This is a genomic window from Rhodoferax sp. GW821-FHT02C08 (genome assembly GCF_059421805.1).
Genome location: NZ_JBWKVR010000025.1, coordinates 1 through 56,258, shown reverse-complemented (window position 1 = coordinate 56,258; position 56,258 = coordinate 1). Strand labels below are relative to the sequence as shown.

Sequence of the window (56,258 nt, the reverse complement as noted above, 5' to 3'; positions counted from 1 at the left end):
AGTTCTACCAGCGCATACCAGGGGTGTTCCAAGTTCTTCAGGGGTATCTGTTGCTCCGGTACGTGCTGTGCAATCAAGCCGAGCGCTGTATCAGACAGCAGCTCAAATGCCGTCAGACCAACCCCAAAGCCAGCTTTGGCTTGGCCCAGAAAGGCAATGGCATCCCGAATACAGGCAAAGGCCACCAGAGCGGTTTGCTGCGCGGCAGGCAGGGGGTAGAGCTTGAGCGTTGCAGCGGTGATGATTCCCAGCGTGCCTTCGCTGCCAATGTAGATGTCTCGCAGTGCATAGCCGGTGTTGTCCTTGCGCAGACCGCGCAAGCCGTTCCAGATGGCGCCTTCGGCGGTGATGACTTCCAGGCCCAGGGTAAGCTCGCGCGCATTTCCATAGCGCAACACCTGTGTTCCACCCGCGTTGGTGCCCAGATTGCCACCGATGGTGCAGCTTCCTTCGGAGCCCAGACTCAGCGGGAACAGCCGTTGTGCGCTATGGGCCGCAGCCTGCACATTTGCCAGTACGCAGCCGGCCTCGACGGTGATGGTGTCGTTCTCCGTATCGACGTTGCGTATCTTGTTAAGTCGCCCCAACGACAGCAGTATGGACTGGCCAAGGTTGTCGGGTGTTGCTGCGCCCATCAAGCCTGTGTTACCGCCCTGCGGCACGATGGGCGTGCGGTGGGCATGGCAGAGGCGGACGACTTCGGCCGCCTGCGCTGTATGTGCCGGACGTACCACGGCCAGTGCACGCCCCGTCAAACGGCGGTGGTGGTCTGTCAGAAAAGGTTCTGCATCAGCATCCAGCAACACATGCGCATCGCCAACGATGTCGCGCAACAGTGTGAGCAGAGTGGCCATATGCAGATCCCGTGGCTGTTGCGGATGCTTATTTCAGATCCGCTTCGAAGGGCGCGCGGTCAAAGCGGCCCTGCTGGGCCTTCTGGTTGGCCGCACGGATGTATTCGTCCGGTACACCGTTTTTGCGGGCTAAGGCCAGCAGCAGGCCTGAGCGGTGCCAGTCCTGAATGGTCTTGTCCACCAGGGCTTGGGTATCCGCTTCGCCACGGCGCGTCCAGATCACGGTGGGTGAGGGAATCAGTTGTTCGGTGGTCGCTAAAGCATAGTCTTTCCATTCCGCCGCACTTTCACCGTTCAAGGTGTAGTGCATTGCTGGGTAGATGTGGACCGAGGCTGTGCAGGTACCGCCTTTCAGGGCCAGCAATGATTCGGGAATGCCGCGCAGTCCTTTGACAATCGCACCATAAGTCTCTTGCAGGGGTTTGGTGAAATTGCTGCCTTGCGACACACAAGCTACCTTGCCGCGCAAGTCTTCCCACTTGTGGATGCCGCTGTTCTTGGCGACTATGGCTCCACCGCCCACCAGGTTGTAGGGGGTTGGTGCGAAGCTGAGAATCTCGTTGCGCTCCTTGGTCCACTGGATATTGGCTATCAGCAGATCTACCTTGCCAGCCTGCAAGAACTGCACGCGCGTTGATGCAACGACGGAAACGACTTCAAGTTCTACACCCAGGCGTTTGGCAATATCGCGTGCCAGGTCTACCTGGAAGCCGGCTATCTGGCCTGTTGCGGTGTCCAGCACGCCAAACGGAGGGCCAACGCCATCAACGCCGACGGACAGCTTGCCGCGCTGTTTGATCTTGTCCAGCGTAGCATCGGCATGGGCCACGCCCAGTCCACCGAGCATCAGGCTGGCACTCAGTAGTGCGCGCAGAGAATATAGGGATGTCATACAGAAATTTCTGACCCACAGAAATCGTGGAGAAATTGTGGGTATCAGGAATACAAAAGAAAAGATCAGGGGGTGGCTTTGAATTTGGCTTGCAATTCGGCGAGCAGCGGTTGCGCCGGCCGGATGCCCAGATTGCGCTCGGTGCTAATCAGCCAGCCGGTGCGGTGCCAGTCCTGGATGACTTTGTCTACCGCAACAATCGTGTCGGCCTCACCCTTGCGGGTCCAGACTACCGATGGTGCAGGACGCAACTCTTCAGTGATCGGGGCGACATAGCCGGCCCATTCAGTGCTGTCCTTGAGCAGTGGGTAGATCAGCGTCGCGTCATGCACAGCCGCTACACAGTTGCCGCCACGCAGTGCAAGCAGAGATTCGGAGGACGTCTTGAAGCCGCGCACCTGTACGCCGTAGTTGTCTTGCAGTGGCTTGACAAAGCTGCTGCCTTGCGAGGCGCAGACTGTCTTTCCGCGCAAATCTTCCCACTTGGTAATGCCCGAAGTCTTGAGGGTGGCCGCCGTTCCGCCAACGCGGTAGAAGGGGGTGGGCGCGTAACCAAGAATCTCACCGCGCTCTTCGTTGTATTCCATCGATGCGATCAGCAGGTCAACCTTGCCGGACTGCAGCAGCTGCACCCGTGTCGATGGCTGTACCTGCACCAGTTCAACATCGTAGCCAAGCTTCTTCGCCAGATTGCGGGCCAGTTCGGGGTTCCAGCCCACGGGTTGCTGCGTGGCCGGGTCGATGGAACCAAACGGACCACCGCTGATATTGACGCCAATCACGACCTTTCCGCGTTGCTTGATTTTGTCCAGAGTGGCGTCGGCATGGGCAGTGCCCGCCACCAACCCCAGCAGAGATGCGCAGCCCACCCACAGACGCAGATGGCTTGCAAAAGAAATGTTTTTTCCGATATATGGCATAGCCGACAGATTCGCAAATGAATAAGCGGCTATCTTCTAATAACCAACTGTTCTAGCCAACGAAGCTATTCAGATATGGATATGCGCGGTTTGGGAACCTGGCAAGCGAAAAATGCCAAGCTCGTCGGGTGCGCATTGGGCGATCAAGCCGGTTTCCCAGGCCAGATATCGGCGCGCAGCATCCAGGTTGCCTTCATGCCGGTCATGCACGAAAAACAGATAGTCGATCGCATCAGTTTCCGTCGGCATATTGGGTGTTGCCTCTATGGGCAGGCCGGCGGTGACCCAGCTGTCTATGAATGTCCAGTGCACATCGTGCAAGCCTGCTTTGTGTAGATCCTTGGCCGCAAGCTGAGCGATTGCGGCACTGGATGCCACCAGCAAAATGGCCCGACTGTCGCCATGTGTCTTCGCGTCTGCGACCACCTTGGGCCGCACGGACCATCGGGCCCCCACAGGGTGCCGCTGGCGATATGCCATAGAGCTTTGCAGATCCAGCAGCACAGGTCTATGGCGCGCGAGGAATAACTCCAAGGCGTCAGCGGAAATTCCCGGCAACGGAGGTGGTTCATAGGTGGTGGAGGGCGGTACACGCAATGGCGCATGGATGCCTTTTTCCACAACGGCGGTGTCGAAGCCAAGCCTGCGCAGCCATGCCGCGACCACAGGTGCGCGTACGCCCTCATCGTCCAGCAGCAGCACGCGGCTACCGCGTACGCCAATGGTCTGGTCAGTGGCCTGCAGCAGCTGTCCGCCGGGTGCATGGCGGGCGCCAGGCAGGCTGCCTGCGGAAAACTCCTCGGCGCTGCGAATGTCCAGCACATAGGTGGTTCGCTGCGGAGTGTCCAGCCATTCCTGGGCTTGCTGGGCCGTGAGTGTGAGGACGCCTGCCTCGACGGCAACCCGCGAAGCAGCGGCTTGGTCTTCGGCATGGGCTTCGGCTGTGTTGGTATCTCGGCGCGTGCTGCCGCGCTCCAACTGCAGGTCAGCCAGTGCCCAGCCCTGGGTGCCATTCTCCAGCGCTACCACCGGATTGGGAATACCCAGGCTGCGCAGAATTTGGGCACCAATGATGCTACGGGTACGGCCTGCGCAATGGACCACGATGGGGGTCTGCGCATCCTTGACCAAGCCTCGCCAACGTAGTGCAAGCTCCCCGTTGGGTACCGATACTGCACCCGGCAATGTCATCTTGCGATGCTCTTCAAAAGTACGTCCATCCAATAGCAGCAAGGGCTCACCGGAGAGTTGGCGCGCGCTGAGTTCATGGGCCGAAATATGCGGCGTCGCATAAGCGAGCTCTACCAGTTCGCCAAAAGTTTTGGAGGGTAGATTCACGCCTTGGAACAGGGTGTAGCCGGCCTTTGCCCATGCGGGGGCGCCACCTGCGAGCACATGTACCTGGGTATAGCCTAAGGCGTGCAGTTCATCGGCAGCGCGTTGTGCAACGCCATCGTCTGCATCTATAAGAACGGTGCGGGTGTCTCTGCGCGGCACCAATTGCACCACTTCCAGCTCTAGGCGGCTGTAGGCCAGTGGTACAGCAAAAAACGGGTGCCCTTCACCGAACTGCCCTGCCTCACGCACATCGAGCAATGCGATTTCTTGGTTGTCATTCAACCACCGTTTCAAGGTGGCTGCAGAAATGTGGAGATGCGATTCAAAAGACATGGGGAGAGCTTGGTGCTGACAAAATAAAGCAGTAACCATAGCGCCGATAGGGCACTCTCTTATGGAAGCTTCTTGAATATGGATAGATGATTTTTGTGGGCAACCAAGGGCCTGTCAGGTTGGTGACGGAAGTTGTCCACGGCAAACCACTTGCCTACGTATTCGAGGACAGCCAGAGCGATCTGCGTCAGGCTGTTGGGCTGGCGAAAAAGTTTGTCAACGACCCACGCATCCGTATAGAGATCGGAGTTTTTTCGAGTCCTGCGCTCATGACCCTGTGGCCCATTTACCAGCGTGCTGGGCTGGTGCAGTTTGGCTTCGCTAATTTCCGTCCCGACTTCACGAAGAGAGGAGATTACATTTGGAACCCCTCTGTCAGTCCAACCAACGCGCAGCCGCTGCTGGCCGACCTAGCAGTGAAGACGCTGGGTTTTAAACGTGTAGCGGTGCTGTTTCTGAACACCGGTTGGGGTCGTACAAGCCGTGATGTATTTGTCAAGCCAGCCGAAGCGCGCGGAGCGCAGGTGGTCAGGGCCCTTACGCTCTGGTGTTGCGCACGCAGGCAGATGGCAACCTGGATGTAAGGCGCACGCACGGTGCGCTGATCGAACTGGAGCCTGGCAACCCAGCTTCTACGGCCCGTACTTCCTAAGCGGGCTATATAAGTCGATCAGAACGCGTGTGCCTGCTGCAATGCCTGGCGTACCGAGGCTACGGCTGAACCTACGGCTGCGCTGTCACGATCACGCGGGTGTGGCGCTGTCACGGGTACTGTTTCTGCAATGCGGCCGGGTGCCGCCTCGAACACTAGCACGCGGTCGCCCAGGTGCACTGCCTCGTCGATGTCGTGGGTCACCATCAGCACCGCGATGCGGTGCGCGCGAGCGACATGCAGCAGCAATTCTTGCAGTTTGAGGCGGGTGAAGGCGTCCACTGCGGAAAACGGCTCGTCCAACAGTAGTACCCGTGGCTGTACCAGCAGGCCTCTGGCGATTGCCACGCGCTGCGCTTGCCCACCTGACAGTTCCTTGGGAAGCCGTTCGCCAAAGCCGGCCAGGCCGACTTCCTGGAGCAGTACTGTCGCTCGTGCGATGTCTTCTGCACCGCGGCCATCGAACGCCACGTTGGCGGCAACTGTCAACCATGGAAAGAGCCGGGGTTCCTGGAAGACAAAGCGTATGTCGCGCGTCGGCGCGGTGATGGCTTGGCCATTCAGTAGAACCTGCCCCTGGTAGTCGCGGTCGAGCCCGGCAACGATGCGAAGGAGCGTGCTCTTGCCGCAGCCACTTGTTCCGACCAGCGTGACGCACTCACCCTCGGCAAGCTGCAAGCGAACATCGTGCAGCACTTCGCTGGCCACGAAGTGCTTGCGTCGAATATGGACGTCGAGCAACGTTGAAAGTGCAGTCATCGCGTGACTACCGTGTCGCGCCAAGCGAGCCAGCGGCTCTCCATGGCCTGCATGCCACTGTCAGTGAGCTTGCCCATGACTGCCAGCAGGACAATGGCTGCCAGCACAATGTCCACGCGACCGGTTTCGCGCCCATCGGTCAGCAGATAGCCCAGGCCCCGTGTTGCTGCAATCAGCTCCGCGGCCACCATGAACATCCATGCCAGGGACAACCCATTGCGCAGACCTGTCCAGATCGCTGGCAGCGCCGCAGGCAACAACACGCGACGCGCCAGAGCGATAGAGCCGAGGCCGGCCATTTCTGCGACTTCGATCAGCTTGCGGTCGACATCCCGCAGTCCTGAAGCGACTCCCATGTAAACGGGAAAGAAGGCGCCTATGGCGATGAGTGCCAGCTTGGCAGCTTCGTCGATGCCAAGCCATAGCAATAGCAGCGGAACCCATGCCAGTGAGGGTATAGCTCGCAACGCCTGGAAGGTCGGGTCCAGCAGTGCTTCAGCGCGCTGACTCAGGCCCACCCAGACCCCTAGGGATATCGCCAATGCGGCACCCAAGATGAAACCGATGAGTACCCGTGCCGTACTGATCAACACATGGTTAGCAAGGTCTCGGCCCGCCAGTTCGACCAATGTGCGAGTGATCTCGCTCGGCGGCGGTAGCAAATGGGCTTCCACCCAACCTTGGCGCACGGCGAGCTCCAGGCCGAGCAGTAGGGTGATGGGAATCACCGCACCCAACCAGCGGGACGGTAGGCGGCGCACGGAGTGCGAGCGCGCGGGCGGAACCTGCCGTACTACGGGTACCAGCGGGGCCATCGATTCCGGCGGCGGCAAGGCGCTCATATCCGTGTCACGCCGCTGCGCCAGTGCTCAAGGCACGGGCGAACTTCGTGTCGACCAGGTCGGTTATGACCTGGTTGAGGTTGGTGCAAGGTTTGACCAGCTGTTCTTCGAGAAGAATCGGCGAGGCGGCTTGCAGGGCCTTGACGTGTTCAGACGAGGGAGTTGGATTGCTCAGGTCGGTGCGCAGTTTCAGCTGCAGAAGCGCAACCTCGAGGCTGACCTTGGCTTCTTCCGACAGGATACGCGCGGCCTCGGTCGTATTGGTCAGCGTCCATTTGCGTGCTTTTTCGTAGGCACTGATCACGCGCTGCACTTCGGCCGGATGGTTTGCCAGAAAATCTTCGCGTACATTCAGAAAGCCATAGGTATTGAAGGCTACGTTGCGGTAGATGAGCCGTGAGCCGGCGTCGAGCTCGCTTGCGGCCATCAGCGGGTCGAGCCCGGCCCAGGCGTCTACTCGGCCCTGTTCAAGAGCTGTGCGCCCATCAGCATGTTGCAGGCTGACATGCTCGATGTCGCTGCGGCGCAACTTCACAGTTTGCAGTGCGCGTAGCAGAAATAGGTAGGGATCAGTTCCCTTTGTTGCCGCAATCTTCTTGCCTTTCAGGTCAGCCAAGGTGCGGATGTTGGAGTCTCTCCGGACTACCAGTGCCGTCCATTCAGGTCGGGAAAAAATATAAGGGGTTCGGATGGGGTTGCCGTTCGCACGGGCGAGCACTGCTGCCAGCCCAGCGCTGGAGCCAATATCGATGCTGTTGGCATTTAGATACTCCAGGGCTCGGTTGCTGCCAGCACTCAGAACCCACTTGACGTCGATACCATCTTTCTTGAATTCCTGTTCTAGCCAGCCGAAGCGCCGCAATACCAGGCTGGTAGGGGAGTAGTAGGCATAGTCGAGCCGAACTTCCTTGAGTGTGTCAGCTGCGCGCGCTATAACAGGCAGCGCAAAGGTCGTAGCGCCTGCAACGGCGCCGTGGAGGACTGAACGGCGTTTCATCAAAATTTCCTACGTGCAAGATTGCAAAGGTGCGATGCTAGCGACGTAGCTGTGCGGCGACAAATTAGAAAAACGTGTTTGTTTATGCGGATGGCGGTAATGAAAAGTAGCCAGCCATGGATGGAGCAGTGACTATGCTGTGGTGTCTATGAGTCTGGCGCAGCGGCCCATTCCATTCTTATGGGGCTTGTGGGTTATGGCGTTCGATGTCGTGCATCGACGTTTTGGCCGGGAATGGCTGCCAGCAGCTCGCGGGTGTAGGCATGTTGCGGGGCTGCAAAAACTGCGTCAGCAGGCCCCACCTCTACCAACTGCCCACGCTACATGACCCCGACCTGGTCGCACATATGCCGCACTACAGCCAGGTTGTGGCTGATCAGCAAGTAGGTCAGCCCGAATTCTTCTTGCAGGTCGCGCATCAGGTTCAGCACCTGGGCCTGCACCGACACGTCTAGCGAAGACGTGGGTTCGTCGCAGACGATGAATGCGGGCCGGCTGGCCAGGGCCCGGGCGATGGCGATACGCTGGCGTTGCCCGCCTGAAAACTGGTACGGGTAGCGCCTGCCGTCGTCCGGCGACATACGTACGCGGCGCAGCGCGTCGGCCACGCGTTCCTCGGTTTCCGCGCGGCTGTGGGTCAGGCCCAGAACCTCCAGGGGTTCTGCAATCAGGCTGTCCACGCGCCAGCGCGGGTTGAGGCTGGCATACGGGTCCTGGAAGATCATTTGAAAGCGCTCGCGCAACTGCACTGCACCTCGAGCGTCGGCCCATCGGTCTATGCCGTCGATCAACACGCGTCCTGCGGTCGGCGGCGTCAGGCCGGCAATGATGCGCGCCATGGTGGATTTGCCCGAGCCCGATTCGCCGACCAGCCCGAAGCTGCTGCCGCCGGGTATATCGAAGCTGACGTCCTGCCCCGCGTGCAGCACCTTTTTCGGCTGCCCTGCCAGGGCGCACAGCAGCCAGCCGGCTGACCGAAAGTCCAGGGTGGTGCAGAGTGTGTGAGCGAGGACGCGCGGGGAGCCTAAAGAGGCAAACACAACCGCGTGCAACGCGTGCTCACAGGATGACGGGATTATGGGTACGGCATCGGGTGCCGACCAAATGCTCGACAACCATGGCAGGTTTCAGGAACGCCCAGCGATGAACGCTGGCAAGGCCACAGGGAGTTGTACTACGAGGAAACCACAGTGCCGTCACCTCGTGGGGCGATGGCGATTCCGGTTCAAGGACCGGGGGGCAGGTAACGTCAGTGATGCCTTGAGGTTCGCGAAGGAGCAGGCCGGGATGGCCCTCGGGAATCTGTAGTGGACGCCGATCCGCGAAGATGCGGTGGTGCGCTCCAAGGCAGTTTATCTGGCCCTGGGCGTGCTGCCCGACGGCAGCCGAGACATCTTGGGCATCTGGATAGAGAACACCGAAGGTGCCAAGTTCTGGATGAAAGTCTTCAACGAGCTCAAGACGCGCGGGGTGCACGACATCCTGATTGCCGTCACCGATGGCCTCAAGGGCATGCCCGAGGCGTTGGGGGTGGTGTTTCCTGCTACGACACTGCAAGCCTGCATCGTGCACCTGATCCGTAACAGCCTGGACTTCGCCAGTTGGAAGGACCGCAAGGCACTTGCTGCGGCGATCAAACCGATCTACACGGCAGTGAGTTCCGAGGCGGCCGGGAGCGAACTGCACGCGTTTGAGGCTGAACTCCGGGGCCAGAAGTTCCCGACCGTCGTGGGGGCCTGGCGCAGGGCCTGGGACAAGGTCATCCCGTTCTTCGCCTTTCCGCCCGAGGTGCGGCGATTGATCTACACGACCAACGCCATTGAGAGTGTGAATGCGAGGTTGCGCAAGATCATCAAGACGCGTGGACACTTCCCTAGCCACGATGCGGCCACCAAGTTGATCTGGCTAGCGCTGCGCAACATCACCGAGGACTGGGGACGGGCGGCCAACAACTGGAAATCAGCAATGAACCAATTCGCGATCCTCCACGAGGACCGGTTCACAAAATTGGGCACCTAAAATCCCCAACCAGTTTCACGAATCGGCAAAGGTTCAACGAGCCTTACACACGGAAATTCGGACACGCCCGGCTAGCTAAGCCATCTATTCCGAGCTAGCCAGTAAAAGCGCTCACTAAGCTCGACTGAACCGATGTCCAAGTTTCAATCGTCTATTAAGCTTAACTTGTCCCGCCAGAACCCTTCAGGGACAGGTTCTGCCATGCCTGCCTCGGTGTTCTCTGCCATATGAGCAGCATTGCTGCTGCCTGGAATAACGCAAGTAACTGCCGCATGGCTTAGGACGAACTTGAGCAGAATCTGCGACCAACTGGTGCAGCCGATTTCGCCGGCCCAGCCCGGCAGAGCCTTTTTCCGGAGACGCAGCAGCAGGTCACCACCACCGAACGGCATATTGACTAAAACAGCTACACCGCGCTCGGAAGCCAGCGGCAACAGACGCTGGGCGGCGCCCCGGTCATCAATCGAATAATTGATCTGTAAAAAATCAAGCTTCTCAGTGCGCAGAATAGCCTCGACCTCGTCGTAGGCTGATGACGTGTAATGGGTAATCCCCAGATATCGCACACGACCAGCGTCTTTCCAAGCGCGCAGAGTCGGCAAATGGGTGCGGTAATCGACAAGGTTGTGCACCTGCATCAAATCGACGGATGCCACCCGCAGCCTTCGCATCGACTCCTCCATTTGGCGTATACCCGCTTCACGTCCGTTCGTCCAGACCTTGGTGGCAATGAACGCGCCATATGGTGGTTTGTGCGCTTGAAGGAGTTTGCCGATCGCAGCCTCGGATTTACCATACATGGGGGAACTGTCGACAACTTTGCCGCCATCTGTAAATAGTGCATCCAGCACCCCTGGCAGCTTGCCAAACCCCGGGCTGCCTGGGGCATGGTCAAAACCCAGCCATGTACCGCAACCGATGACCGGAATGGCTTCGCCGGTCGAGGCAATGAAGCGGGTCTTCATTGTGGTGCTTGCCATGCTGGCGTATTAGTTTGTTGCCCGTAAAAACCAGACCATGCAAGCACCAGTCCGGCAAGAACAATCAGCCCCGCAGCCAACGCACAAACTGCCTGCCAGCTGCCGATGGACCAAGCCCAACCGCCCGCAAGAGCACCCGATGCACCGCCTGTAAAGGTAGTAACCATGTAGATACTATTCAGGCGGCCATGGATAGTGTCACCCAGTCCAAAAATGCGGGTCTGGTTAGCAACTTGACCGCTCTGGACCCCAAAGTCCAGCAGGTTGACTGCCAGTACCAGCGCAGTCACCGATGTCCCCCCCCTGAAAGAAGCAAAGGCCACAGACAGGGCCATCGCCAGCAAGGACACTGTGTTCACGCGGCTCGGCCCCCAGCGGTCGGAGAGGCGTCCTGCTATCGGCGCGAGCAATGCGCCAGGTGCACCCCAAAGCCCAAATAGACCCGCCGCTGCCGGCCCCATGCCGAAGGCAGTACTGGCGAGGTGGAATGCGAGCGTGGCCCAGATCGCCGAGAACGCCGCAAAAAGGCAGAAACTCAGCGCCATCGACAGACGCAGTGGGTTGTGCCTAAGCAGAGGCAAAAGGGAATGCTGCAACTCGGCATAACTGCTAATAGCCGTTTTGGCCGGACGGCTCGGGAGAAAGCTTGGCAAAACGAAGGACAAAGCCAATACTATGGCAGCCTGGAGCAGGTACGGGGCACGCCAGGTTCCGGCAACTTCTGCTACAGCGCCGGAAACAGTACGTGACAACAGAATTCCGAGGACCAGTCCTGTTGTTAGCGCACTCACGATGCGCCCCCTGTGCAGGGGCGTCCCCAAAGTCGTCGCCAGCGGAATCAGCACTTGCGCCACGATCGAAGTCGACGCAATCAGCAGGCTGGCCAGCAACAAAACATAGATGCCCGGAGCAAACGCACCGCTTGTTAGGCCGCATGCGGAAAGCAACAGCAACCGGCGTACTAGCTTCTTCGGATCGGCTATATCGGCGAGCGGCACTACCAGCAGGATACCCAGCGTATAGCCAACTTGTGTGATGACCGCCACCAGAGCCGCCATCTGTGCTGGGACACCGAAAGCTGTAGCCATTTCTGCCAGCAACGGTTGGCACAGGTAAATATTGGCCACCATGACACCGCAGGCCAGGGCCATCATGGCTATCGTGCCACGGCGTGCGCCGTTCAAAGGGATAGACGTGAACATAACGATGCCTTTCAAACTGGTGTCGTGGTGTCCATTGCATCGAACGTCTCGCGCGCTACTTGCAATGCGCTCAACGATGCTGGTAAGCCTGCAGCCATGCCCACCTGCATCTGCACTTCAGTGGTTTCAGCGCGGGTTGCACCATGGCGCAATGCGGCGGAAATGTGCATGCGAACTGCGCCGGAGCCTGTCCCGTCCAATGCGGCGCTGGACACATTGATACAGAGCTCGCGGTTTTTTAGATCCAGGACACGACGGTTGTAGACATGTTCAAACTCCGTTTTAACAATGCGGTGGCCAAAGCCGGGGGCCGTGGCGTCCACCGAATCGATAAAAGCCTGAGGCGGTGAGTCGAATGCGGCTTCGAAGGTTATGCAGCTTTGTTCAAAGAACGTGTCTGACGTCGGTTTTGATGTAGTCGCAATAGTCATAAGAAATCTATATTTGCACATTTAAGTGCAATAGTAGACCAGTGAGTGCAATTTTGTCAAACGCTGACTTCGAATGTTTATAGCTGGTGCGATAGCCGCCGACCGCAATGCGCTTTAGTACGGAGATAAAGCGCATGAGCCGATCTGTACAGGGCGGAGCAAGAGTAGACTTGGCAGTGCAAAAACGCCGAATAATTGACCAGGCTCCCTTAATCATGCAATCTATTTCTTCGTTTCCTTCTTTGTTCGACTCAGTTTTGACCCTTCCAGCAGTGGTTGCTAAACGGGACCTGATACTGGCTGCAGCCAGCCGGGTGTTCATCGAGCAAGGCTTCGAAGGGACCACCATGGCTTTGGTAGCAAAGGCGGCCGGCGTGGCACGCCGCACGCTGTACAACCAGTTCCCTGACGGTAAGGAATCCTTGTTTAGCGCCGTTGCCGAGCGCATGTGGCGCGCGTTTCCGGTCATGGATATTGCCACTGACGAGGATGCACTGTCTGATCCTGAGGCCGGATTGCGACGTATCGGATATGGTGTGGCAGCCTTCTGGGCACCGCCTCTTGCGGTTGCATTTCTTCGCATGGTGATTGCCGAAGGTCCCCGCTTTCCCGATCTGACACGTCGATTTTTTGAAGTAGGCAAAACACCTGCTGTCAGCGCGGTGCGGAACTACATCGCTGAACTCGGTCGACGCGGAACATTGAACGTGATAAATCCGGCTCTCGCATCTGCCCAGTTTCTCGGAATGATCGATGAATCGGTCTTGTGGGTTCGGGTGATGGGAAGCGAAAAAAAGCTGACGAAGGCGCAAATCAACGACGTTGTAGAGCAGGCGGTGACCATTTTCCTCGGGCATTACGGTCAAGCAGAGGGCAAGCTTCGAACGAGCAGTCAAAGTACTAATAGCCCTAAGGCCAAATAATCAACATCAATTGCTGGTAATTCTTGTTTCGGTTTTGAGGGGCTTGCGCCAACGTCTTTTGAGGAGCCTTCATGACTTTCCAGTTGCGTAACATGAAATGTTTCCCCTAAGCGGTAGGATGCAAAGAGTGATTAACGCGGCAATAATGAGTGCCATTCGAAGCTGGTCGCTGCGACTGCAGTTCGCAGGAATACATTGTGGACTCATGCCTTCGCAGATGTCGCAAGGATGGATCGATATCGTTGCCGATTATTTCAACGATCCCAAGATCTCGGCTGTGCATGCTCAGCACCAGTTAGCAGATGTTTTGTCGCAAAAATGATCAGAGCGGTATGGGGGCACTGTAGTTACCATCAATTCAAAATAGCGGCATTCAATTACGCTGATCGCTCAAGCTATCAGCGCACCCGCAAACGAGTAGATCGTTCCGAGCTGCGTCCTTGCAAAGTGTGCGGATTCCTGTTCTAAAGGAGGTACCGCTCCCGGCTCATTCCTTGAGAAATGCCTGGCAATTCACGCAGCATGACCTATGTTGATGCCACCCAAGTGATTGAAGCACATTCAGTCGATGGGTCATGTCGGGGCGAATGCTATGTCAGGAAATCGCAATTCGAAGCGAATCAATCCTGGTATTGGGCATAACACCTCGGCCGTGCCGCCGTGCAGGATCATGATGGCCTTGACAATTGCGAGGCCCAGTCCATTGGACTCGGTGTCGTGCCTGCGCGCTGTGTCGCCACGGTAGAAGCGGTCGAAGAAGCGCCCAAGGTGTTCGGGGGATACGAGTCCGCCATCGTTTTCGACGGCGATCGTCGCACCAGTGGGGCCTTGGGTCCCTCTCAGCCGCACTGTCGTGCCTTTCGTGGCATGTCGCACAGCATTGAGCACCAAATTGTTTATGGCTCGCTGGCACAGTGCAGGTTCGGCATGCACGACCCCTTCGGCCACGATCTCGAAGCGCAGCCCATTTTCATCGGCGGGCCCTTCAAAGTAGTCGGCGATTTTCTGCAAGGTGTCGCTTAGCGAAATCTCATTACGCTCGATGCTTAACGCAGCATGGTCGGCCTGCGCGAGGAACAGAATATTCTCAGCGATTGAGCGCAACCGGTTCAACTCTTCGAGATTCGATTCGAGCGTCTCGCGGTATTCATCGGCCGGGCGCAGCAAACGAAGCGCCACCTGGGTCTGGCCGATCAATGCGCCGATGGGCGTTCGAATTTCATGCGCGAGGTCTGCCGAAAACTGCGACAGGCGCTCATAACCGAATGCAATGCGGTCAAGCATCGCATTGACGGCCTCCACCATCTGCCGCACTTCGTGCGGCAGCCTCCGCGCGTCAAGGCGTGCTGCAAGATTGATCGGACCGATCTGCTCCGTCTTTGTTGCGAGTTCGCGCAAGGGCCGCAGACCGTGGCGCATCACGGTGTAGGCGAGCAGCGTTGCAGCGAGCATTGCAACTGCGCTCGCTAGGAAGATACGGTCGCGCAACGCGGTGATCATCTCCATTTCATTGAGAAACGGGTGCCCCGCGACAATCTCAATTGGCTCGCCATCTTCACCAGAGCGGGCAATGGCTGCCACCCAGTGCATCGGTATGCCGGCATGCGTCTGCGTCAATACGTCGTCCAACGTCAGCGGACGGTTGATCGCCGCCGTCGCAAGCTCTGGCACTGGCACCCGCTCAGGGTTGACCTGAATAAACGGGACTGCGCTAGGCCGGCGGAGTAGCAACACATCGCGCTCTGCGCCAAGCATTGTCTCGGATAACACTGGCCGATCGCGCAGACCGGTTACCGTGTAGCTGTCACCGACCAACCGGCGGAAGTGCTCTACACGGCCGATCAGTAGCAGGTCCTGATACCGGTTCATTGACATCCGTGCCGTCTGATAGAAGTACATTCCCAGCGAGGCGGTAACCAGGCAGGCGACGAGGGCGAGCAACAGGGTCGCCCGCGTGGCAAGCGAGTTTGTCGAGTTACGGGTCACGATCTTCATGTGCCATCGCCAAAGCTGTAGCCGATGCTACGCACGGTATGAATCAGCTTCTTGTCGAAGGGCTGGTCGATCTTTGCGCGCAGCCGCTTGACTGCTACATCGACGACGTTGGTATCGCTGTCGAAATTCATGTCCCATACTTCCGAGGCGATCTGCGTACGAGATAGCGCTTCGCCCTCCCGCCTGATTAAGAGATGCAGCAGTAGGAACTCTTTGTTGGTCAACATAATTTCGACGCCTCCACGTGTGACCTTACGTCGCAAGACGTCGAGCCTCAGGTCAGCACATTCGAACACCTCAGCCTCACGCACCACGCCGCGGCGCAGCAACGTGCGGATGCGCAAGACCAGTTCGGTGAACGAGAAGGGTTTGACAAGATAGTCATCGGCACCGAGCTCAAGGCCGTGAATTCGGTCATGCAACTGGTCGCGGGCACTGAGAAAGAGGACCGGCAGGTCGCGTCGCTCACGCAGTGCCCCCATAATCTGCCAGCCATCAATGCCCGGCAACATCACGTCGAGCACCACCAGCTCGTAGGTATTCTCTAACGCTATATGCAGCCCATCGGTTCCGGTGCGTGCGAGGTCTACGGCATAGCCGCACTCTGTCAAGCCCTTCTTCAGGTAGTCACCCGTCTTCGGGTCGTCTTCAATCACCAGGATGGTCATGCGTCGAAATTTTCTCCGAAAACCTCGGCTGTATTAATGACATTTTTGTAATCAATACGTCACTCATAGGAGCTTGAGCTTGCATAGACTTGCGCTGTCTTCCACTATTGAAAGCTTCAGATGCGTAAACTAGACGGGCTCCTCAACACCTTGATGATACCGGCGCTACTTGCCAGCGCCTTGGTAATCAGCGCTACGGCTACCATGGCACAAGAGGTACCGCCCATCGGGGTGCGCGGCGCGATCACTGCAGTCGATGGCGACGCAATGAAAATCCACACCATCCGCGGCGAAGATGTGACTGTAAGCCTGACAAAAAGCACCCAAATCCGTGGTGTAACGCTCGCCAATATCAGCGAAGTCGTGCCCGGCAGCTACATCGGTTCCGCAGCAACCCCCCAGCCGGACGGCTCCCTCAAGGCGCTGGAGATTCACGTCTTTCCGCCTGACATGCGTGGCACCGGTGAAGGTCATCGCGCATGGGATCTCGGCAAAAACGGCACCATGACTAATGGCACCATTGGCGATCTCGTTGTAAGCAATGGCCGAACTATCATCGTCAAGTACAAGAGTGGCGAGAAGAAGATCGTGATACCGGAGGACGTGCCTATCGTTAAACTCGAATTCGGCGACCGTTCACTACTTGTGCCGGGCACAAAGGTCGTGCTGCTCGCAAAGAAGGACGCGGGTGCGAATTTGAGCGCACTCTTTATCTCCGCAGGTAAAAACGGCGTTACGCCGCCAATGTAATGCATATACACCCGTTTGCGGTTCGTATTGCGCACTGGACCAACGCCCTTGCTTTGGCGTGTATGGCGATGAGCGGCTGGGGCATTTACAACGCCTCGCCAATCTTCCGGTTCAGCATCCCAGCCTGGGCAACGCTGGGAGGGTGGCTCGGCGGCTCGGTTGCCTGGCACTTCACGGCGATGTGGTTACTTGTTGTCAACGGCCTGTTCTACGTGGTTTACGGTTGCGTCAGTGGGCACTTCAAGCGACATTTTCTGTCGCTGCGGGGGCGCGAAATCGCCCGTGATGCGCTACTCGCATTGCGTGGGCGTTTACCTCATCAGCCTGGCATCTACAACGCGGTTCAACGGTTGCTCTATGTGGTTGTCCTGTTACTGGGTGTACTTGTCGTCGCCTCGGGCCTCGCGATCTGGAAGCCGGTGCAGTTCGCTGCGCTCGCCGAGCTATTCGGGGGGTTCGACACGGCGCGCTCGATACACTTCATTGCGATGGCGGGCATCGTTGGCTTCGTCGTCATTCACCTCGCATTGGTCGCTATCGTGCCACGAACCTTACTGCCCATGGTGACCGGGCGTTCACATCGCGCAGCAATCAGCTCATGAGTTCAAACCGAAAACTTCCGCGCCCGGTGCTCGCTGATCACGCCAGGCAGTTCGTAGACTTGGAGCGTCGGCTGATGCTGCGTTCATCCCTCTCTATCGGCGCACTAACGATGCTTTCGGGTTGCAATCTGCAGGACGGTGATCGGGTCGATCGCGTCCTGTGGGCGATGTCGCGTTGGAATGATCGCACGCAGGGGTGGCTCTTCAACCCAAAACGCCTTGCACCAACCTATGCGGCCAGCCAGATTACGAAGCCGTATCCGTTCAACGCGTTCTATCCGGAGTTCGATGCGCCTGAAATTGAGCTCTCGACTTATCGGCTTGAAGTCTCCGGCCTAGTCTCTGACAAACGATCTTGGACGGTCGAACGCCTGCGCCAATTGCCACAAGCGGCGCAAATCACTCGCCACATCTGTATCGAAGGCTGGAGTGCAATTGGCGAATGGCGGGGCGTACCGTTCCGCACATTTTTGGAGCGCATAGGAGCAGACACAACGGCGCGTTACGTTGGCTTTAAGTGCGCCGACCGCTACTACTCGAGCTTAGACATGGCAACCGCGTTGCACCCACAAACGCTGTTGGCACTCGATTTCGGCGATGCGCCGTTGCCTACCCAATATGGCTTTCCCTTGAAGCTGCGCGTGCCGACCAAGCTCGGCTTCAAGAATCCAAAGCACATTGCAGCCATCTTCGTAAGCAACACCAACCCTGGTGGCTATTGGGAGGATCAGGGCTACAACTGGTACAGCGGCCTGTGACACTAATTAAGACAATGGCGATGCGCGCTGACTTTGAATGTTCCTCCTAATGACTCGCGCTAAAGCGAAGGAGCAACGAAAGCTTTGTCTATCCATGCGAGTGGCGCGAGGTCTTCGAGGGGGAGGGCATACGGTCCAATGGTTTCGGCGTTCGAAATCAGATGGAACGGGCGTCGCTGATGCATTGGCAAGACATGTCCGTCGAACTTCGTTGATCGGCATGTTGTTCGACGTTGACCGTATAGCTGCAATCTACTCCGATTGATCGAATGGCGACAAATGTTGATCGAAAATCAACGAAATTGCTTTTCGTTGGTTGAGATAATTGCCCACTATTATGGACAGCATAAACGTTGGCATGACCACTCCCCTTTTTCTTGCAAGGTCATCACTCTCAGTTGTGTGGCCAGCCGTTGTCCCAGTCTCGACCCGATTGAGGACAACTGCAATTGTCCGCATAAATAACCTTCGCGCTATGCGCCCGCCTATGATGGCCATTGCGCCTACGCAGTATCCGAAGGCCGTAAGAGCGGAGGCATTCCGGAGTTATGGCAGGTCGTCGGAGGGCATTTGTATCTGCTTTGCTCTAAGTCGGCATTTGATAAGTGGACATCGGAGTTCGACACACGGTTGGTGCGGGCAAATGAGAACTGGTTGAAGCTGGAAACATTACCAGCTGCCCGTCCTAACCCAGCGCCATCGCCGACACATGCGTCGGCACCTGCCACGCCCTAGCGGAAAAATCTGACGCTTGGCCCTACAGTGATACAGGCGATGCTATGGCAGTAGGCAAAGGTTGGGGCTATGGCTGAATATCATCCTGGATCTCGGCGGATCATCTAAGGGGATGCACCCGCCAAACAAGCTAATGCTGCCCGCGTTATTGTCCTTTTTTATGACGCACCGAAAATCACATCGAGCACTTGCAGCTCGTCATCTGACAGGGATGTAAACAGCATGGTCATGGGGGCGATGTTGGCAAGTAGCGGTTTGCCCTCTGTTCGATTCAGACCGGGCATTCGTAACTCAAGCGCCTCTGAAGTGCTCAAGCACCATTTGTCTTGCCCAACCAAACCGATAAATCCATCAGCGCATCCTTCAGTGCGTTGAAACGCGGCCTGCCAAGGTGCTCCATCCACTCCATTTCAACGACTTCAACACAGTTACGCATGAGTTTCAGCATGGATGCGCCGCGCTCGGTCATATGCACAACGGCGGACGCAGCGGTTGGCCCGGCGTGACGCTTTATGTAGTCACGTCTTTCCAGCTCGACTAGAACGTAATTCATGGCTTGGCGGGACATGTTGCACCGCCTGGCCAGCTCTATGGGACGTTGTCCATGCGGCCCTGGATACATGAATACAGATAGCTCAGTTGCAGACACATCAAAACCTTGCTCGTTGACCGTTTTCAGCATACGCAGCACCACATGTTCGCGAGGAATCCGCAGCAATGCGCCTATGAGTGGTTTCCCAATATGGGGAGTTTGGGAGGCAGGAGCTTTTTTGATGGAGTTGGCCATTTGGTAAAAATTCTGTACACTCAATCTGTAAAATAATTTTACATAGGAGTGTGTCATGGAAACGAACGCAACGCCAGGCGACCGCAATGTGGTCAATGTGGGGCAACTTGAAATCCGCTACTTACAAGGGGCAACCAATGCCAGTCGCATGGGGTGTTTTGAGCTGACGGTTCCACCTGGTTCCAACGTTCCCCTGCCTCATAGCCACGCAGCAAGCGAGGAACTGATCGTCGTATTGGAAGGGACCTTGCGCTTTACTGTGGGAAACGAGACACGCGACTTGCAGCCGGGCCAAAGCATGTCGACACCACCGGGTGAAACACATGGATTTAGCAACCCCCATGCGGTGATCGCAAGAGCCCTGGTTGTCAATACACCCGACATCGGCATTGGATACTTCCAAGATATGGCCGCAATCATCAACGCAGGCGGGCCACCGGACAAAGCCAAGTTGCTCAGCACGATGCAGCAATACGGCTTGGTACCCGCTGTGCCTCGTTCCTAGTCAGGCTGCCAAAAACGGATAGATCAAATTCACCAGCACGCACAGAAAGGACGCACCATGACAATTTTGCTCACCAGTGAAATACAAGGGCAAACACAGCAAAGCTACGACGACATGATTGATATGCTGAGAGAGCCTTTGAAGCAGGCAGATGGGTTCGTTATGCACACGGCTCATCCCATTGAGGGTGGATGGCGCATCATGGAAATATGGAAATCAAAAGACCAGCTGGATCGATTCTTTGCGAAGTATGTCGCACCCAATATTCCTTCGGGCGTCCAGCCAAAGATTGAGGTGAAATCTCTCCACAGTCTTGTAACACCCGAAATGGGATGAGCGTAATCTGAATGAAATTCCGTCCAGAGGAGTCCGCAGAATGCGGGACACCTGTATGGCTCGTCACCCGTCGCACAATTGGCGTGCTTCCGGTTTACAGTTGAATTTGCATGCACCATGCATGCGGATCGTGGAATTGGGCATTCAGATAGCAGCCACTCGTGAGGACTCCTTGCGCTGCTAAAACTTCCCTGCCTACGGCCGCTTCAGGCGGCGGATTCAACCGGTCAATGCAACACATTCGCGGAACATCTCAGCGGGCGTAGAAAGCCGAGCGTCTTGCACGGCCTCTCATTCAATTGTCTCGCAATCGCGTTGAGTTGTAGCTGTGAGTAGCCCGAGATATCGATGCCCTTTGGCATGTATTGCCTGAGCAGCCCATTGGTGTTCTCGTTACTGCCGCGTTGCCAGGGACTGTGAGGATCACAGAAGTAGACCTGGATATCGGTGGCCATCGTGAATTGCTTGTGACCGTGCATCTCCAGGCCCTTTTTTAGCAGTTCATTGGCCTTGTTCAAGAGGTCCTGCTCAAGCCGCAGCTGCTGGACTTCGCGGCACAGGACCTCAACCTGGCGCTCAAGCTCTTCGCGCTCTCGCTCCTGCGGGGATTGATTGGTGCGTTTCATGGATGCAAGTGTCTCACGTCCCAGAAGCTGGTTCTTCTAGTTGTACAACGTTGGCCCACAATGCCAACGACGGCCGTCCTGGTGCTCCTAGTTGGATTGACTGTCTCTCAGGCGTTCAACATGCTGTTTACAGCGTTGAAAAGTAAAGGACAAATCACATTTGAGGGCGCGGATTTGCTAAGAAATGCTGGACAACGCGGTCGAGTGTTGACCACTCGGCAGCATCAACTGTTTGACATCGGCCACGACTTCCATTTGGTGCATGTGAGTTTCTGCATCGGCCATATGTTCCTCCATCAGGGCATGCACCTTATCCGCATCCTTCGCATGAAAGGCCAAAAGCAATTGCGTGTGGTAATCAACATTCGCCTTACCAAGCTCGTGACCGTCCAAGGCATTTTTGTAAACCATCAGATCGGTTAGAAGATCGTTAAGAAATCGGCAGACGAACGCCAAAACAGGATTGGTGCAACACTCAGCAAGGATAGAGTGAAAAGCAAGTTCTGCCTCGCGGTGAGCGCGTAACTCTTCTGCGTTGGTTACCGGCATCGCACAGAATTTAATATTTTCTTGCAACCGCTCAAGGTGACGCGGTGTCAAAAGTCCCACGACGCTTGCGGCAAGTGCTGGCTCAAGTACTTTGCGCAGTTGATAGATGTGATGTCCGTTCAAGGTATGGAAATGCAGGAAATTTCGCAACGGTTCGGAAGCATGTTCGTGCGTCATTTCCTGTAAAAATGCACCACCACCAGGACCTGTACGGATGGAAATCAACCCACGAACCTCGAGAGCCTTCAGCGCTTCCCTCACCGTACTCTTCGAATAACCAAACAGCTCAACCAGTTCCTTTTCGTTGGGTAGCTTATCGCCTGGCTGTTTGCGTTCTGCAACGATCCAGCGTTTCACATCTTCGACGATTAGATCGGAAAGTTTCTGGCGGGTTCCCCTGCGCGGCGCCATGGTCATGCGTTGTCCTGTGGTTCAAATTCACATGATAAACCGGATAGAAAAAGGGCCGTCAATCCCCTGACGCCATGGCCGACACTGGGAAATTATTTCGCACCAACCGAATGCGGCTAAATAGTGGCTCATCGTATGTGGTCTACAGACGAGCCGAGGGCTCCATGTCCTGCAGCTCCGGGGCGTAATCCACCATCTATGACTTGGGGACTGCAGTATGCCTTACGCACCTAGCCCGCGATTGGTCGCATCATCCACGCGCCGCTAGCAGCGGCGTTACACACAAGCGCCTTTCTGTCCTTTAGCAACTGCTGGTACATACCGCTCTTACAGCGGCTGATCAGTTCGCAGCGCTTCTTTATCAGTCTCTAGGGCAGATAAGGAGTTACCTAAGTGCACACAGTATGGATGCCACCGCGCGCATCACCCGAAAAACCTTTAGCACATATAAATTTTTTCCACAATACGCCATTGTGCCTATGCATTTAACCTATTTATACGGTTAAATTTACAACATCAACTCGAACCGCTTAAATTTTTTATGACAACCGCTCAGCCAAGAACACCCCTGTGGGCCGCAATTCCCACACCCTTCTCCCCCAGCTTGGCACTTGACGAAGATGGAATACGGCACAACACGCAACGATATATCGATTTGGGATTGCGTGGCATCTTCTGCAATGGCTTGATGGGGGAAGTGTGGGCGCTGAGTCATCCTGAGCGACGAAGAGTTGTTGAGGTGCTGATCGACGAGAGCAAAGGACGGCTCGGTATCTCAGTTGTCGTTTCGGCATCGTCCCTTGAAGAAACGCTGGAACTGGGTGCTCACGCAAAAAAAGTAGGCGCCGAACACGCCGTGTTGATGGTACCCACATCTGGACCCAGATCGGACCAGCAGCAGCTTGACTATTTTCGGTACATCTGCACTCGACTGGACATGCCGGTGGTGATCTTCAATGCGGCAACTGCAGCAGGCAGCCCTCTGAAACCCGAGGTGTTCTCGCAGCTCTGCGAAATCCCACAGTTGAAGATGCTGAAAACCACGGCGTATGCTGAGAACGATGCGCTTCGTCTAGCTGCGCGAAACGGAGTGGTCGTCAGCGATCCACTGGAAGAACATTTTTTTGCAAGCTACACGACCCATGGTCAGCGCATTCTGTATGCGGATCCCGAACCGTTCCTTTACCAAGTCCCCGGCTACCGCCCCCTAAGGGACTACACGGAAAAGCTCGATTTGGGCCTTAAGACACAGGCTGAAAGGGATTTTGCGGCACTCGCTGAACTTCGCAGCGTGTTCAACAACTGGGTAATGGCCCCATTGATGCGCGGCCACATGCCATGCGCAGCGCTCAAACATTGGTGCAATCTGATCGGTCTTGCAGGTGGTTCCGTGCGCCAGCCACTGCATTCATTGTCGAGTGCCGACAAGCAAAAACTGGAAACCGACCTGAGGAACTGCAATGCACCCGGTCTGACCTTCTCCGTACGCAATTGATCTTTTTTCCCCTTAACTCCTGGAGCTCAGATGAACACCCATCCTATTGACCGTCGATCACTTTTGAAACTGCTTGCAGCAGCCGGTACCGTGCCTTATGCGCTAGGCCAAAGCACCGCCCATGCGCAAACACCGCTCACCGTAGGGATTCTTTACTCTGGTTCGAAGCAGGACTATGGGTACAACCAATCTCACGCCCAAGCGGCTTTGGCGCTCAAGAAGGTGCCGGGCATCAAGGTGGTCGAAGAAGAGCGGGTCCCTGAAACGATCGCCGCTCAGCGCAGCATGGAGGGGATGATTCGGCAGGACGGTGCCAAGCTTATCCTCGCCACATCTTTCGGCTACTTCAAGCCCCATGTCCTCGAGATGGCAGCCAAGTATCCGGATGTGACCTTTGCCCATACAGGCGGTGTGTGGCAATCCGGCATGCCCGAGAACGTCGGAACGTTCTATGGCTACATCTTTGCGGCCCAGTACCTTTCCGGCGTCGTCGCAGGTCACATGACGAAGAGCAAAAAGCTTGGTGTCGTCGCCGCGAAGCCGACTCCCAACTTAGTTCGCAGCATTAATGCCTTCACGATCGGAGCGCGCTCGGTCGATCCGACGATTCAAGTTCAAGTCATTTTTACAGGGGACTGGGTACTCCCGGTTCGGGAAGCCGAGTCAGCGAACACTCTCGCCGACCAAGGCGTCGATGTCATTGCCTGCAACGTCGATAGCCCGAAGGTGGTAGTGGAGACGGCGGAGAAACGAGGGGTGATGTCCATCGGGTATCACTCAAGTCAAGCGGATGTCGCACCCAAGCTGTTTCTTACCGGGGCGGAGTGGAACTGGATTGAGCCCTACATGGCGTTCGTCGATGGCGTGCGCAAAGGAAGCAAGCCGACTCACTATCTGCGCGGCGGACTGACGGAAAACTTTGTGAAGAACACGCCGTTCGGCAAGGTGGTCTCTCCACAGGCCAGAGCTGCGGCAGACAAGGCGCGATCAGAACTGATCGCGGGCACCCGGATCATCTTCAATGGACCGCTGAAAGACAACAAAGGTAACGTCGTCATTCCAGCGGGAACTGCGCTTAGGGATAACGATCGGGCACTCGATCCGATCAACTATCTCGTCGAAGGTGTGATCGGCCAGATGTAAAGAAGAACTGCCCCATGCAATCGACCATCCCCATTCCGCCGGCCAAGCCAGCCTGGACACTATCGCCCCTTCAGATCAGCGCCTTGTTGCCCGTCTTGGCGGTGCTTGCAGCCTCGGCGGTATTTGCGGGCTTTGTGGCGTTCTACGGCCGCAATCCCCTGGAGGTTTTCAGCCTCATCATGCAGGGAGGGTTCGGCAGCAGCTTCGCCTGGCAAGACACGCTTTCTCGCGCCGCGCCACTTATCCTTGTGGGCTTGGCAGTGGCCATTCCAGCCCAGGCTGGGCTGGTGATCATCGGAGGCGAAGGAGCGCTGGTGATTGGAGGTCTTGCAGCGGCGGTTGTCACATTGCCGTTTGCAAGTTCGTTTCCGCTGTCCATGCAAGTTGCCATGTTGGCCGCAGGTGCTTTGGTGGGTGCGGCGTGGTTTGCCGGCGTGGGCGCATTGCGCCAGTTCCGAGGATTGAACGAGACCATTTCAAGCCTGCTCCTGTCCTACATTGCACTTGCAGCCTTCCACCATCTTACGGAAGGCCCACTGCGCGATCCGGCGAGTTTGGACAAACCCTCCACGCACCCCATCAACACGCAATACATGTTGCCGGTAATACCAGGAATTGACGTGCACGTTGGCTTGGCGATCAGCATCTTGCTCGCAGTGCTTGCCTATGTGGTGCTGCGCTTCACGCATTGGGGATTCGCACTGCGCGTCGTCGGCGGGAGCACCCGGGTGGCGAAGATGGTCGGTCTGGCGGTCAACCGCTGGGTGATCGGTGCAACCGCAGTGGGGGGCGCCATGGCCGGTTTAGCCGGAGCCATTGAAGTCGCCGCCGTGCAGGGTACCGCCAACTCTTCCCTCATTGTTGGCTATGGAAACAGTGGCATTTTGGTGGCATTTCTCGCTCGCCACCACCCGCTGGCGATCATTCCAATCGCCTGTTTGATAGGTGGAATGCAGGCGAGCGGCAGCCTTCTGCAACGTCGACTAGAACTTCCGGATGCGACCATCCTGGTCTTTCAAGGTCTGATTTTTGTCTGCGTGCTGGTTGGCGATGCGCTTGCGCAGAAGCTCAACGAGTCAAAAAGGAGTTGATGATGGAAACCACCACCCTTGGATGGGCTACCTTGCCCCTCGCCCTTCTCGGCGGCGCCATCCGCGTCTCCACTCCCTTCATTTTTGTGAGCCTCGGCGAACTCGTGACCGAAAAGTCAGGTCGAATCAACCTTGGCTTGGAGGGGAATCTTGTGCTGGGCGCAATGGCTGGGTATGCCGTTTCGTTCCTCACCGGCTCACCTTGGCTCGGTGTCCTCGCCGCAGGCATGGCAGGTATGTTCTTCGGTTTGCTACACGGCCTGCTGTGCAGTGTAAAGCGGGTCAATGACACCGCCATCGGCATTAGCCTCATGGTGCTGGGCACCGGCTTGGCTTTCTTCTGGGGAAAGCCGTTTATCGAACCCAAGGCGCCAGCACTGCCGTCGATTCCACTCGGGTTTTGGTCGGATATTCCGCAACTGCGCTCGGCATTGGACATCAACTCACTTTTTTTCGTCGGCATCTTTTTGGCGATCGCTGTCTACGTTTTCCTCAATCGTACTGGCTGGGGATTGGTGTTGCGTACCGTCGGAGACAGTGAGGATGGTGCGCGTGCCCTTGGCTTCCCCGTACTGGGCATTCGAATTGCAGCGACGATGTTCGGAGGCTTTCTCGCCGGTGTTGGTGGCAGCTTCCTCTCGTTGTCATATCCAGGCAGTTGGAGTGAAGGGCTTTCCAGTGGACAAGGGATCATGGCTGTCGCGCTCGTCATCTTCGCACGATGGCGTTCGATGAGCGCACTCGGCGCCTCCCTCCTGTTTGGGGCGGCCGGTGCATTGGGCCCCGCTCTTCAAGGCGTCGGGGTCACCGGCTATTACTACCTGTTCAATGCCGCGCCGTATGTCCTCACGCTGGCGATCATGATCGCATCGACCTCCCGGGCCGCGCCGTTTGCCGATGCACCTGGTGAACTGAGCCTGCATCGATAACCCGACTGACCTACGCAACATTCCCAAGGAATAACCATGAACGCGCTCAAACTAGACCTTGTGGGCATGACGAAAATTTTCGGATCGATCGTTGCCCTGGACCATGTATCGCTGTCAGTCGCGGCAGGTAGCGTCCACGCTTTACTTGGAGAAAATGGCGCTGGCAAGAGCACATTGGTGAAATGCCTCGTTGGTTTCTATCAACCCGACGAAGGTCAGATCAGTATCGATGGGAGCGCACACCGAATCGCATCACCGAAAGACGCTGATGCATTGGGTATTGGCATGGTCTACCAGCATTTCACACTGGTGCCATCCATGACGATTGCACAGAATCTCGTGGTTAGCCGTGCCAAATTACCAGGGTTCATCAACTGGAAAAAGGAGCTTCAGGTTCTGGATGAACTGACGAGTCGGCTGCCTTTTCACCTGAACCTCAACATCCGTACGTCGCAGTTGTCAGCTGGCGAAAAACAGAAGGCCGAACTGGTCAAACAGTTGTATCTTGGTCGACGTCTTCTGATCTTGGATGAACCCACTTCGGTTCTGACACCGCAGGAGGCCGACCAAGTGCTTGGCTACGTGCGAAGCCTCGCGAAGGATGGCCAGGTAAGTGCAATCTTGATTACGCACAAGTTTGATGAGGTACGCCGTTACACCGATGATGTGACGGTACTGCGTCGCGGAGCGGCTGCATGCAGCGCGTCTGTGTCACTACTGTCCAATGATCAGTTGGCTGAAGCCATGATAGGTGAGCCGTTTTCAAAACGGACCGACTCCCTCGCCGTTCGAGCGACAACGGTGGGCGGTGTAGCGCTTTCCGTTAACAACCTTACGGTCAAGAACGATCTTGGGCTGTCAGCGGTGCATGACCTGGGCATTGAAGTGCGCGCGGGAGAGATCGTGGGTGTTGCAGGCGTGTCTGGCAACGGGCAGCTTGAGATGGTTGAGGCCCTAATGGGGCAACGAGACCGTGCTGGAGTCGTCAAGGTGGCGGGCCAAGAATTCCACGGAACCCGGAAGGAAATTGCGCGCCTTGGGGTCTACGGCCTACCACAGGAACCACTGAAGAACGCTTGTGTGGCCCGCATGTCGCTGGCTGAGAATCTTGCACTACGCAACTTTGACCGTCCACCGCTACGGCGGGGCATTTTTCTTTTACGTAAACCCCTTATGGAACAAGCAGCACGTTTGGTCAAACAGTTCCGTGTCAAAACGCCTGGACTTGAGGCACGCGTGAGCTCGCTGTCTGGCGGAAATGTACAGCGCGCAGTCCTTGGCCGAGAGCTGAACAAAAACATGAAACTGTTGATTGCGTCCAACCCAACGTTTGGCCTCGACTTTATGGCGTGTGAAGAGACACACAATCGAATTCTCGATGCGCGCAACAACGGTGCCGCCGTGCTGCTCATTTCCGAAGACTTGGATGAATTGATCAGTTTGGTGGATCGCGTCGTCGTCATGAACGCTGGTCGAATCGTCTATGAGACTTTGGCCAAAACGGCGGATAAGCTCGTCATTGGCAAATTTATGGCAGGTACTGACATAGCTCCGGCCTTGTTCTGAATACTGCAGCAAAGTACGATCGCAGTAGTAGCTCCCCTGATTGGCGGTCCTGGGTGTTAGAGCCGATCCAAAACTGACCAACTGGGGGTGCGGATAAAAACTTGGACTACCTGAAAGTAGTTCATGTATTCCTACGAAGATCGAATTCGAGCAGTCAAGCTCTACATCAAACTGGGCAAGCGAGTCGCAGCGACCATTCATCAGCTGGGATACCGCCGCGCTCACCGATGCTTTTACGTCAACCCAGCCACTTGCGCACGCGCTGGCCCAAGACCTCACGGCTGATGCCATAGCGATCATGCAGCGTGGGCAAGGCTCCGGCATCCAAATACTGATCGGGTAAGCCAGCCAACTCGAATCCCGCCGGCTGCACCCGATTGCGCAGCAGGGCACTGGAAACCGCCTCACCCAGCCCACCGATGACAGAATGGTTCTCAGCAACCACCACCAAGCGATGCTGGTATTTGACGGCTTCAATGATGGCGGCCTCATCCAGCGGCTTGATAGTCGGGCAGTGCAGCACGGCCACACCAATGTTGTCCTTGGCCAGATCAGCAGCTACTTCCAGCGCGCGCATCGTCATGATGCCGCTGGAGATCACCAGCACATCCGCACCTTCGCGCAGCATCTTGGCCTTGCCCAGCTCGAACTTGTAGCCCTCCACTTCATCCAGCACCATGGGCACGCTGCCACGCAGCAGGCGCATATAGACCGGGCCCTTGTGGGCGGCGATCTGAGGCACGGCCTGTTGGATATCCAATGCGTCGCAGGGGTCCACGATGGTCAGGCCGGGAATGCCGCGCATCATGGCGATGTCTTCGGTGGCCTGGTGGCTGGGGCCGTAGCCGGTAGTCAAGCCCGGCAAGGCGCAGCACATCTTTACGTTGAGGTTTTCTTCCGCAATCACCTGGTGGATGAAGTCATAGGCGCGCCGGGTGCCGAATACCGCATAGGTGGTGGCAAAAGGCATGAGGCCTTCCTTGGCCATGCCGCCGGCCGCTGCCATCAGCAGTTGTTCGGCCATGCCCATCTGGAAGAAGCGCTCCGGGTAGGCTTGGGCAAACAGGTGTATGTCGGTGTACTTGCCCAGATCGGCGGTCAGGCCGACGATTTCGGGGCGGTTGGCGGCCAGCTCGACCAGAGCCTTGCCAAAGGGCGCCGCGACAACCCGTTGCCCCTCGGACGCAATTGAGGCAATCATGGCGGAGGTAGTCAGACGGGGTTTCTTTTCTGCGGTGGGGGTGTTCATGCCTTGGCTCCTTCTGCCTGTGCGTCGTCAAGAATCTGGAGGGCCTTTTGCCACTCCGGCGGGTCCACGCGAATGAAGTGATTTTTGTCACGGGTCTCCAGGAACGGAACGCCTTTGCCCATCAACGTGTTGAACAGGATCACCCGTGGTTTGGCTTCGGTCAGATTGCGCGCGGTGTCAAAAGCGTTCAGCACAGCAGCCATGTCATTGCCGTCTACCCGTTGCACATGCCAGCCAAAAGCCAACCATTTGTCGGCCAGCGGCTCAAAGCCCATGATCTTGGTGGACGGGCCATCGGCCTGCTGGTTGTTGATGTCCACCAGGCAGATCAGGTTGCCCAGGCCATGGTGGGAGGCGGACATGGCCGCCTCCCAAGTGGAGCCTTCGTCCAGCTCGCCGTCGGACATGGAGTTGTAGACAAAAGCCTTGCTCTGCTTATGGCGCAGGGCCAGTGCCATGCCCACGCCAATCGGCAAGCCCTGCCCCAAGGATCCGCCGGAAATTTCCATGCCAGGCGTGTAGCTTGCCATCCCAGACATGGGAAGGCGACTGTCATCGCTGCCATAGGTTTCCAACTCGTCTTCGGCAATGATCTTCGCTTCGATCAGCGCCGCATAATGGGCAATGGCGTAGTGGCCGTGCGACAGCAGGAAACGGTCGCGCCCTTCCCATTCGGGATCAGCGGCGCGGATGTTCATTGCATGGCCATAGGCCACGGCCAGCACGTCGGCCCAGCCCAAGGCTTGGCCGATATAGCCCTGGCCCTGGACCTCACCCATGCGCAGGGCATAGCGACGAATGCGGTACGCGCAGTCTTTGAGTTTGGTGGTGGAATCAGACATGATGTCCTTTGCAGTGAAGTAGAAATCTTTTGATCAACCCAGAAGGCCAATCGAGAACCAGGGCACAAAGGCCACGAAGATCAGGCCCGCCAGCAACGCGCCCAGATAGGGCCATATGCGCTTGACGGCGACATCGGGGTGCACTCGGCCAATCGTGCATGCGGCGTAGTAGCCCAGACCAAAGGGTGGCGCAAACAGGCCAATGCCCATCGCCAGAATGATCACCATGGCGTAATGCACCTCATGCACGCCAATGGCTCTGGCTACCGGGAACAGGAGTGGGGCGAACAGCACCATGGCCGGGATGCCTTCGAGCACACTGCCCAACACCACAAATGCGGCGATGGACACCATCAGGAAACCGTACTTGCCACCCGGAACACTGGTCATCAGATGGGCCAGGCTGTGTGAGAAGCCCGATTGGGTCAAAGCCCAGGACATGCCCGTTGCTGTACCGATGATGAACAGGATGGCACCCGACAAGGCGGCGGTATCCACCAGCATGGGATAGAGGCGTTTCCAGTCAAAGCGGCGGTAAATCAACAGGCCAGCAAACACTGCGTAGGCAATGCCAATGGTCGAAACTTCCGTCGCTGTGGCAATGCCTTCCACCACCGCTGTACGGATCAGCACCGGCAGGGCCAGCGCAGGCAGCGCGATCAAGAGGGTGCTGCCCACCACCTTCATTGGCGCACGTTTCAGGCCCTGCGTCACTTCGGCGCTTCTAAAGCGTGACAGCACGGCCAGGATGATGGCCAGCACTACGCCTGGCAGGATGCCCCCGGTGAAGAGGGCGCTGATGGAGATGCCGGCCACGGAACCGATGGTGATCAATACCAGCGACGGTGGGATGGTCTCGGCCATGGCGCCAGATGCCGCCAGCAGCGCGATGAGTTCACCTTCCGGGTTGCCGCGCTTTTTCATCTCTGGTAGCAGCACGGGTGCCACGGCAGCCATGTCGGCAGTTTTGGCACCCGAAATACCAGAGACCAGCAACATGGCGCCGAGCAACACATAGTTCAATCCACCACGCACATGGCCCAGCAAAGACGCCAGAAAATCCACCATGGCCTTGGCCATGCCCGTCATTTCCACCAGGTGCCCCAGCATGATGAAGAGCGGCACCGCCAACAGAATCAGGGAACTCATGCCTTCATCAATGCGGCCACTCACCACCGATAAAGGTGTTGATGTGGTTGTCAGGAGGAAGGCGACCGTGGCCATGCCAAAGCAGAACGCAATCGGCACTCCCAGCAGCACACCGGTACCCAGCATCAGCGCAAAGAAAATGAAGAGATTCCAGTTTCCAATGGACTGCAGCCAGTCAGCGCCCAGGTGCAGAACGCTGGCAACGATGGCAATGGCCACACAGACCTTGGCGATTTCAGCAATGCCATGTTGTGCCAGTTTCAGCAGGCACAGGGCCAGCATGAAGACGCCACCTACCGGCACGGCGGCGGCTCGGATCGTATTCGGCCAGGATAGCGCGGGCGTCTGCACCACCCATTCGTCCAGTGCGTATTCAGTCATAGGCCAGATCAGTATGGCTAGCCAGAGCACGGGGATCACAACGGCGAGCACCTCGGCCCGGGACTGAGCGCGTTCACTCCACCTTGACACCAGCGCCGTGGTGCGCATGTGCATACCCCGACGCAGTGCCACGGCAGCCCCCAGATTGGCAAGCCAGAGGAACAAAATGGATGCCAGTTCATCGGCCCAGGGGATGGGGCTGTTGAAGATGAAGCGCATCACCACACCAGCCAGCAGGACGGCCACTTCGCCGATCACCAGTACCGCAGCAGGAATCTCGATGAAGTGGCCCAGCCAGGCCTCCATGCGCGCCAGGAGGGAGCCCTCCCGGTGTGGGTTGGTAGCAGCCAACATCATGGTGCTTAGCCTAGGCCGCCGACGCTGTCAGACAGCAACTTCCAAGCCTCTTCACCAAACTTGGCGCGCAGGTCCTTGTAAAAGCCGTTTTTGACCAACGCATCCTTGAACGCCTTCTTGTCCGGATCAATCATTTGAATGCCCTTGGACGCCAAGTCCGAGCGCAAGGAGGTGTTGAGCCCGGCAATGTCAGCGCGTTCTTCCGTTGCAGCCTTGTCGAGTTCTCGGTAGACGATTTCCTGGATGTCCTTGGGTAAGCGATCCATGGCCTTGCGATTACCCAAAATCCAGTAAGCGTCCCAAACGTGGTTGGTCAGGCTGCAGAACTTTTGCACTTCGTACAGGCGCGCGGTGCTGATGATGGCCAGGGGGTTTTCCTGGCCTTCGACCAGCTTGGTCTGCAACGCGGAATACAACTCGTTGAAATTGATTGGGGTCGGACTGGCCCCCAGGGAGGTAAACAATGAGGACAGCATGGGTGCAGCGGGCACACGCATCTTCAAGCCCTTCAGGTCGTCGGGTGTCTTGACCGCTTTCGTGGACGTGGTGATATTTCGGAAGCCGTTGTCCCAGGGCTTGGACATGGTCAGCAAGCCAATTTTTTCAATCTGGGCGCGCACATAGGCGCCCAGCGGTCCATCCATGGCCTTCCACACCTCGTTGTAGTCATGGAAGGCAAAGCCGGTGTTGAGGATGCCTGCGGCGGGTACCAGCGTGGAAAGCACCACGCTGGCTTGGTTGAAGAACTCGACGCCACCTGAACGCACCTGGGACAGCAGATCGGTATCCGAGCCCAATTGGTTGGCCGGGAACAATTTGATGTCCAGGCGTCCGTTAGTGGCGTTGCGGATACGGTCAATAGCTTCCTGCGCGCGCTTGTTTACCGGGTGTGAAGGGTCCTGTCCGGTGGCAAACTTGTAGTTGAATTCCGCAGCAAAGGCCGGACGCGATGCGATGGAAAACAGTGGCAGCGCAGAGGCCGCACTCAGCAGCTGGCGGCGGGATATTTTCATGGTGGATTCGGTCATTTCAGTCTCCTCAGTTATGGGTATAGTGCGTCGGGCTTAGTGGATCAGCATGCCACCGTTAACATCCAGAGTGATGCCGGTACAGTAAGCCGACAAGTCACTGGCCAGGAACACGCAGGCGCCCGCGATGTCACTGGCGTGGCCCAGGCGTGCCATGGGAATAGTTGTGGCGATTTCGGCCTTTTTGGCATCGTCGAGCTTGCCCTGGATGATGTCGGTCTCAATCAGCCCCGGCGTGATGCAGTTCACACGAATGCCTTCGACCCCGAACTCCCGCGCCATGGCTTTGGCCAGGCCCAGCACACCGGCCTTGGCGGCGGAATAGTGAGGCCCACCCAGAATGCCGCCGCCGCGCTGTGCGGACACCGATGAGATACAAACGATGGAGCCGGACTGCTGCTTGCGCATGGGGGGAATTACCGCTTGCGACATGTACAGCGTGCCACGCAAGCTCACGTCCAGAATGCGGTCGTAGTCGGCGCCGGTGATCTCCAGCGTTTTGACGGGCTGGGTGATACCCGCGTTGTTCACCAGAATGTCAATGCGGCCGTAGTGGCTGACGATGGCAGCGGCAGCGGCTTCGCATTGGTCTTTGTTGGTCACATCGGTCACCAGGCCCAGGTGATCGGCACCCAGTTGGGCTGCCGCATCGGCAGGCTTGGCACGCTCCAGATCCAGAATCACAACCTTGGCGCCCTGGGCGACCATATGGCGTGCGGTCGCGAAGCCCAGACCGTTCAGTCCGGCTCCACCGGTGATGACGGCAACTTTGTCTTTCAGAAGCATGGGTGGAATCTCTCAGAAGTTGGTGTGAGCGGATTCTCAAATGCCCCCAAGCTGATGACAAGCGATGTTTCATCAGTCTAAGATGATGGATATTAATTTAAAGCAGGGGTTCACCCTATGGCCAGTCTTCCGCCCACATCCAACCTCCAGGCCTTCGAGTCGGTCGCCAGGCGCCGCAGTTTCAGCCTGGCCGCCAACGAGCTACACCTGACTGCCTCCGCCGTCAGTCACCAAGTCGCCAAGCTGGAGCAACACCTGGGTGTGCGCCTGTTCGAGCGCAGTGCCCACGGCGTCAAACTAAGCATGGCAGGAGAGCAATACCTCACCCGGATCAGCGGCGCTTTGATTGCCATCACCGCTGCCAGTGAGGACTTGCGCCAAGGTGTGAGCAACAGTTTGTACGTGCACTCGGCACCCAGCATTGCGAGCCTATGGCTGATGCCGCGCATACGCGCGTTTGCCACGGCCTATCCGGATATTTCTCTGAACCTGTCCGCAGCACACACGCCTAGCGACTTCGCCCTGGGCCAAGCCGACATTGACATCAGATACGGCATTCCTCAATGGCCCGATCTGGTGGTGGAGCCGCTCTTCGAGGAGCGCATTGTTCCGCTGGCAAGCCCTGCCTTTATCAAGGAGCACCGTTTGCGCAGACCTGAACAGCTGCTTGACATCCCCTTAATTCAGAGCAACGTAAGTGTGGTGCAGTGGTCCAACTGGTTCTCAGAATTCACCAACCTGCGCGCACCTGAGCGTTTTGCTGTGCGCTTCGACCGCGCCCAAATGTCACTGGACGCAGCCACACAAGGTCTGGGGGTGGCGCTGGAAAGCACAACGACGGCCAATTTGCATTTAAAAGAACGAAAGCTGCGCCCGGTGTTTTCGATGGACATGGCCATCAAGGTGAAAGCCCATTTCGCGGTTTACCCACCGCGGTACTCCAAGCGCAAACCCGTCGAGGCATTTTTAACCTGGTTACATCAGGAGGCGGCTCAGCAAAACTAGCTATAAAGATTGAGTTGAAGGCAAGATGCCGAGAGCCATAAACCACTTCTGAACGATGTTGAACTAGACCATCACAAAGTCGACCGTAGTGAACGTCCGCAACCAGCCTGAAGCCATCTCCAACGGAATCTGCATTGCAGCGGGCGCGGTCAGCCGTGCCTTCTGGCTGGTGGCCTACCGGCAAGACCCACTTGGCCACTGCGCTGGGAATCTCTGGCTTGACCCACCATTCCAAGCGTGTGCGGTTCTATTCAACATTGGATCTGGTCAACGCGTTGGAGCATGAAAAAGCCAAAGGAATTCCAGGACGCATAGCCCTGAGTTTGATGCGTATGGACTTGGTGATTCTGGATGAACTGGGCTACTTGCCATTCAGCCAGGCAGGAGGTGCCTTGCTCTTCCATCTGCTGTCCAAGCTCTACGAGCACACCAGCGTTCTGATCACCACCAACCTGACGTTTGCTGAGTGGTCGGCCGTGTTCGGGGATGCCAAGATGACCACGGCCTTGCTTGACCGACTTACCCATCACTGCCACATCGTTGAGACCGGCAATGAGTCATACCGTTTCCGGCACAGCTCCAAAGAGGCCAAGGGGAAGATCAAGTCGAGGGAATTACTGCGCAAAGCAGACACAGGTCAGGAGGTCGCAAACTTCTAAACGGCTATGATTACATCTCGCCGCAGGCCTTCCGCATCTCGAGCACGGCGCTGTCGCTGGGGACCACTGGCCAATGGCGGGCCAGCGAATCGGTCGTGGTGCAGGGCACGGCCATGGCCGGCGCGGGCTACGCAGCCGTGAGCACCGTCAACGGTGCCTCCGACCGCGATTACCACTACGGCGGGGCGCCTCAGGCGCTGCTAGCCCTGCGTGTCAGCTTCAGTGACCGATCTTCGCTGGACCTGACCGGGCGCGAGTATTTCGTCAGCGGCGTCGCCAGTGGCCGCGGCGGGAACGACAACATTGTGCGCATCGACGTGGCCTACACCTGGCGAATCTACAAGCAGCATGGCATCACCATGAAATACGTGTTGAACCGCCGCGATGCGACCTTCCCCGATCTGGGCAGCCGCACACAATCACGCGGTACGGTCGGCGTTTTTTACACGCTGCTGGGCCATGACCGTTTCGGCGCCGTCGATTGGCGTTGAAGATCAAGGATTGCATTCCCATAAATCCACTCTTTGACGCGTTTCTCAATGCAGGCTGGAAAAATACACAGTTTCAGGGACCGTCACCTACGGACGGGGGAAAGAACTCATTCCTTCGGTTATACAGCGACTCATCAACGTCATCGACAACGGTCAAGGTCTTGACGGCGCCTTGCCCCCCATGCCGCCGATATTGGCGTCGCATCCGAGTCGCAGCTGTCATTGGGCCCGCTCCACCAGCATGTCCCCACGCCAGTAGCAAGACCGGGTTCAAGAACAGAGTCGAGTGAATCGGGAGCACCCGGCTGCCTCGGTGGCCTTCAAGAACTCCTTCGCCCACTATGGGCTGTCTCCACCCTCAGCGCACACAGCTAGCATTCCTTTTCTTGGTGAAGGCCTCGCGTACCCCGGCCAACCCTTGGCGAAAGGTCTATTCCGCCATGTTCGGGGTCACGAAATTACACAGATCCCGTTCGAGAAATTGACTCATTTCATCGGCGGTGATCGGCTTGCTGAGGTAGTAGCCCTGGATTTCATCGCAGCCATTGACGCGCAGATAGCCCAACTGCTCCCGGGTCTCGACGCCCTCGGCCACCACCTTCATTCGCAGGCTGCGCGCCAACGCGATGATGCCCGCGGTCAGTGCTGCAGCAGCCTCGTCTATCGGCAAGTCCTTGATGAAGGATCGATCGATCTTCAACGTGCTCAAGGGGAAGTTGCGCAGATAGGACAACGAGGAGTACCCGGTGCCGAAATCGTCGATCGCCAGGGACACGCCCAGATCGCGCAGTTCGCGCAGCCGCAGGGCGGCCTGGGCGGGGTTGTGCATGACGCCGCTTTCAGTGATCTCGAGTTCGAGCTGAGCGGGCAGGAGGCCGGCCCTTGCGACGACCTGCGCCACTTCCTCGGCCAGCAGGGGGCGATTGAGCTGCCGCGCCGACAGGTTGACGCTCACCTGGATGGGGTGGCCCTGGTCATTCCACGTTCTCGCATCCCGGCAGGCGACTTCTAACGCCCAGTGCCCCATGCTGTCGATCAGTCCGATGTCCTCCGCGATGGGAATGAACTGCAAGGGCGAGACCAGGCCCATTGTGGGGTGACTCCAGCGCATCAGCGCTTCCACTCCCGTGACAATCCCGGTAGTCAGATCGAGCTTGGGCTGGTACACGAGGAACAACTCGTCTCTCTCCAGCGCGCGAGGCAGGCAACTCTCGAGCGCCAGTTGCTGCTGGCCCTGCGCGCTCATTTGCGAAGAGTAGAAGTGATGGTTTCCCGGACCCATTCCCTTGGCTCGATACATCGCTGCGTCGGCGTTCATCAACAGGGTCTCAACATCCTGCCCGTCGTCCGGAAACAGGCTGATACCGATGCTTGCCGTGGTCGGCAGCTCGCGCCCCTTGACCTCGAAGGGACGGCTGAACAAGCTCACGACTTTCGCCAACGGTGCAATCACGTCGTCCGCGTTGTCCAGCCCCTCTAGCACCAACACGAATTCGTCCCCGCCGAATCGAGCCACGGTGTCGCTCAGGCGTACGCCCTCCCGCAGGCGATTCGCACAGGTCCGCAGCAATACGTCGCCGGCACTGTGGCCGAGGCTGTCATTTATGGATTTGAAACGGTCGAGGTCCATGAACAGCACGGCGACCTTGGTTTTCCGCCGTGCGGCGCGCTGCATGGCCTGCGCCAATTGCTCCTGCAGCAAGGCACGGTTGGCCAGGCCGGTCAACTCATCGTGGTGGGCCGAATGCCGCAGCGCGGCCTCGGCTTGCTTGCGCCGCAGGTACTGGGCCAACTGACTCGCGATCGAGCGCATGAAATCCTCGATCTCACCGTCGATGGTGATCTGCGCGTGGCTGAAGAATTCGAGCGCCAAGAGCTGCGCGCCTGCAACGACCGGGATGACCACAGCCGCATTCAGGCCGCAGCGGGCAGCGAACTGATCCCGAACGTGTGACGCGTCGGCCCCATGGATCGCGCGCCACAGCGGGTTGCCGGCGGCCCAGGCGGCGTCAAGGTTCCCGTCCGGGCGCGGTCCGCTGAAGACGCCCATGGCCGCGCTGAACTCATACGATGGAGCATCGTCGGACGCCGCCCAAGCACCCAGGCAGCGCACCCGGGAGTCAGCATCCACGCCCCAGCACACCGCGGCCGCCCAATCCATCCGCGCGCCGATCGATGACAGGATGAACGCCATCGCACTCTCGGGCTCGACATCCGCGGCCAGTTCCTGGGCGACGTCGTGAGCCAACGCCAGGCGCAAGGCCGACTTCTTGTTGGCGGTCTCGTCGCGCACCGCGGCGCGCACGGTGGTGACGTCGTTCTGCACAGATCCTTGAAAGGTGACGTGGACCCACCGATCGACCCCGTCACGTGCGTTCACGCGGTGCTCGAGCTCGAGGGGGGCGTCGCCCTGTGCGGCCCGCTGGATCGCCTCGTGAAGTCCCCCCCGCTGAACCGCTGGTACGAGCGCCATCAGGCGAGCCAACGTGAGGTTCTCGCTTGTCGAGATGAACCCATAGATGCGGCGAGCCTCGTCGGAGCAGTCGATCTGGCCGGTTTCTGGATTGAGCACCCAACTGCCCAACTTCGCCAGCGCCTGCGCTTCCGCAAGTCGTTGCTGGCTGGCCCGAAGGCGCTGAGACAGTACTTTCCCATCGTCCAGAGACTTGTTCTTGGTTTGCAGGAGGAATAGCAAGTCGACGACGGGGTCGTGTACCGCGAAATCGCTGAGTGACAGCCCGAGTCGGCTAATTTCGACCATTTCGGCCACCCAGGGCGAGCCCAGGAAAACCAGTCGCCGATCCTGGACGACGAACTGCCCTCGCAGGCGCAACGGCCTCGCGCGATGCTGCAACACGAATAGCGATTTCTCGTGCAGGTGGATAGCGTTGTAGTCCAGGCGTTTCAGGACGGGACGTTGAACCATGAAGTGCTCGTCGAGCCGGGCTCCTTCGATCAAATCGGGGCACAGTCGACGCAGCACCGCTCCGGTCTGCAGTACTCGCAGCTGCTCGTCGAACGCGACGTGAAAAGGGAACGCGGCAGCGAACTGCTGAGGTGACAGGTTGAGTTCGAGGACTGACATCACTGCGTGAGCGATGGGTCGGCATCGACGTAGTCGATGCGGAAGACGTCGTGGTCGTCCGTCCCCTGAAAGGCCGTCTGTTGCACAATGATTTCTTGCGCAAAGCGCTTGCTCAGGCCCTTCAGCAATCCGACCACCATCGGCGCCAATCCCGTGCGCTCACTGCGGTAGTGCAATAGCAACCCCGTGTCGCCCTCGATCTCTTCTACCGTGAATGAGGGCGGCCTCAAAGCAGGAAAGCTCATGCCCACATGACTGTGAAGATTGTCCAGATTGTTGAGGAACGACCGCAGATCCGAGCCAAACATGGCGAGCATCTCGCCGTAGCCCGACTGCGCTGTATAGAGCACCCAATGCTCGCCAAAGGCCTCCAGGACCTGAGTGGCACCGAGGCCCAATACGTCGGTGGCTGCACCGACCAGCCTGTACGTCGTTTCGTCCGGGTAGCCGTCCATCGCGATGAACATTTCATGGTTGATACCCGCACCTTGCCGAATCCTGTCCCAGGCTGAAGTGCCGTACCCTTGGATGACGAAATCCTCAAGCGCCTGGTTGACCAGTCCATACATAGCATCACCCCCAAAAATCCGAAATGCTCGTCGCACCTGCCTCGGATGCCGGGCGCAGGGAGCCACTGGCACAGTTTAGTCCGTTCAATAAGTCGCGGCCCCGACGTACTGAGGACTTTTCGCTCGCCGCATGATCCATGTCAGCCTGAGCTGCGCATCGGTCGCTACGCTAGCGCGCAATCTTGCGGCGGGCTTCACAGAGGATAGCCCGGTAGGAGGCGTTCGCGAACGACAGCTGTTGGCCGATAGTACCTATTCACCAAGCGCCTGCCAACGACAGCTACCAGCCTGAAGCAGGCGGCCTCGGATTCGGCTTTGCAGCGATTACTGTCAGCCGATGATCCTGCGTCAGTGCACGCTCTCGGCCGCACTTCGGGCGTTCAGATGGTCACAAACTCATCGGCCGGTTGCTGCTCTAGGGCAGCGGAGCAACAACCTTTCTGACGCCTTGTGCCGCTTTTTAACGGCAACGTGACGAGATGTATCTATGATGAGGGAATAAGGGCGAAGAGACGTTCCAAGCTGTGCTTGGGTGAGCATCGATCGGAAGTAGCCCAGTTCATAGGTGATATTCTGGGGGACTTTGCTCGGTGAAGATCAGAAAAATAAAAATCAAGAACTTTCGAGGCGTGAAAGAACTTGACTGGAGCCTTCCCAACGCCGACATCTTCTGCCTGATTGGCAAGGGTGATTCTTCCAAGTCCACGATCTTGGAGGCCATCAGATATGCCTTCCATCCGCAGTGGAACCTGACCCTCAGCGACTCTGACTTTCACCAGTGCAAAGTCGCGGATTCAATCGTCATTGAAGTCACCATCGGGGCCTTGACCGAAGCATTCTGCTCTTTGGACAAGTACGGTCAGTACCTCCGTGGCTGGGATGCTGCCACCCTCAAGCTCACTGACGAGCCTGAAGATCACTTGGAGAGTGTCCTGACTGTGCGGCTGACGGTCGACAAAGATCTTGAGCCCAAGTGGATGGTTGTCTGTGATCGTCACCCTGACGGCGTTCAGTTCAAGCAAGGTGATAGGAACAAGGTCAGTGTCGGCCTCATCGGTGCCTATAGCGAGAAGCAGCTTTCCTGGGCTACAGGCACGGCGTTGGCGAAGCTCACCGAAGCGCAGAGTCTGAACGAGCTGCTGGCAAATGCTTCCCGAACAGCCAGGGCTTCATTGGACGGTGATCGGCCTGTCACCCTCAAGAATTTCGATGCGGCGGCTGGGAAGTCGCAGGAGATTGCAAAGCTGTTGGGGGTGCCGGTGTCGGACGCCTATAAGGCTCACCTCGATCTGGCTTCTATCAACCTGAAAGTTGGTGGGTTGGCGCTCCATGACGGTGACATCCCTCTTCGGCAGCTAGGTCTTGGGTCAAAACGAATGCTGCTGTGTGGCATTCAAAAGATGGGTTTGGAAGAGGGCCACATCACCTTGTTTGACGAAGTGGAGTTCGGCTTGGAGCCGCACCGAATCACACGCCTGATCAAGCATGTCCGGGAAGACAAACGAGGTCAATACTTCCTCACCACGCACTCACCCACGGTCCTGCGGGAACTCACCGTAAAAGAGCTGTACGTCGTGCATAGCAAGGGTGGGGTTGTGCAGATCACTTCCGCTGCGAAGGACGGTCTGGAACAGCTTGAAGTGCAGGGAAAGATTCGATCCAGCACCGAAGCATTCTTGGCAAAGAAGGTTGTGGTTTGTGAAGGCGCTACCGAAGTCGGGTTCATGCGAGGTTTTGACGATCACCAGGTCGGCAAGGGAAAGGACCCACTGTCGTATCACGGCGTTGAGCTGCTAGATGCCAGAGGTGCGAAGAACATAAAGGGTTTGGCCAAGGCATTCAAGGCGCTTGGCTATGAGGTCACAGTCCTTGCAGACGCTGACTCACCTGAGAACTTCTCACCAGCCGACGAAGCCGAACTGGTGAAGCTAGGTGTGCCGGTCGTGGCCTGGGACAACAAGCTGTCCTTGGAAGAAAGGGCGATGAAAGATCTGCCCTGGGGCGCTGTCCTTGCGAGCGTACAACTGGCTCAGACCGAGTTCGCATACCCGGTGCGAGACCAAGTTTATTCGAGGCTCGTCGCCAAGATTGAACTTGCTCAGGAGGTAGAAAAATGGGTGGAGTCTGAGAATCTGCGAACTGCCATCGGGCTTGCCGCGAAGAAGTCGGAGTGGTTCAAGAACATTTCTAAAGGGGATCGCTGGTTCAGCGCTGCGGCCCCAAATTTTGAGGACGCTGACTTCGCGAAGAAGGATCTGTCAGTAAAGCTGAATAAGCTCTGGGCGTGGATAGAGCGTGTCTGAAGAACTTGCTCTCAAGCTCAACGATTTCACTACCAATGGGTATGTGATAGCGCCAGCCGGCTACGGCAAGACGCACCTCATTGCCATGGCCGTGAAAGCTGCCACCAAACGGCAACTGATCTTGACCCACACGTTTGCGGGCGTGAATTCCATCAAGACCAAGATGACCGCTCTTGGTGTACCTGCTTCCAAGTACCAGATTGACACAATTGCGAGCTGGTCACTTCGCCTCTGTCTGGCCTACCCGAAGACTTCGGGCTGGAAGGTAGAGCACCCCACAAGCAAACAGTGGAACAAGCTCTACGAGTGCTGTTCTGAGTTGCTGGGTAAGCAGTTCGTTCGCCGCGTCGTCGCTGCCACCTATGCCGGCGTCTATGTGGATGAGTACCAGGACTGCTCGGATCTGCAGCATGGCCTTGTCTGTGCCTTTGCTGAGTTCATGCCCTGCCGAATCTTGGGCGATCCGATGCAGGCCATCTTCGACTTTGGTGGTGACGAAGGCAAGCCCGTTGATTGGACGGTAAGTGTCTATCCGACGTTCACTTGCCTCGGTCAGCTAGAGACGCCGTGGCGCTGGAAAACGACTGGCGATCCGAACCTTGGAGCTTGGCTCAAGAAGGCGAGGGAGACCCTGGAAAAGGGGCAGAAGATCGATCTTTCAAACGGCCTGCCTGCCTGTGTGATACGTGCTCACACCACCCCAGAGTTCTTGGAGTCAAAGCAGTATTTTTCGCTCATGGACTTGCTGGGCAATCACGATAGTGTGATTGCTCTGCATGGTGGCGATCAGCAGTCCAAGAACAAGACCCATCTGTTAGCACGAACCATGGGTGGAAAGTTTTCTTCCATTGAAGAGGTTGAAGGCAAGGATCTTCACTCGTTCATCAAGAAGCTGGTTGCAGCCAAAACAACGCAGCAAGGCTTCCTCCTGGCTTTGGATTTTTCCAAGAAATGCTTTACAGGGGTTGGGAAAGCTCTGACCGCTGGAACGCAGAAGGGCGAGGTCGCAAAGCAAAGCAAGGTGACCAAGTATCCGTTGGTCCTGCATGCTGCGAATGCCTACTTGGGCAGTCCAACAAGTGTTCACCTGAGAGCATTCTTCTTGGCGTTGAAGGACAACCCTGAAACGTCAGCCTACCGTCGTGATCTGCTGTATCGCTTTCTCAACGTGCTGAAGATTCACATTGATGGGGTGGGGGCGAATCTGACGGAAGCTGCGAATAAATATCAGCGCGACATGAGACACACGGGAAGGCCGATCAGCCACCGCAAGCTCATTGGCACAACGCTGCTGGTGAAGGGGTTGGAGTACGACCATGCGGTCATTCTTGACGCTGACTCACTGGATGCCAAGGATCTGTATGTCGCCATGACACGTGGGGCCAAGACCTTGACCATAGTTGGGGAGCAGCGGCACCTGCCGGCAAGGTAACGAAATGACGAAGAAGCTTTTGCTGGTTGATCTGGAGAACAAGCACAAGGTCGATCTTTCACCGCTGGATGAGAGCTTTCGGGCCATCATCTTCGTGGGGGCCAACCAGAACCCTCCCAAGGCTGCGAAGAAGCCTGCCACGGCCCACAGGTTCAGTCGTGTCGACTTCCTGAAGATTTCAGGCGCTGGCAAGAACGCCTTGGACTTCCACATTGCCTTTGAGCTTGGCCGGACCTTTGAGACGGCTCCAGACACAGAGTGCTTCGTGCTAAGTGGCGACAAAGGCTTTGATCCCCTGCTGAACCACCTGAACAGCAACGGCATGGCGTGCAAACGGGTGGAGAGCATTGCAGAGCTTGTGCCGGCCAACGTGGTGCCGGTGGTTGCCCGTGACCAGGTGGTGTGTCCGTTCTGCAAGAAGGCCAGCACGATTGAGCATCATGGTGGTTACTGGTGCAGCAATTGTGGAAGGTTCGCCAAAGCGCCAGATCCGAAGCTTCTGCCGTCAAACCAGAAGGGCTACAGGGAGCCGGAACGCAACAGATATGAGGACAACGCTATCTACTCCGAATGCGGCTGGTGCCACCAGCGAACTGACATGACGGATGGCATCTACGACGACGGTGAATGGATGTGTGGGGGCTGCATTGCTAGATATGCAAGATAGTCAGGTGCAGTCACTTTGTTTAGAAAACCGCTCCCTTGAACGCCTGCTGCTGAGCAGAGTTGTCACTGCTTCGCCGATGTGTGAACGGCTGTTGTCAGCCTGAAGCAGTCGGCTTCGGGGACGGCTCTGCAGCGGTAGCGGACAGTCAGAATCCATCGTTGAGTTGGTACTATCGGCCAAGAGCGGTCGTCCATTTTGCATCCCCACTCTAGTCAAAGACGTTCAACCTGTGTGTTTACATCATTTTGAACATTGCCTCGACAGGCAAGGTCAACGGGATGCCCCAGGTACAGGTCGCTTGGGTGTGAGCCGACCGCTGAGTTTGAGGCCATCGCGCATGTTCATCACGATGAGTGAAAAGTTCACTGCCCCCGCCAGCAGCTCCAAACCTTGCAATGCATAGAAAACGCCGTCGAAACGACCAGCATTGGCCCACGACGCCAGCACGAAAGCGCTGGGCAGCAGCACCAACAGGCCGTTGACTGCCACCATCTTCATGCGTTGGCCCTTGACACTGACGAGGCGACCGCCACGACCCTTCGCAAGTGAAAAGCCACTACCGCCCGTGGCAGCCATCGACGGGATCAATAGCCACATACCGCTCAACACCGCGTTCTTGACGGCAGCGACACTTGCCTGATCCATGAAGAACTCCGACACGACCGTCGATAGCCAGAACGTGGTGATGCAAAGCAGCGCGACAGATCCGAAGATTGCATGGAATTTCGATTTCATGATTTGACCTCTGAAGAGGGGTTGACGGTCTGCAGCTCGCGCAGCATTGATTGGAGCGTTTGGGTGACAGTGCTGGATTGGGCAGCAGGTATCAGCGCAGCCAATTCGGCAGCTTGAGCGGTCCAGATGGCATCGGCCTTGCGGTATAGGGCCAAACCTTGTGGCGTCAAGGCGTAAAGCGGCGAACGCCGATGCGCCGGATTCGGATGAGCCTCGGCAAGCCCCTGTTCGAGCAGCAAATTGAGTTGCTTTTGCGCACCCTGCCGCGTGACGCCCATCGCTTCGCCCACCTGAGGGGCGGTCAGTGGCGTGCCGGCCAGCGCTATGGCGCCCAGCATCTGCCAGCGCGCGCTGGTCAGACCGAGCGGCGCGACCAACTGGTCGCCCCACTGCAACAGCACGCCGTTCAGGCGAAACACGGATAGCACCAACTGGGTGACGGCTACGGCGCCTAGGTTGGGTGCAGAAGGAACTGGATTTTGCCGATTCATGACAACTAGTTTCCAATAATGGAAACTAGTTGTCAATATGGGTGCGCAAGTTCACGAAAATTAGCCGGTCACGTAACGAATGGTTCCCGCTGAGCCCAGACTGTCCGCTATGGGCCGAGGCTGTGTGAAAACACTCAAACATTTATTTACGTTGACTCAAATTATCGGCAACTGACTGACCAGGACAGCCACTCCCCGGACGTTCTGAGTTGTTGCTCTGGCTAGGGAACTCTAGCGCAGCCCCATACTCTGCAACGTAGCGCTACACTTCCCCATAAATGCCGTTCCACCGCTCAGCCCACCGCTGCATGACCACATTCCTGGTGGTCCTGTCGCTGCTGTTTTCACAGCTGGCGTTGGCGAACTACGTCTGTCCCAGCACATCGGGTGCGGCAGCTATGGTGGAAAAAATGGCTGCGGGCGAACCCTGCGAAGGCATGGACATGGCCCAGCCTGGGCTGTGCCACCAGTTCAAGATGGATGCGCCGCAATCGGTTGAGCAGGCAAAGGTGGCAACTCCCACGCTGCCCGCCATCATCCAGGTACGGGTTGTACCCGCGGTACTTGATGCTGCCAGCACCGAAGCCCTGACGGTTGAGGCAACGGCCGAGGTCCGACCGCCTCCAGACCCTATCTTCCTTTCTACCCTCCGACTTCGCGTCTGACATCTCCGTGAACTAACAGGCGCTGGCGCAGATTTTCTGCTCGCCAGCAGACATCCTCGTTCGTTTTCGGAGCTCCTATGCCTCTGTTTTCTGGGCGTGCTGCCATGTGGGCCGCCGCATTTTTGCCATGCTTTGTCGCAGCGGCACCTCTTTCCCTCGACGATGCCATCGACTTGGCAGTCCAACGTTCAGAAGCGTCCCGCTCAGCGCGCGCCGGTGTCGACAGCGCCAAGCACATGGCACGGGTGGCAGGCCAGCTTCCTGACCCGAGCTTGCGCGTCGGTATCGAGAACCTCCCTGTAACAGGGCCTGACAGGCTCCATACTGCCAGTGACTCCATGACGATGAAGCGCATCGGTATCAGCCAGGAATGGCTGTCTGCCGGGAAGCGAGCCACCCGCCAGGCAGCTGCCGAAGCCGTCGTCGCTCGAGAAACCATTCAAGTACAAACCGCTCAGGCGGACACACGCCTGCAAACCGCACTGGCCTATGTGGATGCATTCTTCGCCAGCGAGTCGCTGAAGCTCAGCACCCTGATGGAACACCACGCCCACGAGGAACTGGCGACGTCCCGTGCTCGGCTTTCCTCGTCTACAGCTAACAGTCAGGAAGTTCTGTTCCTAACCACAGCCAGCGGCATGGCTGCAGACGATACGGCAGAGGTTTTGCAGCAGCAAAACAGCGCCAGGCTCGCCTTGCAGCGCTGGACTGGTGTGGCAAACGAGGAGCTACAGGCTATTGGCAAACTGCCATGGCCGGCCGAAGCGGACTACGTGGCAGCAGCCCCGACAGTCGTGGCGCTACACCGGGATGTGGAAGTCGCACGTCAATCGGCTGCCGTCGCAACAAGTAACCGCCAGGCGAACTGGACCTGGGAAGTGGCCTACGGCCAGCGCACAGGCTACTCGGACATGGTGTCGGTGGGCGTCACCATTCCTTTACAGGTTGCTCCTTCGCAGCGCCAGGACCGAGAAACCGCAGCCAAGTGGGCCATGGTCGACAAAGCCGAAGCTGAGTTGTCGGAAGCCATCCGCAGTGCCACCGCCGAGTACCGAAGCCTGGCCAGCGACGCCCAACGCCTGCAAGCGCGCATCGAGCGCTACCGCACCGCAGTGGCTCTCCCTGCCACCCAGCGCACAGCCACGGCGACCGCGGCTTACAGCTCCAACCAAGGAAGCCTCGTCACCCTGTTCGAAGCCCGGCACGCCGAAGTGGATGCCCAACGCAAGCTGTTGGCACTGCAGCGGGATTGGACGAGAACCCAGGTCCAACTGGCCTACAAGCCGCTGAGCCAGGGAGACGCACCATGAAGGCCCGCCACACTACACTTTTTGTCTTGCTAGTAGGTGCCGCATTGGCCGCCGGTGGCTTCCTTGCCGGCCGCCACATGCCTCCTACCAGCATGGCTCCGGCCACGGAGACAACGGCCTCCGGCCAAAGCAAGGTTTTGTACTGGCATGACCCCATGGTTCCCGGCCAACGTTTTGACAAGCCAGGTAAATCCCCCTTCATGGATATGCAGCTCGTGCCGGTGTACGCGCAAGACGCGGGCAACACCACTGGCGTGACCGTCAGCGCAGCCGTGCAGCAAAACCTGGGTATCCGCTATGCCATGGTGCACCGGGCGGAACTACCTTCCACGTTCGATGCGGTAGGTACCGTGCAGTTTGACGAGCGCTTGGGTGTCGCAGTCCAGACCCGCGTGGCCGGGTACGTGGAGCATTTGGCGGTACGGGCACCTATGGAGCGGGTACGCAAAGGCCAGGCACTGGCCACGGTGTTTGCCCCTGAATGGCTGGGACCGCAAAACGAATTCCTGGCGCTCCAGCGCGCCAATGTCTCGCCAGACCTGATTGCCGCTGCGCGTGACCGGATGCGTGCCATGTCGATTCCGGCCGAACTGCTGCGGCGCAGCGAAGAAGCCGGCACGGCGCAAGCGCGCTTCACCCTGACAGCACCCGCCAGCGGCGTCGTGGCCGAGCTGGGTATCAGGGAAGGTGTCGCTGTGACACCTGGCATGACGCTATTCCGCATCGCCGGGCTGGAGAAAGTGTGGGCCGTGGCCGAAGTGCCGGAAGCCCAGGCGCTGCGACTCAGCCCAGGGCAGAGCGTTACGGTCACCCTGCAGGCCGACGCCACGCAAACCTTCAGCGGGAAGCTGCAGGAAATCCTGCCCGAAGTGAACGCCGCCACGCGTACCCTCAAGGCCCGCTTCGAAGTGGACAACCGGGCTGGCAAGCTGACACCCGGCATGCTGCTCAACCTGCAGATTGCCGGTCCCAAGACGGCTAGCCTGGTGCTGCCGTCTGAGGCCGTGATTCGCACCGGCAAGCGAGTGATGGTCATGGTCCGCAAGGAGAACGGAGCGTTTGAGCCGCGTGCGGTGTCTGTAGGCCGGGATGTGGGTGACGAGACAGAAATCCTGCAAGGCCTCAGCGAAGGGGAACAGGTAGTGGCCAGCGGCCAGTTTCTTATCGATTCCGAAGCCAGCCTGCGCTCCGTACTGGGTAGCATGGCTGCGCCGGTTTCCACTCCCATTGCCACCGCAGGAGTCCATGTGGGTGAGGGCAAGGTCGAAAGCGTCAATGCCGATGCCATCACGATTTCTCACGGCCCCATTGCCTCCCTCCAATGGCCGTCCATGACCATGGGCTTTGGCAAGCCAGAACCCCAAGCCTTTGCCGACATCAAGCCAGGCGACAGAGTGCGCTTTGAATTCAAGGAAGGTGGTCCCTCCGGCTACGCCTTGGTGAAGGTGCAGCCGGTGTCTGCTGGAGCCAAGCCATGATTGCCGCGCTGATTCGCTGGTCGGTCGGCAACCGCTTTCTGGTGCTGATGGCCATGGTCTTCCTAGTGGCCCTAGGTCTGTGGTCGGTCGCCAAAACCAGCCTGGACGCCTTGCCGGACCTGTCGGATGTACAAGTCATCATCCGCACGCCCTATCCGGGCAAGGCACCGCAGGTGGTGGAAGACCTGGTGACCTATCCGTTGACAACGACGATGCTTAGCGTACCAGGCGCCAAGACGGTACGCGGCTATTCGTTCTTTGGCGATTCCTTTGTCTACGTGCTTTTCGACGACAAGACGGACCCGTACTGGGCCCGCTCGAGGGTGGTGGAATACCTGAACCAGGTGCAAAGCAAGCTGCCTGCAGGTGCCAATGCCTCCCTGGGGCCAGACGCCACCGGGGTCGGTTGGGTGTTTGAGTACGCGTTGGTGGACCGAACTGGCCAGCGCGATATTGGGCAGCTGCGGGCCTTGAACGACTGGTTCCTGAAGTTCGAGCTTAAAACCGTGCCGGACGTGGCCGAGGTTGCCAGCATTGGTGGCATGGTGCGGCAGTACCAGGTGGTGCTCGACCCGAACCGCATGCGGGCGCTGGGCATCACCCAAGGCATGGTGGTAACAGGGCTGCAGAAAGCCAACCAGGCCTCAGGCGGCTCCGTGGTCGAGCTGGCCGAGGCCGAGTACATGGTGCGCTCGCGGGGTTACCTGCAATCGCTGGACGACTTCCGCAGCATTCCGCTGGCCGTGTCCGCCACGACCCCTGTGCTCTTACGCGACGTAGCCACAGTGCAAGTCGGTCCCGAGATGCGCCGCGGCATTGCCGAACTGGATGGCGAAGGCGAAGTCGCTGGAGGGGTGGTGGTGATGCGTTCCGGCAAGAATGCCCGCAGCACCATCGAAGCGGTGAAGGCCAAGCTGGAGGCGCTCAAACCTGGCCTGCCTGCGGGGGTAGAGGTCATTCCCACCTATGACCGGTCCCTGCTGATTGGCCGGGCGGTGGACAACCTGCGTTCCAAGCTGCTGGAGGAGTTTCTGGTGGTGGCCCTGGTCTGCGCCATCTTCCTGTTCCACCTGCGCTCGGCACTGGTGGCGGTCGTGGCTCTGCCTATTGGGATACTCGCGGCCTTCATCGTCATGCACTGGCAAGGCGTCAACGCCAACATCATGTCCTTGGGTGGTATCGCTATCAGCATCGGGGCCATGGTGGACGGTGCCATCGTCATGGTGGAGAACGTGCACAAGCATCTGGAGGCGTTCGAGGCCCAACATGGACGCATGCCCACCTCGGCAGAACGCTGGCAACTGGTAGGCGCGGCCTCGGTCGAAGTGGGGCCAGCCTTGTTCTTCTCGCTGCTGGTGATTGCGCTGTCCTTTGTCCCGGTGTTCTCTCTGGAAGCCCAGGAAGGACGTTTGTTCTCGCCGCTGGCGTTTACCAAAACCTATGCCATGGCAGCGGCTGCCGGGCTATCTGTAACCTTGGTTCCGGTGCTGATGGGCTACCTCATCCGCGGCCGTATCCCGCATGAAGCGGCCAATCCGGTGAATCGCTTTCTGATGGTCGCCTACCGGCCTGCGCTGGAAGCGGTGCTGCGCTTCCCCAAAGCCACGCTGGCGATAGCCGCTGTGCTGCTGGCACTCACGGCCATTCCGGTTCTGCGCCTGGGTGGGGAGTTCATGCCTGCCCTGGACGAAGGCGACCTGCTGTATATGCCATCGGCACTGCCTGGCCTGTCGGTTTCCAAGGCAGCCACGCTGCTGCAGCAGACGGACCGGCTCATCAAGACCGTGCCTGAGGTGGACCATGTCTTCGGCAAGGCGGGCCGTGCGGACACCGCGACCGACCCTGCGCCGCTGGAGATGTTCGAGACCACTATCCAGTTCAAGCCGCGTGCGCAATGGCGCGTGGGCATGACGCCGGACAAACTGGTGGAGGAACTGGACCGGGCAGTCAAGGTACCGGGATTGACCAATGTTTGGGTGCCCCCCATCCGCAACCGTATCGACATGCTGGCCACCGGCATCAAGAGCCCGGTCGGTATCAAGGTGGCCGGCGCCGACCTTGCCACCATCGACCGGCTGACTACACAGATGGAAGCCGCTGTGAAGAATGTGCCCGGTGTCTCGTCCGCGCTGGCGGAACGGCTCACCGGTGGCCGTTATATCGATGCCGAGGTAGACCGCCTGGCAGCTGCACGCTATGGACTGTCCGTGGCGGATGTGCAGGCCGTGGTCTCCACCGCCATTGGCGGCGACAACGTCGGCGAGGTCATCCAGGGACGCGAGCGCTATCCCATCAACGTGCGCTACCCCCGGGAGGTGCGCGACTCGCTGGAGCGCCTGCGCGAATTGCCCTTCGTGACGGACAAGGGCGCCCAGCTGCTGCTGCAGGAGGTCGCCAAAATCACCATCGCAGAAGGTCCGCCGATGCTGCGCAGCGAGAATGCCCGCCTGTCCGGCTGGGTCTATGTGGATGTGCGCGGGCGCGACCTGCGCTCGGTGGTGCACGACATGCAGGAGGCGGTCGCCAAGACTGTGGTCTTGCCTGCTGGCTATGCGGTGTCGTGGTCCGGACAGTTTGAATACCTGGAGCGCGCGACCGAACGGCTCAAGCTGGTCATTCCGGTGACTTTGGCGGTCATATTTGTGCTGCTTTACCTGTTGTTTGTATCGTTCACCGATGCTGCGCTGGTGATGGCGGCTGTGCCGTTTTCTCTCATCGGCGGGTTCTGGCTGGTATGGGCACTGGGGCATTCCGTGTCTGTGGCCACGGCGGTCGGCTTCATTGCGCTGGCTGGCGTGGCGGCAGAGTTCGGTGTGGTGATGCTGGTCTACCTGAAGAACGCGCTGGCCCGGCGGCTAGAGGCAGGCGAGCCGATGGACGACACCACCTTGCTGGCAGCCATCCGCGAAGGTGCTGTGCTGCGCGTGCGCCCCAAGGCGATGACGGTGGCGGTGGTGATGGCCGGCCTGTTGCCTATTCTGTGGGGCAGTGGCACCGGCTCGGAGGTGATGACTCGGATTGCCGCCCCCATGGTCGGAGGCATGGTGACAGCGCCCCTGCTGAGCATGCTCGTCATGCCTGCAGCTTGGTACCTACTGCACCGAAGGCGTTCCGTTTCGTCCGAGCTTCGGCAAACCCCTTTGACCCTGTCGGCGGCATGAGCTGCCAACCCTTGTATCCATTTTTATTACCGGAAAGACCCCAATGAAACTTCTGCACACCGCCATCACCGTAGCTTTGCTCACGACTAGCGTCGCACATGCGCAAACCTCTTCGGGGATGAAGCCCATGCAAGCCGCACCATCCACTTCCGCTGCCGCCATGCCCCCAACCGAGGGTGAGGTCAAGAAAATCGACAAACCTCAGGCCTTGGTCGTGCTCAAGCATGGAGACATCCTCAATCTGGGAATGCCTGCGATGACCATGGGATTCAACGCGGACCCGCAAACACTGGACCGGCTCAAGCTAGGCGATAAAGTCCGCTTCAACGCAGATATGGTGAAGGGAAAGGCGACCATCACCAAGATTGAAGTTATGCACTGAGGCTGGGCGGTGACCCATACGACAGGGTTTGACCTCGACTGTCTGCTCCTGGTCGATAGTACCTATTCGCTAAACACCTGCCAACGGCCGCAACCAGCCTGAAGTGGCCGTCGGCAGGAACGGGTTTGCGAAAGCAGCCGTTTGGGCAGTGCTCAGTCTGTCAGCTTCGCCCCCAACGCCGGCATCACCGAAATCGTCTTTTGTACACTTCAAGACTATCCCATCAAATACGCTCCAAAGCTTGATGCGGTTGCTCAGGAAGCCGTACAGTGATGAAATCTCCTGGCATCACTTGGCCGCCCTCGACTACCACCCCCATGACGCCTGCCTTCCGGATCAGTGAACCGTCGACGGCCCGTTCCAGAACCGCTTGCGTCAGGCCATCTTGGAAGTCGTCAAGTTGCTTGCAGGGATTCCGCAAACCGGTCAGTCGTACACGGGCGGAAGCACCGATTTGCAGTTCCGTATCGACCGGCAGGCTCAGGAGGTCAAGCCCTCTTGTGGTGATGTTTTCGCCGATATCACCGGGAGCGATATCGAAACCTATTGCAGCAAGTTCGTCGAACAACTCGGCGTGCACCAGGTGGACTTGGCGGAAGTTGGGTTGCAAGGGGTTATGCGCCACACGCGACCGGTGCTTAACAGTCTCGCCACAGTGGGCATCCCCCTCAATGCCAAGCCCCTTCAGAAGATGAATGCTTTCCGCCCTGACCTTCGAGAATGTATGTGTTTGACTCAGGGAGACGGAAACCACAAAAGGTTGAGGGGGCAATATGAGATGCATGCTTGCAGGTCCAATATCGAAACTCGCCCTACGACTTACCACCAACCCGTGGATGTGAGCATTTCTGGAAGATTGTCAGGCCACACAGTGTCGTCGGTTGATTCCAGGTCGGCTGCAGTCCACCATTTGTGGTCTGCCATAACTTCAAGTTCCAAGGCCGTGTGCTGGTTTCGACAGATATCCTGAACTGCTGTGAGGACGACGAAGAACTGCTCCTCAGACACCACATCTTCTCCGTCAGGAAGCTGCATGGTGAATTCGCGCTGGGTGATTGGGTCACCGACGCTGGTAACCACCATGCCAGTTTCCTCCCTCAGCTCGCGGATGGCTGCCTCAGTGAAAGTTTCACAAGACTCCACCTCGCCACCGGGCGTCGCCCAGTATTCTTGCCCAGCCAGCGCGCCTTTCTTGTGCAGGAAGCGAAAGAGCAGCAGGCGGCCGGTTGGGTCCAGAACGAGCAAGCGGGAGGATGGGCGTCGGCGCAAGGCTGTATTCCAGTAAGGCTATTCGCTGGTCACCTGTAGGCTCATAATGGTGGGCGCACTTGATGGGCCCACCGTTGTACCGTCGGTCTCTGCCACTGGTGTTTTGCATATACCACCAGTCTTTCCGGCACTGAATCGCCATTCAGAATAAGGCGGTTGAGCATCAACGCAAGGTCAACATCGGCGATGGACCATTGGCCACAGATGTTTTCAGCACCATGAGAAAGCAGGGTTTCTGCGGCCGAGAACAACTTTTCCGCAGATTCCCGTGCAGCCTGAGACAGAGGTGCTTTCTTTACCCCGTAGAAGACTACCTCAGTGGAGCGTTCCTGGCGAATAGGCATGAGGTCGCTGCGCAACCAGGCCTGGATCTGACGAGCCTTCGCTTTACGACGCGGCTCTAAAGGATACAAGGGCGCACCGGGAAAAATATCGTTGATGTACTCGGTGATTGCGGACGACTCCGACAGGGTGAAGCCATCGTGATGCAAGCTGGGCACCCGTTGCGTCAACGAAACATCCGCAAAGCCTGCGGTTTGTTGTTCGTTGGCGCCGAGGTCTACGGTCGCAATATCAAACGGCAAATCCTTTTCATGCAGTGCAACGAATACCGACATTGCATACGGACTGGCAAATTGGGCATCTACATATAAGCGGAGGTTTGGGTGGGGCATAACGAGCTTCAGCGACGCGTGGATGGATCCACATCTTATCCATCTAGATCAACGCATAGGATCACAAGAGCCTTTCATGAGCTCCTATCCTAGTGGCAGTATCGGAGCTCCTGGCAGAGGTGCCTCCACCGCTCCCGCTGATGAAAATCTCCCCCATGCAAGAAAGCGGGGTACGCTCCGCCACAATGAGCGGTCACGACCATGAATCCTATGCAAGCCATGAAATCTGCCCTCCTGCCTCTTGTATTCGCCATAGCCGCAGGTACCCTGGTGCCCAGCTTGGCGACTTTTGCAGCTGATCGCCCAGCAGCCAAGCCTGCTGCGCACAAAAAGCCCGCAGACGAGGTGCCAGCCCCAGCGCCGTTGGCCGGGCAATCCGCTGTGGCCAGTGGCGCACCGACCATCCCCGCCAAGGCATGGCTGCTGATGGACTTCGACTCCGGAGAGGTACTTGCCTCAGCCAACCCCGACGAACCGTTGCCGCCAGCGTCACTGACCAAGATGATGACCAGCTTCCTGGTCGAGCAGGCCCTTCGCTCAGGCAAACTCAAAAAGGACGATCTCGTTTCGGTCAGCGAGAACGCCTGGTGCCGCGGTTCGAGCACCGAGTCGTGCATGTACCTGCCGCTGAACAGCCAGGCCACGGTGATGGACATCCTGCGTGGCATCGTCATCCAGTCGGGTAACGACGCCTCCAAGGCGATCGCCGAACACATGGCGGGCTCCGAAGAGGGCTTCGCCAAGCTTATGAATGCCGAAGCCAAGCGCCTTGGGATGGCGAACACGAATTTCGTGAACCCCACAGGCTTGCCCGACCCGGCGCACAAGTCGTCTGCCCGCGATCTCGCCATCCTCGCGCGTGCAATCATCCGTGACAGCGCCGATTACTACCCGATTTACGCCGAACGCGAGTTCAAGTACAACGGTATCAAGCAAGGCAACCGCAACGCCTTGCTCTACACCGACCCCACTGTGGATGGACTGAAGACGGGCCACACCGAGGAAGCCGGCTACTGCCTGGTCACCTCAAGCAAGCGCAACGACATGCGCCTCATCACGGTCATCCTCAACACCAACAGCGCAAAGGCGCGTGCCGATGAGACCCGCACGCTGCTGGGCTGGGGATTCAGCCACTTCGAGAAGGCCACCCCCATTCAGCCGAACGCCGTGGTCACTAATGCCAAGCTCAGGTTTGGCAAGGCCGACACCGTCGCCGCAGGCCTGGGATCGCCATGGACGTTGACCGTCCCGCGCGGTCAGAAATTGCAGACCTCGGTGCAGGTAAAGCCTGGCCTGGAGGCGCCGGTCGCCAAGGGTGCCGTGATCGGCAAGGTGATCGCAGAATCGAACGGCAAGCAGATTGGTGAAACTCCGCTAATTGCACAGGCGGATGTGGAGCGCGCGGGCTTCATGCTGCGCATGTGGCAGCACTTGGTCAAATAACTCGGGAGTGCCCCGATGGGGCTTCAGCCAAGACGACGGACACACAGGTGTGCGTCGGACCGGTGTCCAGCAGGTCATCGAGTTGGGCGGCTAGGAGTAAGAGTGATTGCATCGAGGTGATGCTGCAGCCAGCTATTGGCCGCGACAAGTGTGCCGGGCGTGACGAATGCTCAGGCGTTGTCTTCGATTCCATCGACGCCGACGGCAATCGCCGTCTAAAGCCCAACACGTCAGCGGAGGAGCCGCACCGGCCCTGGATCTCGATGTAATAGCAACTCGAAGCAGCGTGCGCGTATTGCAACACGTGCGCGCAACTTGAATCCGCCGCCCGAAGCCGACACAAGGTTGGCCCATTTAGAAGTTTGCAACGTAGCGGAAGCTGTCATTCAGTTTTGAAGACTTATCTCCCTTTATTGTTCAGGTTTATCCGACATCTGCCCGAGCATGAACGCGACGGCGGCTTGGCGGCAGATGTCGGATAAACCTAAGGCAACGCTGAACAAGCCTCTTCAAAATAGGCCCATGCATCTACCAGGGTCCGATTTCGGCCACTTGGGCG

The 56,258-nt window shown here is 58.0% G+C and carries 50 protein-coding genes and 4 pseudogenes (1 of these 54 running past the window's edge); 25 read left to right on the top strand and 29 right to left on the bottom strand.

What is annotated here, in order from left to right; all coding sequences use genetic code 11:
• The 4 genes from AC07VY_RS22615 to AC07VY_RS22600 all read right to left on the bottom strand — a co-directional run.
• Positions 1 to 854 carry the 5' portion of an FAD-binding oxidoreductase gene (locus tag AC07VY_RS22615; RefSeq protein WP_495074257.1) on the bottom strand. Its footprint begins 559 nt before the window's first position, so 854 of the gene's 1,413 nt are visible here — the first part of the coding sequence; it begins with the start codon at positions 852 to 854; its stop codon lies off the left edge, out of view.
• Positions 855 to 882: 28 nt separating this feature from the next.
• Entirely contained in the window at positions 883 to 1,746 is an 864-nt protein-coding gene (locus AC07VY_RS22610; RefSeq protein WP_495074256.1) for a transporter substrate-binding domain-containing protein, read from the bottom strand.
• A 65-nt stretch (positions 1,747 to 1,811) separates the two neighbouring features.
• Complete coding sequence (locus AC07VY_RS22605; protein ID WP_495099455.1) at positions 1,812 to 2,666, bottom strand: transporter substrate-binding domain-containing protein; 855 nt, start codon at positions 2,664 to 2,666, stop codon at positions 1,812 to 1,814.
• Positions 2,667 to 2,735: 69 nt separating this feature from the next.
• Positions 2,736 to 4,337 carry a rhodanese-like domain-containing protein gene (locus tag AC07VY_RS22600; protein ID WP_495099454.1) on the bottom strand — a complete coding sequence of 534 codons (1,602 nt, stop codon included), beginning with the start codon at positions 4,335 to 4,337 and terminating at the stop codon, positions 2,736 to 2,738.
• Positions 4,338 to 4,471: 134 nt separating this feature from the next.
• Here AC07VY_RS22600 and AC07VY_RS22595 point away from each other — a divergent pair.
• Positions 4,472 to 4,873, top strand: a pseudogene (locus AC07VY_RS22595) (ABC transporter substrate-binding protein); the annotation flags it as partial.
• A 134-nt stretch (positions 4,874 to 5,007) separates the two neighbouring features.
• On the opposite strand, the gene AC07VY_RS22590 reads toward AC07VY_RS22595, so the two are convergent.
• From AC07VY_RS22590 to AC07VY_RS22570, 5 genes are all read right to left on the bottom strand, one after another.
• Positions 5,008 to 5,748 carry an ABC transporter ATP-binding protein gene (locus tag AC07VY_RS22590; protein ID WP_495074253.1) on the bottom strand — a complete coding sequence of 247 codons (741 nt, stop codon included), beginning with the start codon at positions 5,746 to 5,748 and terminating at the stop codon, positions 5,008 to 5,010.
• Positions 5,745 to 6,590 carry an ABC transporter permease gene (locus tag AC07VY_RS22585; RefSeq protein ID WP_495074252.1) on the bottom strand — a complete coding sequence of 282 codons (846 nt, stop codon included), beginning with the start codon at positions 6,588 to 6,590 and terminating at the stop codon, positions 5,745 to 5,747. The genes AC07VY_RS22590 and AC07VY_RS22585 overlap by 4 nt, the downstream gene beginning before the upstream one ends.
• Positions 6,591 to 6,597: 7 nt before the next feature.
• Positions 6,598 to 7,587: an aliphatic sulfonate ABC transporter substrate-binding protein gene (locus tag AC07VY_RS22580; RefSeq protein ID WP_495099453.1), complete on the bottom strand. Its 990-nt coding sequence runs from the start codon at positions 7,585 to 7,587 to the stop codon at positions 6,598 to 6,600.
• Between the two features lie 194 nt (positions 7,588 to 7,781).
• A complete protein-coding gene (locus AC07VY_RS22575) occupies positions 7,782 to 7,889 on the bottom strand; it encodes a hypothetical protein (protein ID WP_495074250.1) in 108 nt (35 codons plus the stop codon).
• 18 nt (positions 7,890 to 7,907) lie between these two features.
• On the bottom strand, positions 7,908 to 8,627 hold the full coding sequence (locus tag AC07VY_RS22570) for an ATP-binding cassette domain-containing protein (protein WP_495099452.1): 720 nt from the start codon (positions 8,625 to 8,627) through the stop codon (positions 7,908 to 7,910).
• Between the two features lie 277 nt (positions 8,628 to 8,904).
• On the opposite strand from AC07VY_RS22570, the pseudogene AC07VY_RS22565 reads away from it, so the two are divergent.
• A pseudogene (locus AC07VY_RS22565) lies at positions 8,905 to 9,606 on the top strand (IS256 family transposase); the annotation flags it as partial.
• Between the two features lie 143 nt (positions 9,607 to 9,749).
• Here the strand turns inward: AC07VY_RS22565 and AC07VY_RS22560 are convergent.
• The 3 genes from AC07VY_RS22560 to AC07VY_RS22550 are packed head-to-tail and all read right to left on the bottom strand — an operon-like array spanning position 9,750 to position 12,219.
• Positions 9,750 to 10,586 (bottom strand): aldo/keto reductase, encoded by an 837-nt coding sequence (locus AC07VY_RS22560; RefSeq protein ID WP_495099451.1) that lies wholly within the window; start codon positions 10,584 to 10,586, stop codon positions 9,750 to 9,752.
• Positions 10,568 to 11,788 (bottom strand): MFS transporter, encoded by a 1,221-nt coding sequence (locus tag AC07VY_RS22555; protein WP_495099450.1) that lies wholly within the window; start codon positions 11,786 to 11,788, stop codon positions 10,568 to 10,570. Before AC07VY_RS22555 ends, AC07VY_RS22560 begins: the two co-directional genes overlap by 19 nt.
• Positions 11,789 to 11,799: 11 nt before the next feature.
• Positions 11,800 to 12,219, bottom strand: a complete 420-nt coding sequence (locus tag AC07VY_RS22550; RefSeq protein ID WP_495099449.1) for a carboxymuconolactone decarboxylase family protein — start codon at positions 12,217 to 12,219, stop codon at positions 11,800 to 11,802.
• Between the two features lie 215 nt (positions 12,220 to 12,434).
• Between AC07VY_RS22550 and AC07VY_RS22545 the strand changes: the two genes are divergently transcribed.
• A complete protein-coding gene (locus tag AC07VY_RS22545) occupies positions 12,435 to 13,142 on the top strand; it encodes a TetR/AcrR family transcriptional regulator (RefSeq protein ID WP_495099448.1) in 708 nt (235 codons plus the stop codon).
• Between the two features lie 573 nt (positions 13,143 to 13,715).
• Here the strand turns inward: AC07VY_RS22545 and AC07VY_RS22540 are convergent.
• Both AC07VY_RS22540 and AC07VY_RS22535 read right to left on the bottom strand, forming a co-directional pair.
• Complete coding sequence (locus tag AC07VY_RS22540) at positions 13,716 to 15,137, bottom strand: heavy metal sensor histidine kinase (RefSeq protein WP_495099447.1); 1,422 nt, start codon at positions 15,135 to 15,137, stop codon at positions 13,716 to 13,718.
• Entirely contained in the window at positions 15,134 to 15,805 is a 672-nt protein-coding gene (locus AC07VY_RS22535; RefSeq protein WP_495074244.1) for a heavy metal response regulator transcription factor, read from the bottom strand. The genes AC07VY_RS22540 and AC07VY_RS22535 overlap by 4 nt, the downstream gene beginning before the upstream one ends.
• Before the next feature lie 120 nt (positions 15,806 to 15,925).
• On the opposite strand from AC07VY_RS22535, the gene AC07VY_RS22530 reads away from it, so the two are divergent.
• From AC07VY_RS22530 to AC07VY_RS22520, 3 genes are read left to right on the top strand one after another with little or no spacing between them, the layout of a single operon-like run.
• Positions 15,926 to 16,555: a hypothetical protein gene (locus tag AC07VY_RS22530; RefSeq protein ID WP_495074243.1), complete on the top strand. Its 630-nt coding sequence runs from the start codon at positions 15,926 to 15,928 to the stop codon at positions 16,553 to 16,555.
• On the top strand, positions 16,555 to 17,157 hold the full coding sequence (locus AC07VY_RS22525; protein ID WP_495074242.1) for a cytochrome b/b6 domain-containing protein: 603 nt from the start codon (positions 16,555 to 16,557) through the stop codon (positions 17,155 to 17,157). Before AC07VY_RS22530 ends, AC07VY_RS22525 begins: the two co-directional genes overlap by 1 nt.
• Positions 17,154 to 17,915 (top strand): molybdopterin-dependent oxidoreductase, encoded by a 762-nt coding sequence (locus tag AC07VY_RS22520; protein WP_495074241.1) that lies wholly within the window; start codon positions 17,154 to 17,156, stop codon positions 17,913 to 17,915. The genes AC07VY_RS22525 and AC07VY_RS22520 overlap by 4 nt, the downstream gene beginning before the upstream one ends.
• A gap of 1,045 nt (positions 17,916 to 18,960) precedes the next feature.
• On the opposite strand, the gene AC07VY_RS22515 is transcribed toward AC07VY_RS22520, so the two are convergent.
• Positions 18,961 to 19,437, bottom strand: a complete 477-nt coding sequence (locus tag AC07VY_RS22515) for a MarR family winged helix-turn-helix transcriptional regulator (protein ID WP_495074240.1) — start codon at positions 19,435 to 19,437, stop codon at positions 18,961 to 18,963.
• A 55-nt stretch (positions 19,438 to 19,492) separates the two neighbouring features.
• Between AC07VY_RS22515 and AC07VY_RS22510 the strand changes: the two genes are divergently transcribed.
• Both AC07VY_RS22510 and AC07VY_RS22505 read left to right on the top strand, forming a co-directional pair.
• Positions 19,493 to 19,942: a cupin domain-containing protein gene (locus tag AC07VY_RS22510; RefSeq protein WP_495074239.1), complete on the top strand. Its 450-nt coding sequence runs from the start codon at positions 19,493 to 19,495 to the stop codon at positions 19,940 to 19,942.
• Between the two features lie 57 nt (positions 19,943 to 19,999).
• Positions 20,000 to 20,278, top strand: a complete 279-nt coding sequence (locus AC07VY_RS22505; RefSeq protein ID WP_495074238.1) for a hypothetical protein — start codon at positions 20,000 to 20,002, stop codon at positions 20,276 to 20,278.
• A 219-nt stretch (positions 20,279 to 20,497) separates the two neighbouring features.
• Here the strand turns inward: AC07VY_RS22505 and AC07VY_RS22500 are convergent.
• Together AC07VY_RS22500 and AC07VY_RS22495 are read right to left on the bottom strand one after the other, a co-directional pair.
• Positions 20,498 to 20,760: pseudogene (locus tag AC07VY_RS22500) on the bottom strand (IS30 family transposase); the annotation flags it as partial.
• Positions 20,761 to 21,081: 321 nt separating this feature from the next.
• Complete coding sequence (locus AC07VY_RS22495) at positions 21,082 to 21,870, bottom strand: FadR/GntR family transcriptional regulator (protein WP_495074237.1); 789 nt, start codon at positions 21,868 to 21,870, stop codon at positions 21,082 to 21,084.
• Positions 21,871 to 22,405: 535 nt separating this feature from the next.
• Here AC07VY_RS22495 and AC07VY_RS22490 point away from each other — a divergent pair.
• Genes AC07VY_RS22490 through AC07VY_RS22470 form a run of 5 tightly spaced genes read left to right on the top strand, consistent with a single transcriptional unit; the run spans position 22,406 to position 28,088 of the window.
• A complete protein-coding gene (locus AC07VY_RS22490; RefSeq protein ID WP_495099446.1) occupies positions 22,406 to 23,359 on the top strand; it encodes a dihydrodipicolinate synthase family protein in 954 nt (317 codons plus the stop codon).
• Positions 23,360 to 23,389: 30 nt separating this feature from the next.
• A complete protein-coding gene (locus tag AC07VY_RS22485) occupies positions 23,390 to 24,502 on the top strand; it encodes a BMP family ABC transporter substrate-binding protein (protein ID WP_495074235.1) in 1,113 nt (370 codons plus the stop codon).
• Positions 24,503 to 24,516: 14 nt separating this feature from the next.
• Positions 24,517 to 25,593 carry an ABC transporter permease gene (locus AC07VY_RS22480; protein WP_495074234.1) on the top strand — a complete coding sequence of 359 codons (1,077 nt, stop codon included), beginning with the start codon at positions 24,517 to 24,519 and terminating at the stop codon, positions 25,591 to 25,593.
• Positions 25,594 to 25,595: 2 nt separating this feature from the next.
• The gene (locus tag AC07VY_RS22475; protein ID WP_495074233.1) at positions 25,596 to 26,522 is read left to right on the top strand and encodes an ABC transporter permease; all 927 of its coding nucleotides are present in this window, start codon (positions 25,596 to 25,598) and stop codon (positions 26,520 to 26,522) included.
• A 36-nt stretch (positions 26,523 to 26,558) separates the two neighbouring features.
• Positions 26,559 to 28,088, top strand: coding sequence for an ABC transporter ATP-binding protein (locus AC07VY_RS22470; RefSeq protein ID WP_495074232.1), 1,530 nt, complete (start codon positions 26,559 to 26,561; stop codon positions 28,086 to 28,088).
• 238 nt (positions 28,089 to 28,326) lie between these two features.
• On the opposite strand, the gene AC07VY_RS22465 is transcribed toward AC07VY_RS22470, so the two are convergent.
• From AC07VY_RS22465 to AC07VY_RS22445, 5 genes are read right to left on the bottom strand one after another with little or no spacing between them, the layout of a single operon-like run.
• Positions 28,327 to 29,337, bottom strand: a complete 1,011-nt coding sequence (locus AC07VY_RS22465; RefSeq protein WP_495074231.1) for a transketolase family protein — start codon at positions 29,335 to 29,337, stop codon at positions 28,327 to 28,329.
• Complete coding sequence (locus AC07VY_RS22460) at positions 29,334 to 30,179, bottom strand: transketolase (RefSeq protein WP_495074230.1); 846 nt, start codon at positions 30,177 to 30,179, stop codon at positions 29,334 to 29,336. Before AC07VY_RS22460 ends, AC07VY_RS22465 begins: the two co-directional genes overlap by 4 nt.
• 33 nt (positions 30,180 to 30,212) lie before the next feature.
• Positions 30,213 to 32,063, bottom strand: a complete 1,851-nt coding sequence (locus tag AC07VY_RS22455; RefSeq protein ID WP_495099463.1) for a TRAP transporter large permease — start codon at positions 32,061 to 32,063, stop codon at positions 30,213 to 30,215.
• Between the two features lie 8 nt (positions 32,064 to 32,071).
• On the bottom strand, positions 32,072 to 33,094 hold the full coding sequence (locus tag AC07VY_RS22450; protein WP_495074229.1) for a TRAP transporter substrate-binding protein: 1,023 nt from the start codon (positions 33,092 to 33,094) through the stop codon (positions 32,072 to 32,074).
• A 36-nt stretch (positions 33,095 to 33,130) separates the two neighbouring features.
• Entirely contained in the window at positions 33,131 to 33,880 is a 750-nt protein-coding gene (locus AC07VY_RS22445; RefSeq protein ID WP_495099445.1) for an SDR family NAD(P)-dependent oxidoreductase, read from the bottom strand.
• A 117-nt stretch (positions 33,881 to 33,997) separates the two neighbouring features.
• Between AC07VY_RS22445 and AC07VY_RS22440 the strand changes: the two genes are divergently transcribed.
• The 3 genes and pseudogenes from AC07VY_RS22440 to AC07VY_RS22430 all read left to right on the top strand — a co-directional run bounded on the left by AC07VY_RS22440 (position 33,998) and on the right by AC07VY_RS22430 (position 36,035).
• Positions 33,998 to 34,885: a LysR substrate-binding domain-containing protein gene (locus AC07VY_RS22440; RefSeq protein ID WP_495099444.1), complete on the top strand. Its 888-nt coding sequence runs from the start codon at positions 33,998 to 34,000 to the stop codon at positions 34,883 to 34,885.
• Between the two features lie 134 nt (positions 34,886 to 35,019).
• Positions 35,020 to 35,544, top strand: a pseudogene (locus AC07VY_RS22435) (ATP-binding protein); the annotation flags it as partial.
• Between the two features lie 95 nt (positions 35,545 to 35,639).
• Positions 35,640 to 36,035, top strand: a complete 396-nt coding sequence (locus AC07VY_RS22430; protein ID WP_495099443.1) for a hypothetical protein — start codon at positions 35,640 to 35,642, stop codon at positions 36,033 to 36,035.
• Positions 36,036 to 36,465: 430 nt separating this feature from the next.
• Here AC07VY_RS22430 and AC07VY_RS22425 read toward each other — a convergent pair whose 3' ends face one another.
• A complete protein-coding gene (locus tag AC07VY_RS22425; RefSeq protein WP_495099442.1) occupies positions 36,466 to 39,120 on the bottom strand; it encodes an EAL domain-containing protein in 2,655 nt (884 codons plus the stop codon).
• Positions 39,120 to 39,689, bottom strand: a complete 570-nt coding sequence (locus AC07VY_RS22420; RefSeq protein ID WP_495099441.1) for a heme NO-binding domain-containing protein — start codon at positions 39,687 to 39,689, stop codon at positions 39,120 to 39,122. Before AC07VY_RS22420 ends, AC07VY_RS22425 begins: the two co-directional genes overlap by 1 nt.
• A gap of 590 nt (positions 39,690 to 40,279) precedes the next feature.
• Between AC07VY_RS22420 and AC07VY_RS22415 the strand changes: the two genes are divergently transcribed.
• From AC07VY_RS22415 to AC07VY_RS22405, 3 genes are read left to right on the top strand one after another with little or no spacing between them, the layout of a single operon-like run.
• Entirely contained in the window at positions 40,280 to 41,992 is a 1,713-nt protein-coding gene (locus AC07VY_RS22415; RefSeq protein WP_495099440.1) for an ATP-dependent nuclease, read from the top strand.
• Positions 41,985 to 43,424, top strand: coding sequence for a DEAD/DEAH box helicase family protein (locus AC07VY_RS22410; RefSeq protein WP_495099439.1), 1,440 nt, complete (start codon positions 41,985 to 41,987; stop codon positions 43,422 to 43,424). Before AC07VY_RS22415 ends, AC07VY_RS22410 begins: the two co-directional genes overlap by 8 nt.
• 4 nt (positions 43,425 to 43,428) lie before the next feature.
• Positions 43,429 to 44,091 (top strand): PIN domain-containing protein, encoded by a 663-nt coding sequence (locus AC07VY_RS22405; RefSeq protein ID WP_409884146.1) that lies wholly within the window; start codon positions 43,429 to 43,431, stop codon positions 44,089 to 44,091.
• A gap of 270 nt (positions 44,092 to 44,361) precedes the next feature.
• On the opposite strand, the gene AC07VY_RS22400 is transcribed toward AC07VY_RS22405, so the two are convergent.
• On the bottom strand, positions 44,362 to 44,826 hold the full coding sequence (locus AC07VY_RS22400; protein ID WP_495099438.1) for a hypothetical protein: 465 nt from the start codon (positions 44,824 to 44,826) through the stop codon (positions 44,362 to 44,364).
• On the bottom strand, positions 44,823 to 45,245 hold the full coding sequence (locus tag AC07VY_RS22395) for a MarR family winged helix-turn-helix transcriptional regulator (RefSeq protein ID WP_495099437.1): 423 nt from the start codon (positions 45,243 to 45,245) through the stop codon (positions 44,823 to 44,825). Before AC07VY_RS22395 ends, AC07VY_RS22400 begins: the two co-directional genes overlap by 4 nt.
• A 380-nt stretch (positions 45,246 to 45,625) precedes the next feature.
• Here AC07VY_RS22395 and AC07VY_RS22390 point away from each other — a divergent pair, with 380 nt between their 5' ends.
• From AC07VY_RS22390 to AC07VY_RS22370, 5 genes are all read left to right on the top strand, one after another.
• Entirely contained in the window at positions 45,626 to 45,982 is a 357-nt protein-coding gene (locus AC07VY_RS22390) for a hypothetical protein (protein WP_495099436.1), read from the top strand.
• A gap of 338 nt (positions 45,983 to 46,320) precedes the next feature.
• Positions 46,321 to 47,292 (top strand): TolC family protein, encoded by a 972-nt coding sequence (locus AC07VY_RS22385; RefSeq protein ID WP_495099435.1) that lies wholly within the window; start codon positions 46,321 to 46,323, stop codon positions 47,290 to 47,292.
• Entirely contained in the window at positions 47,289 to 48,770 is a 1,482-nt protein-coding gene (locus AC07VY_RS22380; RefSeq protein ID WP_495099434.1) for an efflux RND transporter periplasmic adaptor subunit, read from the top strand. The genes AC07VY_RS22385 and AC07VY_RS22380 overlap by 4 nt, the downstream gene beginning before the upstream one ends.
• Positions 48,767 to 51,931 (top strand): efflux RND transporter permease subunit, encoded by a 3,165-nt coding sequence (locus tag AC07VY_RS22375; protein WP_495099433.1) that lies wholly within the window; start codon positions 48,767 to 48,769, stop codon positions 51,929 to 51,931. The genes AC07VY_RS22380 and AC07VY_RS22375 overlap by 4 nt, the downstream gene beginning before the upstream one ends.
• Positions 51,932 to 51,974: 43 nt before the next feature.
• Entirely contained in the window at positions 51,975 to 52,313 is a 339-nt protein-coding gene (locus AC07VY_RS22370) for a copper-binding protein (RefSeq protein WP_495099432.1), read from the top strand.
• Between the two features lie 223 nt (positions 52,314 to 52,536).
• Here the strand turns inward: AC07VY_RS22370 and AC07VY_RS22365 are convergent, their stop codons facing one another.
• Genes AC07VY_RS22365 through yfcF form a run of 3 tightly spaced genes read right to left on the bottom strand, consistent with a single transcriptional unit; the run spans position 52,537 to position 54,256 of the window.
• Positions 52,537 to 53,097 (bottom strand): MOSC domain-containing protein, encoded by a 561-nt coding sequence (locus AC07VY_RS22365; protein WP_495099431.1) that lies wholly within the window; start codon positions 53,095 to 53,097, stop codon positions 52,537 to 52,539.
• A gap of 35 nt (positions 53,098 to 53,132) precedes the next feature.
• Positions 53,133 to 53,582 carry an NUDIX hydrolase gene (locus AC07VY_RS22360; RefSeq protein ID WP_495099430.1) on the bottom strand — a complete coding sequence of 150 codons (450 nt, stop codon included), beginning with the start codon at positions 53,580 to 53,582 and terminating at the stop codon, positions 53,133 to 53,135.
• 41 nt (positions 53,583 to 53,623) lie between these two features.
• On the bottom strand, positions 53,624 to 54,256 hold the full coding sequence (yfcF, locus tag AC07VY_RS22355) for a glutathione transferase (protein WP_495099429.1): 633 nt from the start codon (positions 54,254 to 54,256) through the stop codon (positions 53,624 to 53,626).
• Positions 54,257 to 54,475: 219 nt separating this feature from the next.
• Here yfcF and AC07VY_RS22350 point away from each other — a divergent pair, with 219 nt between their 5' ends.
• Positions 54,476 to 55,699, top strand: coding sequence for a D-alanyl-D-alanine carboxypeptidase family protein (locus AC07VY_RS22350; protein ID WP_495099428.1), 1,224 nt, complete (start codon positions 54,476 to 54,478; stop codon positions 55,697 to 55,699).
• Positions 55,700 to 56,258 lie beyond the last annotated feature (559 nt).

Excerpts from the sequence above, each read along its gene's own strand:
- AC07VY_RS22505 (WP_495074238.1), top strand. The coding sequence starts at position 20,000 with ATGACAATTTTGCTCACCAGTGAAATACAAGGGCAAACACAGCAAAGC.
- AC07VY_RS22490 (WP_495099446.1), top strand. The coding sequence starts at position 22,406 with ATGACAACCGCTCAGCCAAGAACACCCCTGTGGGCCGCAATTCCCACA.
- AC07VY_RS22375 (WP_495099433.1), top strand. The coding sequence starts at position 48,767 with ATGATTGCCGCGCTGATTCGCTGGTCGGTCGGCAACCGCTTTCTGGTG.
- AC07VY_RS22465 (WP_495074231.1), bottom strand. The coding sequence starts at position 29,337 with ATGAACACCCCCACCGCAGAAAAGAAACCCCGTCTGACTACCTCCGCC.
- AC07VY_RS22420 (WP_495099441.1), bottom strand. The coding sequence starts at position 39,689 with ATGTATGGACTGGTCAACCAGGCGCTTGAGGATTTCGTCATCCAAGGG.
- AC07VY_RS22480 (WP_495074234.1), top strand. The coding sequence starts at position 24,517 with ATGCAATCGACCATCCCCATTCCGCCGGCCAAGCCAGCCTGGACACTA.
- AC07VY_RS22385 (WP_495099435.1), top strand. The coding sequence starts at position 46,321 with ATGACGATGAAGCGCATCGGTATCAGCCAGGAATGGCTGTCTGCCGGG.
- AC07VY_RS22470 (WP_495074232.1), top strand. The coding sequence starts at position 26,559 with ATGAACGCGCTCAAACTAGACCTTGTGGGCATGACGAAAATTTTCGGA.
- AC07VY_RS22475 (WP_495074233.1), top strand. The coding sequence starts at position 25,596 with ATGGAAACCACCACCCTTGGATGGGCTACCTTGCCCCTCGCCCTTCTC.
- AC07VY_RS22545 (WP_495099448.1), top strand. The coding sequence starts at position 12,435 with ATGCAATCTATTTCTTCGTTTCCTTCTTTGTTCGACTCAGTTTTGACC.
- AC07VY_RS22610 (WP_495074256.1), bottom strand. The coding sequence starts at position 1,746 with ATGACATCCCTATATTCTCTGCGCGCACTACTGAGTGCCAGCCTGATG.
- AC07VY_RS22380 (WP_495099434.1), top strand. The coding sequence starts at position 47,289 with ATGAAGGCCCGCCACACTACACTTTTTGTCTTGCTAGTAGGTGCCGCA.
- AC07VY_RS22425 (WP_495099442.1), bottom strand. The coding sequence starts at position 39,120 with ATGTCAGTCCTCGAACTCAACCTGTCACCTCAGCAGTTCGCTGCCGCG.
- AC07VY_RS22590 (WP_495074253.1), bottom strand. The coding sequence starts at position 5,748 with ATGACTGCACTTTCAACGTTGCTCGACGTCCATATTCGACGCAAGCAC.
- AC07VY_RS22580 (WP_495099453.1), bottom strand. The coding sequence starts at position 7,587 with ATGAAACGCCGTTCAGTCCTCCACGGCGCCGTTGCAGGCGCTACGACC.
- AC07VY_RS22450 (WP_495074229.1), bottom strand. The coding sequence starts at position 33,094 with ATGACCGAATCCACCATGAAAATATCCCGCCGCCAGCTGCTGAGTGCG.
- AC07VY_RS22550 (WP_495099449.1), bottom strand. The coding sequence starts at position 12,219 with ATGACTATTGCGACTACATCAAAACCGACGTCAGACACGTTCTTTGAA.
- AC07VY_RS22390 (WP_495099436.1), top strand. The coding sequence starts at position 45,626 with ATGACCACATTCCTGGTGGTCCTGTCGCTGCTGTTTTCACAGCTGGCG.
- AC07VY_RS22605 (WP_495099455.1), bottom strand. The coding sequence starts at position 2,666 with ATGCCATATATCGGAAAAAACATTTCTTTTGCAAGCCATCTGCGTCTG.
- AC07VY_RS22445 (WP_495099445.1), bottom strand. The coding sequence starts at position 33,880 with ATGCTTCTGAAAGACAAAGTTGCCGTCATCACCGGTGGAGCCGGACTG.
- AC07VY_RS22365 (WP_495099431.1), bottom strand. The coding sequence starts at position 53,097 with ATGCATCTCATATTGCCCCCTCAACCTTTTGTGGTTTCCGTCTCCCTG.
- AC07VY_RS22520 (WP_495074241.1), top strand. The coding sequence starts at position 17,154 with ATGAGTTCAAACCGAAAACTTCCGCGCCCGGTGCTCGCTGATCACGCC.
- AC07VY_RS22530 (WP_495074243.1), top strand. The coding sequence starts at position 15,926 with ATGCGTAAACTAGACGGGCTCCTCAACACCTTGATGATACCGGCGCTA.
- AC07VY_RS22600 (WP_495099454.1), bottom strand. The coding sequence starts at position 4,337 with ATGTCTTTTGAATCGCATCTCCACATTTCTGCAGCCACCTTGAAACGG.
- AC07VY_RS22535 (WP_495074244.1), bottom strand. The coding sequence starts at position 15,805 with ATGACCATCCTGGTGATTGAAGACGACCCGAAGACGGGTGACTACCTG.
- AC07VY_RS22485 (WP_495074235.1), top strand. The coding sequence starts at position 23,390 with ATGAACACCCATCCTATTGACCGTCGATCACTTTTGAAACTGCTTGCA.
- AC07VY_RS22585 (WP_495074252.1), bottom strand. The coding sequence starts at position 6,590 with ATGAGCGCCTTGCCGCCGCCGGAATCGATGGCCCCGCTGGTACCCGTA.
- AC07VY_RS22510 (WP_495074239.1), top strand. The coding sequence starts at position 19,493 with ATGGAAACGAACGCAACGCCAGGCGACCGCAATGTGGTCAATGTGGGG.
- AC07VY_RS22350 (WP_495099428.1), top strand. The coding sequence starts at position 54,476 with ATGAAATCTGCCCTCCTGCCTCTTGTATTCGCCATAGCCGCAGGTACC.
- AC07VY_RS22400 (WP_495099438.1), bottom strand. The coding sequence starts at position 44,826 with ATGAAATCGAAATTCCATGCAATCTTCGGATCTGTCGCGCTGCTTTGC.
- AC07VY_RS22525 (WP_495074242.1), top strand. The coding sequence starts at position 16,555 with ATGCATATACACCCGTTTGCGGTTCGTATTGCGCACTGGACCAACGCC.
- AC07VY_RS22555 (WP_495099450.1), bottom strand. The coding sequence starts at position 11,788 with ATGTTCACGTCTATCCCTTTGAACGGCGCACGCCGTGGCACGATAGCC.
- yfcF (WP_495099429.1), bottom strand. The coding sequence starts at position 54,256 with ATGCCCCACCCAAACCTCCGCTTATATGTAGATGCCCAATTTGCCAGT.
- AC07VY_RS22455 (WP_495099463.1), bottom strand. The coding sequence starts at position 32,063 with ATGTTGGCTGCTACCAACCCACACCGGGAGGGCTCCCTCCTGGCGCGC.
- AC07VY_RS22440 (WP_495099444.1), top strand. The coding sequence starts at position 33,998 with ATGGCCAGTCTTCCGCCCACATCCAACCTCCAGGCCTTCGAGTCGGTC.
- AC07VY_RS22560 (WP_495099451.1), bottom strand. The coding sequence starts at position 10,586 with ATGGCAAGCACCACAATGAAGACCCGCTTCATTGCCTCGACCGGCGAA.
- AC07VY_RS22515 (WP_495074240.1), bottom strand. The coding sequence starts at position 19,437 with ATGGCCAACTCCATCAAAAAAGCTCCTGCCTCCCAAACTCCCCATATT.
- AC07VY_RS22405 (WP_409884146.1), top strand. The coding sequence starts at position 43,429 with ATGACGAAGAAGCTTTTGCTGGTTGATCTGGAGAACAAGCACAAGGTC.
- AC07VY_RS22460 (WP_495074230.1), bottom strand. The coding sequence starts at position 30,179 with ATGTCTGATTCCACCACCAAACTCAAAGACTGCGCGTACCGCATTCGT.
- AC07VY_RS22540 (WP_495099447.1), bottom strand. The coding sequence starts at position 15,137 with ATGAAGATCGTGACCCGTAACTCGACAAACTCGCTTGCCACGCGGGCG.
- AC07VY_RS22495 (WP_495074237.1), bottom strand. The coding sequence starts at position 21,870 with ATGACCATGGCGCCGCGCAGGGGAACCCGCCAGAAACTTTCCGATCTA.
- AC07VY_RS22370 (WP_495099432.1), top strand. The coding sequence starts at position 51,975 with ATGAAACTTCTGCACACCGCCATCACCGTAGCTTTGCTCACGACTAGC.